The following is a 41,146-nucleotide window of genomic DNA, read 5'->3' on the forward strand; positions in this document are numbered from 1 at the left end:
TATGGACACCCTTGCTTTTGGCTATGTGCTTACCGCTACATGGTTGCACTCGGGACTTTCACCCGTTAGAGTTCGCCCATGCTGGGCGAACTAAAGACGCATTGGACTGCAATCCAATGCGCTTTTTTTGAGTTTATTCTTGACATCTCAGATTATCTTGATAATATAATAATAAGTATTAAATTATAATAATTATAAATAAATGATAATGAAAATCATTCCCAAGCAGCTTTTGTTGCCCGTTTTGTAAAATATTTCTTGACATATAATATAATAATGATAATATAATAATAGATATTTATTTATAATTATTATAAATAAAAGATAATGGAGGACAGCTATGGAAACTAATATAGAGCAAGTTCGTTCAGTTAACATTAAAAATAAAGGTTCATCCAATATTGCTTTTTTTAATCGCCTTAAAGAACATAGTGAGTTAATCGCAGCACTTTTTAGTGGGTTGTTAATTCTAATAACATGGGCTTTAAAAGGTTCCTTGTCGCCGACGCTATGGATTACTTTCCATATAATCGCCTTCACAGTAGGTGGATTTGCTAAAGCAAAAGAAGGTATAGAAGAAACAATAGCAAATAAAGAATTAAATGTGGAAATGTTAATGATATTCGCTGCTATAGGCTCTGCGGCGATTGGTTATTGGACTGAAGGAGCTATTTTGATTTTTATTTTTGCTTTATCCGGGGCTTTAGAAACATATACCTTAAATAAAAGCAATAAAGAAATTTCTTCATTGATGAATTTACAACCGGAGGAAGCAGTTTTAGTAGAAAATGGAGTTGAAAAAATTGTTCCTGTTTCAGACCTAAAAGTTGGAGATACTATTTTCGTACGTGCCAGTGAGCGTATTCCAGCAGACGGGATCATCACAAAGGGGGCAACATCAATTGACGAAAGTGCTATTACAGGAGAATCCGTACCTGTTAATAAAGCAAATAAACAAGATGTTTTTGCAGGTACGGTTGCCCTAGACGGGTCCATCTCCATTGAAATTACAAAGCCTGCACATGAAACACTATTTCAAAAAATAATTCATTTAGTACATTCTGCTCAAAAAGAAAAATCACCGTCCCAATTATTTATTGAAAAATTTGAGGGCACGTATGTTAAGGTTGTCTTAGCTGTTGTTGCGGTTATGATGTTTTTACCTTATTTACTGTTTGGTTGGTCATTAACAGAAAGTATTTACCGTGCTATGATTCTACTTGTTGTTGCATCCCCATGTGCACTTGTAGCATCAATTATGCCAGCCACTTTAGCGGCTATATCGAATAGTGCTAAAAAAGGTGTCTTGTTCAAAGGTGGTGTTCATGCTGAAAACGTCAGTCATGTTAAAGCAATAGCTTTTGATAAAACCGGAACATTAACGAATGGTAAGCCCGTCGTAACTGATGTCTACTTTCAATCTGATACGGATAAAGAACGAATCATTGCAATTGCTGGAGCGATTGAAAAGGAATCGACACACCCTCTTGCACATGCAATAACAACATATAGCTTAAAACAGCAAGAGATTAATTCGATTCATGTTCAAGAAATGAAAACGATTAGCGGCAATGGAGTTTCAGCGTATGTAGATAATCAAAAGTGGGAAATTGGCAGAGCAGCTTTTGTAGGGGAAAAAGATGCATTAACCTTCCACGATGGAATTGCCTCTACCTTGGCAAATGAAGGGAAAACAGTTGTATTTGTGAAGGTTGAAGACCAAATTGTAGCCCTCTTTGCTTTAAAAGATACACTTCGGAAAGACACAATAAAATCAATTAAAGCGTTAAAAAAACAAGGCATTCACACCGTTATGCTAACTGGAGATAACAAAGTAACAGCAAAAGCAATTGCATCCGAAACAGGAATAGATCAATATATTGCAGAATGTCTACCAGAAGAAAAAGTTAATTATGTCAAAGAGTTAGGTGAACGTTTTGAGAATGTTGCAATGGTTGGAGATGGAATTAATGATGCACCTGCATTAGCAAGTGCAGATGTAGGTATTGCGATGGGAGAAGGCACCGACGTAGCACTTGAGACAGCAGATGTCGTTTTAATGAAAAATGATCTGTCTAAAATCACAAATGCGATTAGCATGTCTAATCGAATGAATAGAGTTGTAAAGCAAAATATATTTTTCTCACTCGCTGTAATCGGATTGCTTATTTTATCAAACTTTTTTCAAATACTTGATTTACCATTAGGTGTTATTGGTCATGAAGGCAGTACAATTCTGGTTATACTAAATGGTCTTCGATTACTAAAATAGCTGCCCGCTTGGGTCAGCTATTTTTTTGCATTCATTTTCTCTTCTCGAATCATTGCGTTAATAATTCCACCAGTTATTATAATGATTCCAGAAATGTAAAACCAAATCATAAGAATGATAACTGCCCCTAGACTGCCATAGGTTGCTGAGTAGTTACCGATTGTACTGACATAATAGGAAAAGGCCAATGAAACTAATTGCCATCCAATCGTAGCAAATATAGCACCCCACATTGCATTCCTTAATCGTATTTTCTTGTTTGGAGCAAGCTTATATAACGCCAGTAAAACGATAAAAAATACAATGGAGGAAATGATCCAGCGCAATGTATTCCACACATGTATAAAGTCATCCGATAAACCGAAAAAAGAAAATAGATAAATGCCAATCGTTCTCCCGAAAATTGGCAACAAAAATGCTACACAAATAACAACTACCATTGATATCGTTAAGGCTATAGCGATTAATCGAGCAACAATAAACGAGCGATCTTCCTCAACCTCATATGCCCGGTTAAACGCTTTCGTTATCGCATTAACACCATTGGAAGCCGACCATAATGTGCCAATAATACCAATCGATAATAATCCGCCGTTTTGCGCATTAATTAATTGATTAAGATTTGTATTTATCAACTCCGTAATTTCAGGTGGAGCGTAAGTGTCAATAAAGCCCATAAATGACTGTTCATCAATTGGCAAATATCCAAGTAACGTTATTAAAAATAATAAGAAGGGAAATAAAGATAGCAAAAAGAAATATGCAAGTTGTGCTGAGAGACCGAACACATCCGCATCATTTATACGTCCGAAAAACGTTTTGCCAAAAGCCGCTACTCTCTTCACATAACAATCCCCCTTCTGTATTATCTATTCTTGGTCCTTCTTGCTAGATAGCTTGTCCAATGTGTTTTCCACTTGTTCTAGTGCATTTACCATGTTTTCCGCATTATAATTAATACGGTCATTTAATTGGTTAAAAGCTACTTTTGTTTTACGGACACCTTCTGAAGGATTTTTAACAAAATAAGTTGTTTTCGATTTGTATGAAGCTATTTTATCTTTCGTGTAAGCCCGTGTATCTTTATTAATTAAAGTAGCTATCCCACCAACAATAGCTCCTATTATCATTCCCAAACATAAATTTCGCTTACCCATTTTACTCTCTCCTTTTTTATATGATGTACACTCCAATTTTATGCCGAAACAACTTTTCCTTTATAAAAGATACTTACATTTATTCCAAAATCTTCTTTAAAAAAGTATTTCAGCTCATAGTAATTCTAGCATATAGCGACAAATTTTTACACTTTTATCTTATTTGTAACAACAATCAACACTTGACATTCTAACTAATATTCTAAATACTATAAATACACTGAATAGCAAAAGGAGGGTCTTTAAAAAATAGAGAGAACCTATATAAGCGGTTTCTTATAATTTATTATGTATGTTAAGAAGGGAGCACTGATATGGATACGTTATTGGACCTTTTATCAAAAGTAAGCGATTTCATTTGGGGACCGCCCTTGCTTATTCTGCTTGTGGGGACTGGTATCTTTTTAACTGCAAGACTTGGAATAATTCAATTAAGATTATTACCTTATTCATTAAAACTTGTTTTTTCCAGAAATCATGATAAGAAATCTGATGGTGATATTTCCCACTTTCAGGCTCTTATGACAGCTATGGCTGGTACTGTGGGAGTCGGTAACATCGTTGGTGTTGCAACAGCCGTCACGCTTGGAGGACCTGGTGCTATTTTTTGGATGTGGCTAGCCGGATTTTTTGGAATGGCAACGAAATACGGTGAAGCAATTCTTGCTGTTAAATATCGTGTAAAAGATTCACATGGTCAAATGGCTGGAGGACCAATGTATTATCTTGAACGGGGTTTAAAACAAAAATGGCTTGGAGTTCTTTTTGCGATATTTGGTGCACTTGCTGCATTCGGAATTGGAAATGGAACACAATCAAAAGCTGTAGCCGATGTAATGTATGATAATTTCTCAGTTCCGTATTGGGTTTCTGGTATTGCACTTGTTATTTTTGCAGGTGCAGTAATTCTTGGTGGTATCAAATCAATCGGAAAAGTTACAGCATTTTTCGTCCCAATCATGGCCGTATTTTATATCATTGCAGGATTGATTGTTTTAATTATGAATATAGAACTTGTTCCAGAAACATTTGGTATTATTTTTGAAGCTGCGTTCTCTAGTGAATCGGCTGCCGGAGGAGCAGTTGGGGCTGCTATTCGGTTTGGTATCGCCCGTGGTTTATTCTCCAATGAAGCGGGACTTGGTTCTGCTCCAATAGCAGCAGCTGCAGCGAAAACGGATATTCCTGGTCGGCAGGCACTGGTTTCAATGACACAAGTTCTTTTCGATACAATTTTCATCTGTTCTATTACTGGAATAACTATTGTCATGTCAGGTAAGTGGGAAGATAGCTCCATTGATGCCGGTGCACTTACTGCATCTGCTTTTGGCGAGCTCCTTGGTGATCCAGGCTCACTTATTATCTCGATTGGCCTATTGTTTTTTGCATCATCAACCATCTTAGGCTGGGGCTATTACGGGGAAAAATGCTTTCAATACCTATTTAAAAATCCCGCGGCCGTGAGAGCCTACCGTATCGTTTTTGTTTTATTTATTTTTGTTGGTGCAACTGCATCACTTGAAGTGATCTGGGTGTTTGCGGATGTACTAAACGGCCTTATGGCAATACCAAACTTAATAGGGCTTATCGGATTATCAGGAATAATCGTTTTTGAAACAAAAAGACTCCTAAACAAGCGGGAAGAGGAACGTGCAGAAGGATAAAATCAGAAATTATTTTGCAACTACTGAATGTATGGGATTACAAAAAAGACTGCTTAATACGCTCATATGCTGAAGCTTATCAAGCAGTCTTTTTTCGTTCCTTTTTAAATTAATTATAGAAGCGGTTCAATACATGCCTGGCTATTGTTTTTTGCAGCGTTAACATAGTTGCTGACTGAGTAAGCTGTTAGTTCATCCGTTTCTAGTGCCTGCAAAAATTGATTTGCTTCAAATGGCTGCCGGTTTTGCGGATGGATCCATGCATCCTCTTTGTCTTTTGGTAAAATAATTGGCATTCTATGGTGAATCTCTTTCATAAAATGATTTGAATCCTTTGTTAAAATTGTACAGGTGAAAAGCTCTTTTTCATCTCGCTGCCACCTGTCCCACAATCCAGCAAAAGCAAAAAGTCTGTGATTCGCTAATTGAATCCGTTTAGGCTGTTTTTCTTGTCCTGTTTTCTGCCACTCATAAAAGCTATCTGCAATAATTAAGCATCTCTTTCTAACCATCAAATTTTTAAAACTCGGTTTCTCATGTGCTGTTTCGCTACGGGCATTAATCATCTTATAACCAATTTTTTCATCTTTGGCCCAAGATGGAACAAGCCCCCATCGCACATAACCGGCACGCTTTTCTCTTCCATCATGTATGACCACTAATACATTTTGCCCTGGTGCAATATTATAACTTGGTTCATAAGCATCTATCGGACGGTCAATACCAAATTTTTGTAAAATTTCTGCTTCTTCTGCAAGCAATGTATACCTCCCGCACATATAAATCCCCCTATCTGTAGAAGATATGTTAAAACACACTTAAATCCCATTGTGTCGCGATATGACGCAATAGCCGAATACCGGCAATACTATTACCTTTATCATCTAACGCCGGCCCATATACACCAATTCCACACCCTTCCGTGAACGGTAGCTCCTCATCTCTGACCCGGGGTGGTGATAATGCTAAAATACCTCCAGATACACCACTTTTAGCAGGAATTCCTACATAAGTTGCAAATTTTCCAGAGGCGTCGTACATGCCGCATGTCAACATCAATGCTTTAGCTATCCGGGCAATTTGCCGCGGTATAATTTCTTCTTGTGTTTCCGGATCTTCTCCATCATTTGATAAGATCATTCCTATTCGCGCTAAATCGTCTGTCGTTATTTCAATGGAGCATTGTTTAAAATAGGTTTCTAACGTGATATTAAGATCAGATTCTAGAAAGCCGGTTTCCAGTAAGTAGTAGCCAATAGCTCTATTTCGCATGGAGGAATCTCTTTCAGATTCATACACATCGACATTGACTGCTGGACGGTAGCCGAGCATTTTCTCTAATAATACAAATATTGATTCCAATTTTTCATCGGATGTATTTCCAATTAAAGTCGAAGAAACTGTAATTGCTCCTGCATTAATGAATGGGTTAAAGGGTTTTTTTAACTGTTTCATTTCTAAGTGCATGATCGAATTAAATGCTTCACCAGTAGGCTCCACATCAACACGATCAAGCATATACGCCACCCCGCGCTCTATGCAAGCTGCAATAAAGCTAATTACTTTAGATATACTTTGAATGGTAAAGGGTATCCCTACATCCCCAGATCGGATTGTCATCCCGTTTTTCCCAATGATCGTAATTCCCAAATGATTAGGATTGGCTTCTTGCAATATTGGAATATATGACGCAACTTCACCATCTGTTATATGTTTCCGATAAAAGGAAATCCAATCATCAACATAATTTTGCAACCATTCTTTAGTCAGCTCTGTATTCCAGTTAGCTGAACCTTGTACCATTAACAACACCTCGCTACTAACATAGTATGCTACACAAAAATTTAAGTAAGCATTTTCCCATCTCACGTAAAAAACTTCATATTTATCCAAAATATAAAGGATACTTTCAAAAGTAGCAACAGAAAATGTTTCTAATATGCATTAACAGGAAATTCCAAAATATAAAAAAAGAAGCACTATTTGAAAAGTGCTTCCTTCAACAGTTATTTTCCAATAAACTGTTGTGTCCAGTGATTACCCTGCTCGACATACCCTACTCCGATATGTGTGAAATCTTCGTTTAAAATGTTAGCTCGGTGACCATCACTATTCATCCATCCATTTACTACTTCAGCTGGTGTACGTTGTCCTTTTGCAATGTTTTCTCCAGCAGTGCGATAATCAATGCCAAAGCTCTTCATCATATCAAATGGTGATCCATAATTAGGACTATCATGTGAAAAATAATTGCTGTCAGCCATATCACGTGATTTTTCACGAGCTACTTTACTCAACTCTTCATCTATTTTTAATGGATCTAGTCCTTGCTTCACTCTTTCATCGTTTGTTAATTCGACGACTTCTTGTTCAAATTCATTTAATTGCTGATTTTGATTTGTCTGTTCTTGCTTATTTTCCTGTTGTTCTTGCTGTTGTGCTGGTGCCCCAGCTTCTTGTGAAGGCTGTTCTTGCTGTGTTGGTTTTTCAGCCTCTTGTGCAGATTGGTCTTGTTGTACTGGGTCTTCCTGCTTTTCAGGCTGCTCTTTTCCCTGTTCAGCGTTATCTTTATCTGCTTTATCTTGCCCTTTTTGTGAATGTTGTTCAATGTTCCAAACCCATTCATAATTTTGCAAGCAATCAAATGATTTCTTATCTATATTTCTATCATTAATATTAATAGCATATTTATCGTTATATGATTGCTCTGTATTATCTGTATTAGCAGATGCTTCTACAGAAGTATTTAAAGTTCCGCCAAGTAAAAAGGCTGATGATAATACGGTTACTATACTTGCTTTTTTAAACATAGTCTTTGTTCCTCTCCTTTTGTTTTGATTTGCAAAATTATCATAGCACGAGTTTTTTGTAATAATAATGGTAGGCTTTCCCATACGAGCTTAATAGAATCAATCACAAATTTTGAAATAATAAAACCGTTATTAAAATAGGATTTTTTGATCTCCTAAAAATAGAGTTAATGGAAGAAACTATTTTAGTTGGCAAAAAATACAACAATATTGCTATTGACACATTAAAAAATCTTCTTTTATATTACAACCAGCGGATAAATTGTAACGCAGTTGTTACTTGATTTTTTCTAAAGAATTGTTCTTTTTCTATCGAACCCATTAAATAAAAATAATATATGTATTAATTGTTTATATACCCCCAAAAACTATGATAAAATATAGTAATGAATATAGATGAGTATTAGAATGTAAAATCAGCAGAAATTAATAGATCAAATCTGTCTATTCTATTAAAGGCTGGATAAAATAAACGCAATGTCATCATTATTGGAGGAAATGATATGTTTTCAACTGAAGAAATTGGAATTGATTTAGGTACTGCTAATATTCTTATCTATTCCAAGTCAAAAGGGATAGTGCTAAACGAACCGTCCGTAGTAGCGATTGATGTTAATACAAAGCAAGTAGTAGCTGTTGGAGCTGAAGCAAAGGAAATGGTCGGAAAAACACCAAGAAATATCGTGCCTATCCGTCCATTAAAAGAAGGAGTCATTGCTGATTACGATGTAACAGCACAAATGCTGAAAGAATTCATGAAAAAGGTAAGCAAAAAAATTGGCTTGTCCATGCGTAAACCTACTGTTGTTGTATGTACCCCTTCTGGGAGTACAGCAGTAGAGCGCAGAGCAATTCACAATGCTGTTTCCAGTTATGGTGCAAAACAGGTTCATCTTATAGAAGAACCGATCGCGGCTGCGATTGGCTCAGACTTACCGGTTGATGAGCCAGTTGCGAGTGTTGTTGTCGACATCGGAGGAGGAACTTCAGAAATCGGTATTATTTCGTTCGGTGGAGTTGTTTCCTGTAAGTCCGTGCGTGTTGGCGGGGATAAACTTGATTCGGAAATCATTCAGTTTATTCGAAAAAAATATAATATATTGATCGGTGAACGTACAGCTGAAAACATAAAAATGGAAATCGGATATGCGCATCCTAATCATCAAGAAGCTACCATGGAAGTACGGGGTCGAGATATGGTTACTGGTTTGCCAAAAACGATAACCGTCACGTCTTCAGAAGTACATGAAGCTTTTAAAGAATCACTTGATCAAATACTAGAAGCAATTCGAGCAACACTTGAAAATTGCCCACCTGAACTAAGTGGTGACATCGTTGATCACGGTATTGTAATAACTGGTGGCGGGGCAATGCTAAATGAAATTCAAGAATGGCTTTCAGAAGAAATATCTGTCCCAGTACACATTGCACCAAATCCACTTGAATCAGTAGCAATCGGAACAGGACGATCTTTAAAAATGATTACAAAATTAGAAAAAGCAGCCAAATAAGTATAAAAAGGTGATGTACAGAGAATGGTACATCACCTTTTTATTTAACATATAAATAAACTACTCCCCAATAAGCAAATAGATTTTGTTTTTCTTTCTACTTAATGGGGAGCATATGGATAGGACAGCTTTTTCTTTTGTTAAATTTTCTTGTTGCCCGGAAGTTTCATTTCCCTTCTTGTTTCCATAATATGGACATCTCGTTTCGCCATTTCATCGATGTAGATAGCACCTGGTATAATCTGCTCTGGAGGATAAACCCCTTTTTTCGTAATCGTATGGTTTCCTATCATTTGAGCAACAACAGAGACTGTATTTGCTGTAGCTCTTGCCATTGCTGTTATATTATTTTTCCTATCTTTATATGTTGTCATTTCATACACATAAACGATAGGTTCCCTGCGTACCTCACCAGCGGTTTTCACCCGCAATAATACAGCATCTTCTTTTTCACCAAGCTCAACAATCGGATCTAGTACTTTTAAAAGCACTTCTCTTGGATTGATTTTTTGACCGTCAATACCTACTGTATAATCTGTTCTTGTCAGATTTAAATCTACCAATAACTTAAATTTTTCTGCGTGTCCAGGGTAACGAATGGTTTTATATTCCAGTGTATTTAAATCAGGAAATGAAAGCGATAATGTCGATGTTCCACCAGATGTATGGAAGGCCTCTAATGGACCAAATTTCTTAAAGTGAACTCGCTCTACCTCAGTTAAAGATGGAATTTCCTGTTTAATTCCATTTCTAATGATCGTTGATGGATCTGTATAATGATCAAACAGGCCAGCCATTGAAAATACATGATTATATTCTAATGGTTCCTCAGGGGATACAGGAATACCACCAACGTACAATTTAATATCCTTCAAACTGTCTAACTTACTTGCACCATATCCGGATAAAATATTAATCATCCCCGGAGCTACCCCTAAATCCGGTATAATCGTTACATCGGCAGCTTTGGCTTCATCCTTTAAAGCTAAAACTTTATCAGTCATCGAACCAATGTGTCCACCTAAATCAATAGAATTTACTCCGGTTTGAATAGCTGTTTTAGCTACTATTTCATTAAAAGAATAAAATAAAGCATTGATGATTACATCGAATTTGCACATAAAATTTGCCAATTGTTCTTTATCGTTTGCATCTACTTTATAAGCTGTAAGTTTATGAGCGTAAATTTGATTACATATTTGCTGCGCTCGATCATAATCAATATCTGCTAAACCAACAGCTTTAACTTCCTTATTTGCTACCAAATCTCTGACTGCTTCTTTTCCCATTAGTCCAGATCCCAACACACCTATTTTCATCCGATCAGCTCCTGACAAGAAGGATTGTGTAACTAATTTAATCTACATTAATTTGAGCACGCTACAATTTTCAACTAACAACAACATAGATATCCTTCCCTCTGCTAAACACCTACGCCAACCTGTCTTTAATTCTTCACTTTCATTCAATTTTTCATATCCTTTAGCTACATATCTATTCAATATTTCAACAAATTATAACTTTTTGTAGAAAAAATATAAACTTCATGTTATAATTTTTTATGCTGCGATGTTAAGCGCATTCATATTAAAGTGTACACCATTCTCACTAGTAGAATCGAAATTTATTCTAGTAAATGAAATCGCTTTCAAGTATATGCATATTAAGAAAACTAGAAAAGTGATACTAGAATCTAATTTAAGTATATTCCAGAGATAATATTTCTTCAAATTTCTGAATTATTGATTTTTATGGAATGTTTTCTAAAATAATGTTAACTGTTAACGATTAACTGTTGGCTGAATACTGAAATTTAAAAAGATTGAAATTCTACTTCTTGTCTAGTACACTTAAAAATTAAAGAAAGGAAGCGTATCATGCAAAAAGATCAATGGGCAACAAAGATTGGTTTTATTCTTTCGTCAGCTGGTGCTGCAATTGGTTTAGGAGCTATTTGGAAATTTCCGTACATAACTGGTATGAATGGTGGCGGTGCTTTCTTCCTACTGTTCATCGCATTCACTATAATTATTGGTCTTCCTATTTTAATTGCAGAATTTATTATTGGAAGGGGTTCACAAAAGGAAGCAGTAAGTGCCTATAAATCACTGGCCCCAAAAAGTGGTTGGTCTTTTATAGGACATTGGGGCGTTGCTGGATCATTTATCCTAATGTCTTTTTATAGTGTTGTTGGGGGCTGGGTACTTATATATTCCCTAATGTCAATCCCGGGTTTAATTATTGATAAAGGCACCAATTATGAACAGTTATTTGGGAGTATTACCGGAAGTCCATTAATTACAATTCTTGGACTGGCGCTATTCATACTGATTAATATCATCGTCGTTTCTTTCGGTATTAAGAATGGAATTGAAAAATCAAGTAAACTATTAATGCCTTTGTTATTTGTATTCTTTATTATACTTGTTATACGCTCTGTGTCATTTGAGGGAGCCATGGAAGGCTTGAAATTTTTCCTTCAGCCTGATTTTTCAAAAATTACAGCTGAAAACGTTTTATATGCACTTGGACAATCTTTTTTCTCACTTGCTGTTGGTGTTTCCGTAATGGTAACCTACAGTTCTTATTTAAATAAGAATGTGAGTCTTACAAGTTCAGCCCTTTCTGTTTCATTTATGAATATTTTCGTTTCACTTCTGGCTGGACTAGCAATATTCCCGGTTGTTTTCTCATTTGGACTAGAGCCAGCGGAAGGTCCTGGATTGTTATTTATTGTCCTGCCGGAAGCATTTGCACAAATGCCATTTGGTGAATTATTTTTAAGCTTATTTTTATTACTCTTTCTATTCGCAATTTTGACATCTTCATTCAGTATGCTAGAGATCATTACTTCAGCTTTTACTGCAAAAAAGCAACGTTCACGCAGAAAAGTAGCTTGGATAGCGGGATGTATTGTCTTTATTGCTGGTATTCCATCCGCATTATCATCAAGTACGATGGAAAATTTCAAAATATTTAACTTAACTGTTTTCGATGCTTCTGACTTTCTGGTAAGTAATATTATGTTACCAGCTGGTTGTTTATTTATCTCATTGTTTATCGGTTACAAAATGGAACGCACTTTAGTAAAAGAGGAATTCTTACTAAGCAGTAACCTATCTGTAGGAACCTTTAAAGCTTGGTATACCTTGATTAAAACGATTGTACCAGTTACCATTATTGTTGTATTCTTAACATCTATAGGAATCATTTAACTGAACTCCCCACAATAACATCCTTATGGATTGTTCGAGTGGGGAGTTTTTCCTTTTGTATTTCAGGCTGGTCTCATAAATCCTTTTAATCCGTCGTTGGTTATTCTCTTGTAATACGGGCATCACACTTATCCTCTTGCCCAATCTTTTTAAAGGATGTGCCTATTCACTGGGATTAACCCCCCTCATTGAGAAAGAGACTCCAAATAAAAAATAATAGGAGGATATTTCATTCACCTAATAACCTCCTATTTTTCTCTTTAGTTTTTATAAATCCTCTTCAATTCGGTAAATTAATTTAAAGTTATTTTCATCTAATAATTCAGCAACGTGCACGCGGAGACCGTGGCCAAAGATCACTTCATTATCTGTCATCGCAACGATCATAGCTTTTACTTCATTCTTCTTATCTATATATATATCTCCTACTACAGGTTTTAATTCATTGTCGCTGACGGAAAGGAAACCAGGTGATTCATCTTGTGCTCGCTGCGCTTCAGAAACTATACTAGCATCATAATAAGCTATTTCATTACTGTCTTCTGCTCGTCCTGGGACCATGACTACATATTCATGATGTTTTACTCCATTGTCTCTTGTGGTTACCACATTTCCATCTTCAATATAATCTACCTTTTCGATCTCATTAAGTGCATAATGATCTAAAAAGTCTGGGGCGGGTTTTATAATTAATATATAATCGCCCTGTTCCGGTATCTTGTCTTTATCAATCGTATATCTTTTTCCATAAAATATGAATGTGTCCTTATCTTTCGGTTTGTGAAGAGTTATATCAGCAGATCTCGTTAAAATTTGCTGCATATCTTTTAATCGGTAGAGGTGTACAGATTTTTTAAACATTGGTTTCACGGAATATACTTTATGCAGTTCGTTTTTATAGTAAACAAATTGTCCCTTTCTTACTTGAAAAAGATTCATTATGTTACCTCCAATATAAATTATTGATCCTTGATTCGCTTTAGCGTGGCATTTCCCTTTTCCCGTATGTATCACGCAACTAAACATCGAATTGAGGATTATTTTTCCACTTATCAAGGATCTACATTGCTATTCTAAAGGATAATTGTCTGTTTTTCATCTTATTTTTGCTTATCTATACTATTTTCTTTTTTGCCATAAAGTATACAAACTAATGCAGTATAGGAGTAAAAACTGTAGAAACGAGCAGTTATCTTGTGTTTCTATCTATATGAGGAAATCCTAAATCAGTTTCTACTTCACCATATATGCGTGTCGTCTTCACATTTTCCCCTTTTAACCACTTCGCAAAATCAAAGATCATCGGATCACGATCCCCACCTAATGCAATCCATGCGATTTTTTGTTTTGGAAAATAGGCAGAAGTATGAATGGTCCCTGACCAATTTTTATACTGCTTTGAAAAAACTCCTTTATCTGTGCTATTCAATAGTCGAAATGCACGGATCGCATCTGTAGCTTGATTTTGTTGTGCTCGGATAGCTTCCATGCGTTGATAGGAATCATCCAAATGAAATCGATTTTCGTGCTTCAAAAGTTCAAAATGATTGGTACATACATTTGATTTGCGAACTTCGACGCCTCTTGGTGTAGCCTCCACTACAAATGTCTCTTCCTTATCGTCAAATACGATATAACTAAATGAATGGCGGTGTGGGATTTCTTTAAGCATGGATACTGCTTCGTCCACATTTGCACAGCTTTCTAAAACCATTCTTCCAATCATGTTGCATATAAACCCATCTCCTGGTTTTTTTCGGTGCATAAAATTGTACCCTAAAGCAAGGCCTTTTTCATTCATTCCATCCATACGGCCCGTTATTCTCTGGGATGGTCCAATAATTGCATAGCCTTGATCAGAAGGTTGAAAAAAAGTATAACGACCCTCATATGTTTTTGGATGATAGTCATAGTTGCGAATCATATAATCTGGCCCAGTTAAAATCGAACAGCCACTGCGATTGTATTCCAACCGATACCCGCCAAAATCCTGTAAAATTTTTGCCATCGACCATTCCAACGCATCCTGAAGACCGAGCAATTCATCCCAAATGCCAGGTGCAAATGAGCGTATAGCTGCTTTTGCCTCATTTACATCAATCGCAAAGCGTGGTTTTCTAATTTTCCATTGCTTTTCCCTGTTTTCCACTGTTAGTGAGTCCTTTAGCAATTGCCCTTGCTTAAATCCAAAATCATAATGATTTCCACGAAACTGTATAATGTCACTATAGATTTGTTTCATAACATCCTCCCAGCCAAAAATGACTACACTTATTATTTAACTATCTCTCTAACTCTTCCACTAACAAGGATAATTCTTCCCATCGTTCCACTTTATCTTCTAATACAGCTTCGATCTCTTGTTGTTCTTTATACAACTCTTGTACTTTCTCTAAATCACTGCCTGCCTCTGCAACTTCTTGTTGAATGTCATTAACTTTCTCTTCTAACCCTATAATTTCATCTTCTATACTTTCCCATTCTTTCTGTTCTTTATAGGAAAGTTTCCGTTTTTGCTTCGTTGAACTGCGCGTTTCTTTTTTTGGCTTTGAGTCTGATTCTTTATGTTTTATTTTAGATTGGTTTTGTTCCAGGTAATCACTATAATTCCCATAAAACTTATTAACTTCCCCTGTACCAGAAAATACAAGCAGTTGATCTACAACCCGGTCTAGGAAATACCGGTCATGGGATACGGTAATAACAACCCCCGGATACTGATTCAAGTAATCCTCTAGTACACTTAAGGTTTGCGTATCTAGGTCATTTGTCGGTTCATCCAAAAACAGAACATTCGGCTCAGTCATTAATATTTTTAATAAATATAATCGCCTTTTTTCCCCACCGGAAAGTCTTCTTATATACGTCCATTGCTCCGGGCGGGAAAATAAAAAATGCTCAAGCATTTGCTCTGCAGTGATAGGCTGCCCATCTTTTGTATAGATAACTTCAGCCACTTCTTTAATGTATTCAATAATCCGCTTTTCCCCATCAAGTTCTTCGTCACCTTGGGTATAGTAGCCAATTTTTACTGTTTCTCCAATATGGACATTCCCTTCATCGGGAGCAGCTCGTTTTGCCATCATATTTAACAATGTTGTTTTTCCAGTACCATTTGGTCCAATAATCCCCAATCGACTGCCAGGGGTAATTAAATGATCAAAATCTTTCAATAAGGTTTTTCCCTGATAAGATTTCGTAATTCCTTGAAGTTCAATAACTTGCTTTCCTAATCTTTTTGTACCAACTTGAAAATTAATATTTTGGTTGTTTGTATCAAATGTTTGCTGCTGCATTTCGTGTATACGTTCAACACGGGCTTTTTGTTTTGTTGATCTAGCTCTAGCTCCCCGTTTCAGCCAAGCCAATTCTTTCCTTAATGTGTTTTGGTGTTTTTGCTGGTAACTGACTTCCAGCTCTTCCCGTTCTGCTTTCTTTTCTAGAAAAACTTCATAATTTCCTTCATATATATAAAGGTTTCCTTTATCTAATTCATAAATTTGATTGGTCACACGATTTAAAAAGTATCTGTCATGCGTAACAAGTAGTAACGCTCCGTTATAAGAAGCTAAATATTTTTCCAGCCATTCAACTGTTTCATTATCTAAATGGTTGGTCGGTTCATCCAAAATCAATAAATCAGCTGGCTGAATGAGAGATTTTGCAATCGCAACACGCTTTTTCTGTCCACCAGAAAGTTCAGTAACCTCTTTATTAAAATCTGTGATTCCCAATTTGGTAAGAATCGTTTTTGCAGTTGTGTTTGCTTCCCATGCTTCGTATTCATCCATTTTTTGCTGCATTTTTAAAACATTATTCTGAGCTTCTTCATTCGTTGAATTAGATGCAAGCGCTTGAAGTGCTTTTTCATAGTCTCGCATCACCTGCATAATGGCAGCTTCCCCATAATAAATTTGCTCAATAACCGTTAAGTTTGGATCGAGTTCTGGTTCCTGGGCTAAATATTCAATGTGATAGTTATTTGGATGTTTCATCGTCCCTTTTTCAGGTGAATCTATATTTGCAATTACTTTCAAAAATGTCGATTTACCGGTCCCATTAACTCCTATTAACCCAATACGATCCTGATCAGTTATTGTACATGTTATATCATTAAACAATACTTTTTCACCATAAGATTTATGCAAGTTTTCTATTGTAAGCATCCTTTATCGTCCTCGCTATTACTCAGTTTATTATATTCATGGATAGGGAAATAAAAGTTGACCTGTTCTCAGGAGGGAGTCGCGCAAACAAGCTTTTATTGTTATCCGCGACGTTAAATCATATGTTGTTATCTTTTTCGATCTTTAAAAAACTTTTTCACAAATAATACAATCAAAAACAATAGCCAAGATGTAACTACATAAAAAATGACCTTACTCGGCTCGGTCATTTTTGAAAAGAAAAAGGCCATTCCTGTCCAAATAATTCCAATTGCGAGTATTTGATATCCTAAAAATTTTATTTCCATCCCCTCCAAGTATAAGTGATAATCTAGTAATAGTTTAGCTTACTGCCCTTTAATTTTCCATGAATTTATTTAAAACCGAGTAAGTAACCTTAAATCGGCTCCTACTCGGCTCTTTTTATTGATTGATATTTTTCATTAGATTAGCCATTTCAATAGCGGATACTGCCGCTTCTCCACCTTTATTACCTGCTTTCGTTCCTGCTCGTTCTATTGCCTGCTCAATCGTATCCGTTGTTAATACACCAAAAATAACTGGTTTATCCGTCTTCAGCGTTGCACTGGAAACTCCTTTTGCTGCTTCGTTGCAAACATAATCATAATGGGATGTAGAACCGCGAATAACTGTTCCTAGTGCAATGACAGCATCATAATCTTTTTCTGCCAAATTTTGAGCAGCTAAAGGAATTTCAAATGCACCCGGAACCCAAGCAATGTCAACATTTTGTTCATCTACACCATGTCTCTTTAATGCATCCATCGCTCCATCTAATAATTTGCTCGTAATAAACTCATTAAATCGTCCTACTACAATTGCTATTTTTAAATCAGTACCAACTAGATTGCCTTCATATACTTTACCCAATTTTATTCCACTCCTCTTATTATATTTCCAGTAAATGTCCTAATTTATCTTGTTTTGTTTTCATATAGTATTCGCTTTCTTTACGCGAAATTGTCTGTATCGGTATACGTGCTTGTATTTCGATGCCAAATGACTCTAATGCGGCTATTTTATCTGGATTATTTGTTAATAGGTTTACTTTTTTGATACCTAAGTCCTGTAAAATCTGAGCACTTAGTCCATATTCCCGTAAATCCGGTGCAAAACCTAACTCTTCATTTGCCTCTACAGTATCAAATCCGGCGTCTTGAAGCTGGTAGGCCTTTAATTTATTAATTAATCCAATGCCCCTGCCTTCTTGTCGCATATAGATTAAAACACCGTTTTCAGCCGCAGCGATTTTTTTCAACGCTTCATCTAATTGAGGACCGCAGTCACAGCGATGAGAACCAAATATATCTCCTGTTAAACATTCAGAGTGAATTCGAACGAGTGCAGGATCATCTGCGGCTAAATCACCTTTTACAAAAGCAAGATGGTCCTTCTGATCCACATCATTCGAATATCCAATCACATCAAAAACACCATAATCTGTCGGTAAGGAAGTTTTCACTTCTCTTTTCACATGGATTTCATGCTTTTTTCGATAGGCAATTAAAGATTCGATTGTTATAAGCTTTAAGTCGAAGGTTTGCGCCATCTTTTGTAAATCAGGAACACGCGCCATTGTTCCATCTTCTCTTATAATTTCACAGATTGCACAAGAAGGAGCGGCGTCGCACAAAACCGCTAAATCGACAGAAGCTTCTGTATGACCTGCCCGCTCTAAAACACCCCCATCCCTAGCGATTAATGGAAAAATATGACCTGGTTGTTTAAAATCTGTTGCTGCTGTCTCTTTACTTGCCAGAGCTTGAATGGTGCATGAACGATCCTCTGCACTAATTCCAGTAGAAGTATCTTGATGGTCAACGCTTACAGTAAAAGCCGTACCATGGGGATCCGTATTTTGACTGGTCATTAATGAAAGACCGAGTCTCTCAGCTACATCCGCTTTAACTGTTGTACATACTAGGCCCTTGGCATGTGTAATCATAAAATTAATCAGTTCTGGTGTAACTTTTTCAGATAATGCAACCAAATCGCCTTCATTTTCTCTTTGCTCATCATCGACAACAATTATTGGCTTCCCCATCTTCAAATCAAAAATTGCTTCATCTATCGTATTGAACATATTGTTCACATCCTTTACATAAATCCATTTGTTTGTAAAAATCCTTCGTCTATTTTTTGTTTCCCTGGACCACCTACAATTTGGTTTACGTATTTGGCAAGCATATCGCATTCGATATTAACGATATCACCTTGTCCCTTCAATCCAAGCACGGTTTGAGAAGTTGTATGAGGAATAAGAGATATGGTAAATGTGTTTGCGCTATGCTCGAAAACAGTTAAACTAACACCATCTACAGCAATGGAACCTTTCTTTAGTAGAAATTTGGAAAATTCATCATTGATTTCAATCGTATAATAAATGGCATTTCCCTGTTTTTGCTTCGTAATAATTTTCCCAATCCCATCTACATGTCCAGAAACAAAGTGACCGCCGAATCTTCCATTAGCAGACATCGAACGCTCTAGATTTACTTTTGATCCCATTGTTAATGTATTTAAAGAAGTAGACTTTATCGTTTCTGGCATAACATCAACTTGAAAAGCATCTTGATTAAAATTTGTAACCGTCAAACATATTCCATTTACTGCTATGCTGTCACCAAGCTTCATATCTACTAAAATATCTGCGGCTTCTATCGTCAATTTAATAGATTGTTCCGATATTTTATTTATCTTCTTAATCGTTCCCATTTCTTCAACAATCCCCGTAAACACCTGATTCCTCCTCTCGTAAACCAGATATAATTTTTATATCCGTACCGATCTTTTCAACATTTTTTATTTCTAATAACAGCCGTTCCTCCATTGATTGAAATCCGTTTCCAGAAAATGATGTAGGAGCTTCTTTTCCACCTATTAATGTTGGTGCTATATACGTTATTATTTGGTTGATGTGTCTGCTTTCAAGGAATGAAGCATTTACTTCGGCTCCGCCTTCCACCCATAAGGACATGACACCTTTACTTCCTAATATGCGCAGTACATCATCTATGTTTATTTGCTCCTGCTGAAGCTGGATGACTTTAACATATGGTTTACTGCTGAAGATTTGTTTCTTTTGCTCATTCACATTTTCCCCAACAATAATCCATGTTTCCGCTTCCTGATCTGTAATTACTTTTGCCCCAACCGGTGTCCGCAGCATCGTATCCAAAATAATACGAACCGGGTTTATTCCCCCTTGTGGCAATCGTGTTGTCAAACTTGGATTATCTTTTATAACTGTATTTACACCAACAAGGATTGCATCATGTTCATGTCGATAACGATGTACATCGAGACGTGCTTCTTCACAAGTTATCCATTTACTTTCACCTGTGGATGTAGCTGTCTTTCCATCTAAACTTACCGCTGATTTAATTGTGATATATGGTGTTTTCATTTTTATATAATGAAAAAATGCTTTATTGAGGTTTTTTGCTTCTTTTTCTAAAACACCGACTTCTACTTGAATTCCTGCTTGACGCAATTTTTCAATACCACTTCCGGAAACTTTCTCATTTGGATCAACGCATGCAATAACCGCGCGTTTAATTCCACTATTAATTAATAGATCAGCACATGGAGCTGTTTTCCCGTAATGGCTGCAAGGTTCAAGCGTGACATAAATTGTTGCACCATTCGCTTTATCACCTGCCATATTTAGTGCATTTACCTCTGCATGTGCTTCTGAAGCTTTTAGGTGAGCACCAAATCCAACTATTTCTCCATCTTTTACAATCACAGCTCCGACCAAAGGGTTGGGGCTCGTCTGACCAGATACTTGTCTCGCAATCGTCAAAGCAAATTCCATATACTTTTTATCATTCAATAAATCTCCCCCTTTTTAACGCATTTAAAAACCTCTGAATTCACTTCAGAGGTATAAGGGCAGAATTTTAGCAAGCTAGCTATAGGTAAATAAACATACTTGAACAAAATAGCCCATCTATTCGACAATCATGTACCAAAAAAGGATACACGAATCCTATGCGATGTGGACATTTTCCAAAATGCTTTGCTGGCTTCAAAAATTCCTTCTCCCATCCAGACTGTAACTGTCGGTCCCGGAGTTTCACCAGGTCCACCGCTCGGCTTCGAGTGCCTTGCGGGTCACGGACTTAGAAATAGTATTTCATCACCGTCGGTTGGGAATTACACCCGACCCCGAAGGAATATAATGCGTATTTAATTTCTATATAAGTATAACATTATTTTTTCAGAAAACGCAAACTATTTTTATTTGTTTTCATGGAAATGAGATGCGAGTTCACGAAGTTTTTCCTCCGGAACTGCTTTTTCAATCATTGGAAATATAATTCGTTCTTCTTTACGTATATGTGACTCCAGCAGGTTGCCTAAATCATGCATGAATGAAACATCAATTGTATCAGATTTATTCAGTGTGTCGAACTTTGCACGTATTTTAACATGCTCTAACAGCATCTCTTGTATTTCAGAACGGTCGATTGATGCATATTGTGCATAAGCTGTTAATAATACTTCCTCTTCTTCGCGAAAATGCTTCTTGCCACCAGGTTCAAAGAAAGATACAGCATCTTTTTTTACTTCTTCCAATGAAAGTCTGCTTTTCTCGGTCCCTGCTTGCTTTAACTTTAATGCTATAAATAATGCATTCGTATGGTGGTGTGACAGTGGATAAAGGGCTTCATTCCTTTTAATTCCTTTATGCTTTTTTACCATTGTTTCCTTCCCCTCCATGTACTATTTTGTTTAAAACGAGATTACGGTAAAAAAACCAGGAGCTGTCTCACATTTGCTTCTGGTTCTTTTTAAAGTACTATAGACCTTTTTTTCTGTAATTAGATCGTGAACGATATTGCTGCGGAGCTCTCCCCGGATACCCTAAAGGCAAGGTGTAAAAATGAATTAAATTCGTAAATGGAATGGCAGCAAAAAGTGCAAACGCTGCGATAACATGTGCTTTAAAAACAAATGGTACACTTTCCATTAAATGATATTTAGGCTGAAAAATAAATAGACTGCGGAACCATGGTCCAATCGTTGTTCGGTATTCATACGAAACCACCGTTGTATTGTAAATAATTGTCATATACGTTCCTAGACCTGCAACGATAATTAGAGCTATGAGGGAAAAGAACGATGCAAATGTCGCATGTGCCCGGACACGTTCGAATTTCATTTTGCGGATTAACAGGATAATTAAACCGACAACCACCATGAGAGCAGCGATTCCTCCCCCAATAATAGCCCCGGCATGGTATAGTTCATCACTTATTCCAAAAAAGTCATAAAATCCTTTTGGTATAACCATTCCCATTACATGGCCAAGAAAGGCAAAAATGATACCCCAGTGAAAAAGCGGTGAACCGATTCGCAGCCATTTCTTCTCGAAGAACTCCGTAGATGGAGCGGCCCAGCTTAACTGACGAAATGCAAAACGATAAAGCAAGCCAAGAACCATAATGGTTAATGTGATGTATGGAAAAATAACCCACCAAAAGATAGCGGCCATTTGTTTACCCCCTTTGGCTTATTCATGTAGATTCATCTCTATTACTCGTACATAATTGGATATGGTAATTCTTCTAAATCAGCTTCTTCTCTTTCGAATTCTAATTTTTCAATTTCTTCATCTGTTGGAGCGGGAAAAACATACCGCATTAAAATCGTCAAAATAGGAGTATATGGATTACCATCAGGTATATTATTTAACATTCTCTGAACTGCTACAGCAAGCCGTCTTTGCAAACGCTCATGATGACTGTTTTCAGGTGAAACAGCCAAAAATTCAAAAAGCATTGGCATATAATCGGCTAATTCACCATCCATCCTCTCAAAACCAGCTTGATTGATCATCTTTTGTAATTTAATGAGTGCAGCACCCCGTTTTCTGCTATCCCCAAGTTCGTGTGCTGTTAAATATAAACCTAATTTTGACTTTAAATCGAAGGTGGATACATACGTTTCTCTCATTTCTTGTAAACTTAGACGATTTAAAAGGTCAAAAACTTGATGTAATTCTTCTATTATTACTTCCGAGTCTATGTTTTCTATGATCAAATCCATTAAATCACTACGCTCATTCATATAAGAATCCTGAGGATAACTTAAAAGATGGGAGACAATGACGAGTAATGTTCTTTCTTGTTCTTCCATTGCCTACTCCCCTTTCCCGAATGAATGGTATGCCACACCCTCTGGTGGAGCCAAATCTTCAAGGCTGCATGTACCCTGTTCAAAATAAAGATTTTCATCCATTTCCCTGCGCCCTGTTGGGATAACAAAACGTTCATTATACTTCGCAACTCCAAGGAGCCGCGCCATTTCTTCAACCTCTTCCGGACTTGTACCGGCCTCCTTCACTAATTCACTTTGGCGAAATTGATCAATACCGCCTACTGTTTTACCTCTCATATGCACTCTCATTGCAGTTAATTTCAGCAAAACTTTTCGTATAACATCCGTATCTCCCGCTGACAAGATAGATGCCAGATACTCCATAGGAATACGCATTTGATCAACAGCCGGAATGTATCCATCTGTTTTTAAATCATTTTCATTTGTAATATGATTCATAATCGGACTAAGAGGCGGAACGTACCAAACCATTGGTAATGTGCGATATTCTGGGTGTAATGGAAGAGCAATCTTCCACTTCATTGCCATCTTATATACAGGTGAATTTTGTGCCCCTTCTATCCAGTCCGCACTAATTCCGGCTTTTTCTGCCTCTTTGATGACTTCCGGGTCAAATGGGTCGAGAAAGACAGATAACTGTGCTTCGTAAAGATCTTGTGGGTCTTCAACAGAAGCTGCTTCTTTTACTTTATCTGCATCATATAAAACGACACCGATATAACGGATTCTTCCTACACAAGTCTCCGAACAAATTGTAGGCAGGCCTGCTTCTGTTCTTGGATAGCAGAAGTTACATTTTTCCGCTTTATGTGTATTCCAGTTGTAATAAACCTTATGGTAAGGACAACCGTTCATGCAAAATCGCCAGCCACGACATGCCTCTTGATCCACTAATACAACGCCGTCTTCATCCCGTTTATACAAAGCGCCAGAAGGGCATGAAGCTACACAAGATGGATTTAAGCAATGTTCACAAATTCTTGGTAAATACATCATAAATGTTTTTTCGTATTGCATTGAAATGTGTTCCTGTAATTTCTGAACATTAGGATCCAATGGTACAACTTCACTGCCACCTGCTAAGTCATCATCCCAGTTTGGACCCCACTCTGGTTTATCCATATATTTCCCTGTGATCATTGATTGTGGTCTTGCTACGGGCAGATTATCCGTTTTCGGGCTGTTGATTAAATGCTCATAGTCATAGGTCCATGGCTCATAATAATCATTCATATCTGCCATATTAGGGTTATAGAAAATGTTCGCAAGTTTGGAGATAGGACCTCCAGCTTTAAGCTTTAATTTTCCATTCCGAAGCTCCCATCCACCTTTAAATCGATCTCTATCCTCCCAGCTCTTTGGGTAGCCTGGTCCAGGACGAGTTTCCACATTATTAAACCACATGTATTCTGTACCTGGGCGGTTGGTCCAAGTATTTTTACAAGTCACCGAACAAGTGTGGCAGCCGATGCATTTATCCAGATGCATGACCATTGCAACTTGTGCTTTAATCCTCAAGCCAATCTACCTCCTTCAATGCTCTGATAACAGCAATTGTATCTCTTTGATGCCCTGTCGGTCCGTAATAATTAAAACCATAACTCAGTTGAGAATAACCGCCTATCATATGCGTTGGTTTTAAGGATATATGTGTCACACTGTTATGCGTGCCTCCGCGTTTTTTATTTATAGCTGTCGCCGGCACCCCCAATGTTCGATCCTGAGCATGATACATATATGCCATCCCTTTTGGAATACGATAGGTTAAAACAACACGTGCAGAAATGACCCCATTTCGGTTATATACTTCGATCCAATCATTATCTTTAATATCGATAGACGCTCCGTCTTCTTCATTCATCCATACCGTTTGCCACCCTCTAAATAGTGTGGACATGTTCGTTGTATCCGTGAACATCGTATGGATGCCCCATTTCTGGTGTGGTGTTAAATACCTTACTGTAATGGATTTCCCATTACTTTCCACTCCTTTTTCATTTTTTAGAAAAGGTCCTTTTGATAAAGGCGGTAAATATAAAGGCAATCCTTCACCAAAGTCCAACATCATTTCATGATCAAGATAGAAACTTTGTCTGCCTGTCAGTGTACGCCAAGGAATATTGTATTCGGTATTCACCGTAAATGGAGAGTAACGTCTATTATCTTTTTCTAGCCCGCTCCATACCGGTGTTGAAATGGCATGTCGCGGCTGAGCCGTTAAATCATTTAATGTTATATCTTCATCTTGTCTTCCTTTTGCAATTTCCTCTAGTTTTTGACCGGTTTTCTTCTCCAGTGATTTCCAACCGGCAACTGCCCTCTTTCCATTTGTAGCCCCTGACATTAACAAAATAGCGTCAATAGCTTGCTTATCTGTATACAAATCCGGATTTCCTTTTCCGATTCCTTCTCTTTTAGAGACTCCTATCCGGCTAAGTAATTCTTTATAAACCGGCTCACCGGGAATATTTACCCCTTTTCCTCCATACCCTTTTTTAATTTCAGGACCTATGGTAGTCATTTTTTGATAAACATTCGGATAATCCCGTCTAACAATTTTAAAGTTAGGCATCGTTTTTCCTGGAATTGCTTCAATTTCTCCTTTGCGCCAATCTTTAATCTTTCCACGTGATTGAGCGATTTCTCCTACAGAGTCATGGCCAAGTGGCGTCATTACGATATCATCACATGCCGGCAGGTGCTTCTCTGCAAGTTCCGAAAATACTTTACTGATTTCTCTGAACGTATTCCAATCACTTTTCGCTTGCCAAGGTGGAGAAATGGCTGCATTAAATGGATGGACAAAGGGATGCATGTCTGTACTGCTTATATCAAACTTTTCATACCAAGTAGCAGTAGGCAAAACGATATCTGAAAATAACCCTGAACTAGTCATGCGAAAATCAACACTGACTAAAAGATCCGCCTTTCCAGTTGGAGGGTCTCCTTCTGCCTTTACCGTATTCGGTTTCCATGAGTTTTCTATGTCGCCTAGTATTTGATCTTCCCCACCTACTAAGTGCTTCGCGAAATATTCATGGCCTTTTCCACTATCACCCAATAAATTAGAGCGCCAGTTAAAAAATACTCTAGGGAAATTTCTAGGATCATCCGGGTTTTCAATCGCCCAATCCACATTCTCTTCTTTAATTTGCTTAACAACGTCTTCGATTACTTCCTGATCGTTTTTCGCACCTTTTTTTCGACTATCCTGAACAAGATCAATTGAGTTTTGAGTAAATTGCGGAAAAGAAGGTAACCAACCAAGCCTTGCAGCAAGCGCATTAACATCTGCTGGATGCATCTGATTATACTTTCCTCCCCAATTTGATTGTTCCTTATTAATATTAGCCTCATAGCGATACTGTTCCGTAGCAAAATAAAAGAATGATGTGCCATTTTGCATACGTGGCGGTCCGAACCAGTCTTTTGCAAAGGCGACTTGCTGCCATCCCTCTAGGGGCCGGACCTTTTCCTGGCCAACATAATGCGCCCAGCCACCGCCATTAACTCCTTGTGAACCGGTTAATAGTACAAGGTTTAAGATACAGCGGTATATTTGATCACTATGATACCAATGGTTTGTACCTCCACCCATCGCAATCATTGATTTTCCATTTGTACGTGCTGCAGTATCAGCAAATTCCCTTGCAACTTGAATGACATGGTTTTTATTGACACCAGTGATGCTTTCCTGCCATGCAGGTGTATAAGGCTTTGGATCATAATAGTCAGTCGGATAATCCCCAGGTAAATTACGATTCACCCCTACATGTGCCATCATTAAGTCATATACGGTTGTAACTTTTATTACTTTTCCGTCTTTGCCCTGAATATGCTTTACAGGGACACCTCGCTTAATAATTTCTTCATTCTCACTTGAGAAGTTTGGAAAGCTTACCATTAGGGTTTCATCAGACATATCAATAAAACTTAATTTGGGGTCAATGAAACTTCCATCTTCTTTTTTTAATTCAAGATTCCACTTGCTATCATCATCCCAGCGAAAGCCTTGACTTCCATTAGGTGCTTCCAATTGATTTGTATTTGCATCCCAAACAACAGTCTTCCAATCCCCAAGTTTATGGTCGTCATTTATATCATTTGTTCTTAAAAAGTTTTCGGAACGGCAATCATCCCCGTCTTCGTTTAATGTGACCAAAAACGGCAAATCTGTAAATTTTTTTGCATACGCTGTAAAATAAGGTGTTTCCTGATCAACATAAAATTCTTTTAAAATAACATGGGTCATCCCCATAGCAAGTGCACCATCTGTCCCTGCTCTTGCCGGAAGCCAAATATCAGCAAACTTTTCATATTCCGCATAGTCCGGGCTTACACCTACAACTTTTGTTCCGTTATATCTTGCTTCAACCATAAAATGAGCATCCGGTGTCCGGGTTTGCGGTAAATTCGTACCCCAAATAATAAAGTATTTCGAGTTGTACCAATCCGCACTCTCAGGAACGTCTGTCTGCTCTCCCCACACTTGTGGAGATGCAGGCGGTAAGTCAGCATACCAATCATAAAAACTTAAGATCGTACCACCAATTAAAGAAAGAAAACGTGTACCAGCGGCATAGCTGACCATGGACATTGCAGGAATAGGACTGAACCCTACAATACGGTCAGGTCCATATTTTTTAATGGTGTAAATGGAAGAGCTAGCGATGATTTCGCACATTTCTCTCCATTCTGCCCGCACAAAACCACCTTTGCCTCGAGCTTTTACGTATTTTTCACGCTTCTCGGGATTACTGACAATATTCTCCCACGCCTTAACAGGATCATAGCCCTGATTTCGTTCAGCTTTCCACAATTCATACAAATCCCCGCGAATGTAAGGATACTTCACCCTGATTGGACTGTATGTATACCAGGAAAAACTCGCACCTCTTGGGCATCCGCGTGGCTCGTACTCGGGAAAGTCATCTCCGGTACTTGGGTAATCTGTTTGTTGTATTTCAGATGTGATAATTCCATCTTTTACGTAAATTTTCCAGCTGCAAGAACCCGTACAGTTTACACCATGTGTAGAACGTACAACTTTGTCATGCTGCCATCGACGGCGATATATATCTTCTGCATCTCTAGAACGTGGACTTTCCTCTGTCCAACCGTCATTAATTAAATTACCTCGCTTCAGATGCTTCAACCTTTGCAATAATTTATTCTTATTTCTCTTCATTTACACCGCCCCTTTGTCCCACTGTTTCAAGAGGATTAAAACGTTCCCCGGTAATACGAAAGCTTTCGTCTCCTTCTTCCATTTCTTCAAGGAAAATCTGTAAAGTCGGTGCATTTGCAGCGACTAAAATTAACCGTTCTAACGTATCCAATTCATTTAATTCATAAATGCTTTCTATCGTTTCCGTTGATATATCACCAAAACGCATGCGCAGTACAGCAATTAAATCTTCACGATCCTGAACAAATGCTGCTTCATTCTCAAAATTAAACATGCTTATCCTCCCTCACCTCAAAAAACGGCTTTTACATTTTCATCATTTTAAAGTAATCGGCAATCATTATTTGTTTACAATCCTCTCCAATGGATTTAATAAACGTATCGATGTCTTTATCCAGCGCTGTAACTGTATCATAAGAAAATAATTGGGATCTTTCTTGTGTAAATCCTTCCCCAAACCTGACAATTACTTGTAATCCCGAATCTTCTTCTATCACATTCGCTTCAATATCATATGAATGGATATTCATTTTCTCTAATTCTGCAGTGACATGATTATAAAGATTTGGAGAGACAATTCTCATCATTCTCTCCGAAGAAGCTTGCTTTTTTTCAGCATTCATTCTATCTGCCTCCCCAATAAAACATTTATCTAGTCAATAATATTAATGATCAGGCAATATTGTTTTTTCTTTTTGATTATGCAATAAATCTACTAAAATTAAGGCCTGAAATCGTTGTACAACATCGTCACTAATTCCATTGCGAAGAAGTTCCTTTATTTCTTGTATTAATAATTTCAAAAGATCATGGTCACGGGTTAAAGCAATAATAGAATCTTTCAACTCTGGAGACGTTTCAACTAAGTCTTCGTACAACCCTTCTTCCTCTGATTCTGCATGCCTAAGTGTTCGAGTTTCCCAGTGCTCAACAATAACAAACGCTAATTCTAATGCTTTCTCTTTTTGGTTATCTCTCACCAATTTATCAAGTAATTCCGTTAACTCAGTTGCCTCATTTAGCGCCGCTTCATGAATGGCAGAATGACTATCCACATGTTTCAGTGCTGGGCCTGACATAAACATTCACGTCCTTTTTAAAATATTCTACTACCCTTTATACCCTTCTTTGAGATAGCTTATTCTGTTTTATAATACTTTCATTGTAACTGCACACGAAAAAAGAAGTTGTGACTTTTATCACATAATTAGACAAAACCGGTTGTTTACGTTCCCAGAAGGTTCTTAAATGCAGGAAGAGATGGACTCCGTTCAAAACGTAATATTCACATCGCATACATATTTTTTGACTATTATCTTCATGATAAAAAGAAAAGGAGATGATATGTCATGCCCAGAGAAACGGAAAATACCGGTTCAGAGTCTACTCCTCATTTTGATGGTAAACGTGAAGGAATTCTTAATGACTCAAAAGGGATTCAAATGGGGATAAAAAGCAACTCGAAACAATCGCCATATCGAATTGACGACTTGATGGAAAGGGAAGACATGGAGAGATTGGATCAGATCATCAACAAACCAAAGGATAAATAAAATGATTAACACCCTAGCGTTTTGAGCTGCAAACCATCAATGTTTATGTTTATTCCATTTGTTAAACAAAGGAATGCGTGATTCTTGCATTAGAGGAAATCCTAATTATAAGGGAGGCAATAGATATGGCAAAAAAGGATAATAAAATACTCGTCCCCAAAGCGAGGGAAAATTTATATCATTTAAAGGGGCAAGTAATGAAAGCAAAGGGTTATAATGTTACTGACCCGCACAATGCAAAATATGAAATTGCCAAAGAAGAAGGAATCCCCCTAAATAAGATGTACAATGGTCACCTCCGTTCCAAGGAAGCTGGGAAAATCGGAGGTCCCATTGGCGGTAATATGGTGAAAAAGATGGTCAAAATAGCACAAGAAAAAATAACGCAAAAATAAATTCCATCCGCTGGTTCCTAAATAAGAACCAGCGGATGGAACTACTGATTGTCTTTCGATTGTTGATTTTTCGTTCTCACTACCTCCATATTCGTGTCACTATAAATACCAGTCCCATGTCCTCCTGTTGTTTTAGCAAGTATTTCTTTGACTTCGTTATAAGACAAGCCTGAACGTTCATTTTGACGTTTTACTGCGTCAATATTCGTTCCTGCTACAGTAAACGTATCATTATTATTTTTGTTTTCCTTCATATGAAACACCTCTTTTTAATTTTCACTTACTTTTTCCAAAGAGGCAATTTTTCATCCAAAAATCTTAATTCAATGATCTCTCTGATATAATAACACCATCTTCATCCACATATACATAATCTCCCGGTTTCCATTCAACCTCGCCAAAGGTGACCGAAACATCCCTTTCGCCTTTTCCTTCTTTCTTACTTTTTAATGGGTTGCTTCCCAAAGCTAGCACTCCTACATCCATTTGAGCAAGATCCGCTGTATCACGTACACACCCATTAATAATAATTCCCTCTATTCCACGAGTCACTGCAATAGCTGCTACACGGTCACCAAGCAGGGCACAGTTTTTAGAACCTGCACCATCGACAACAAGGACATGGCCTTTTGGGATAGCGTTTAAAGCTTCTTTAACCAATACATTGTCTTCTAATACTTTTACAGTAGCGATAGATCCACAAAATGCTTGCTTTGCTCCATATGATTTGAATTCCTGTTTGCAAATTGCTAACTCTTCCGAAAATTCATCACATAAATCTGTTGTTTTAAAAGACATTATCTACACCTCTTCCATAAAATATGAAATATATATACATACATAATAATGGAACAGTAGGACCAATGACAAGCAATCCGGTGAAAACGATCAGCCTCTCATAACGAAACAATCGATTATCCAGATTTACTTCCTATTACCAAACACAACCCCACTCTTATTAGAAACGATTATAAACTGTTTGACAATTTTGTGAACGAAATAAATGATTTATTAGCTGTTCCAGGATTTAAACATCGTTTCTTCACTTGCAGGATAATAAATAATCCCCAAAATAGGCCAAGTGTAACGTATGCTCCGTGCGTACCTAAAGTTGTTAACAGGCCTGCCATGACAGCACGGGGAGCAAAAATCCTATGCAGTGTTATTTGAATAATATCTGCTTCATGTACTGAAATTAGATAAAAATAGAAAATGTTTAATCGATTAGAGGAAAGAAAAACATTCGATTTTATTATAAAATTTATTATTTCCCCTTGACCTTTCCGTTGCGTAAAGGTCTATGCTAATAATTGTTAGGAGGTAAGATCATGGAATATACAGTAAATCAGTTGGCGAAGTTATCAGGTGTGAGCGGCCGTACACTCCGATATTATGATCAAATCGGATTACTGAATCCAGCAAAATACAATGCATCAGGTTATCGTATTTACGGTACTGAAGAGGTTGATTTACTTCAACAAATTTTATTTTACCGTGAATTGGAAGTAAGCCTGGAAGATATTAAGGACATCATGAATCAGCCGACATTTGATCAAACTACAGCGTTAAAAAAACATTATAATGTACTAAAGAAAAAGCGTGACCGTCTTGACAAAATTATAGATACAGTTGAAAAAACCATTGAAAACAAAGAAGGAGGAACTACCATGAAAGACCAAAATAAATTTGAAGGCTTCAAAGAAAAATTGATCGATGATAATGAACGAAAATATGGTGACGAAATACGTGAAAAATATGGAGACGAAACGGTGGATGTAAGCAATGCAAAATTAAGAGGAATGTCCCAAGAAACATATCAGGCGATGACAGATTTAGAAAAAGAAATCTTTTCATTGCTCGAGAAAGCAGTTGAAAATGAAGACCCTTCCTCAGACATCGCACAAAAACTTGCTACAAAGCATAAAGAATGGCTTATGTATTCTTGGCCAAATTACTCCAAAGAAGCACACGCAGGTCTTGCCGAAATGTATGTCGCTGATGAACGATTCACTGCTTATTATGACAAAGTTGTGAAAGGCGGAACAGTATTTTTGCGCGATGCGATTTTAAATTACTTGGGTAAAAATTAATTTAAATTGCTGCAGGATAAATTAGCTAAATTGTGTAAGTAAGCGTGTGTAGGGCTCTTACTTCACAATTTAGTTTTTTGTTATGAAAAAGCTAAGGATCATCACCAAAATAATATGGAGGGATATTATGACAATTAAGGGTACATCCTCTAGCAAAGAAAGTAACATACACGCAAATCAAGCGATGAAGGCAGGAGAAAAAATGAAAATATTTGATTCACATCTACATATTATTGACAAGAGATACCCGTTGTTTGAGAATCATGGGTTCGTGCCTGCTTCTTTTACTCCTAAAGATTATTTACAAACAGTGAAAAATATAAATGTAATTGGAGGAGCAATTGTATCAGGTTCTTTTCAAGGATTTGATCAATCCTATTTAATTGATTCATTAAAAACGCTTGGTGATCATTTTGTTGGTGTGACACAATTATCCTACAACACACCGGATGAGGAAATCCTTGCACTTGATAAATATGGCGTAAAAGCGATTCGATTCAATGTTAATCGTGGAGGATCCGAGAATATATCACATTTAGATTACATGGCAAGAAGGGTGTATGAACTGGTAAATTGGCACACTGAACTATACATTAATTCCAATTCATTACCAGAAATAGCAACAACTGTAGAAAAACTTCCAGCGGTTTCCATCGACCATCTAGGTTTGTCAAAAAGAGGACTTCCAAATCTTTTATCATTAGTGAATAAAGGGGTAAAAGTTAAAGCAACTGGTTTTGGAAGAGTTGACTTTGATGTTGCGGAAGCTATCAAACAAATCTATTCTATTAATCCGGACGCTTTAATGTTTGGAACAGATTTACCTTCAACAAGAGCAAAGAGACCTTTTTATTTATCAGATATCGATCTGATCCATAATAGTCTCGGAGAAGCAAGAGCTAAGAAAGTTCTTTATAAAAATGCACATGATTGGTATCTTAAATAAGGCTAAGTAGGTTATCGTATTTTAAAAGAGAATGGCCCACCTTTTTTCATGACTTCCTTTTCTTATAAAATGAATACGTTCCTTTTAAGGGAAGAAAAAAAGCTCTCTTTAAAGAGGCAAGTGACCCCGGAGCGATAAACAGAAAAAGTCTATCATCGAAAATATATAACACACCTGAATCTATTTAGGATCTTCAATCGAAGCGGACTTTTTGAATTCACACGTATTTATTCACATCTCTATTTTAGAATGATAATAGCAACGTGAGAATATCATTCTCATGTTGCTATTACCTGTGCGCCTTCCCGTTGTACAAAGATTCAATTTGCAAAATTGGCTTCTAAATCTTACAAAAGGTTATTGATTTCCTTTTTTCACCCATTCCGCTACAGTAACCGTACGTTTTGCTTGATGCTTTACCGCTTCCTCTACATCTTCAATCATTTTACCATCTTGACCAACTGTAACACTTGTGCCATACGGGTTTCCTCCTGCTTCAATTATAACTGGATCCGTATAACCAGGAGTCGCTATAATAGCACCCCAGTGCATCATAGAGGTGTACAATGATAAAAGTGTTGCTTCTTGGCCGCCATTCGGATTTTGTGCAGAAGTCATTGCACTTACAACTTTGTTAACGGTCTTGCCGCTTCCCCATAGCCCTCCTTGAATATCAAGAAATTGCTTCATCTGAGAAGCCATATTTCCAAAACGTGTTGGGGTACTAAATATAATAGCATCTGCCCATTCAATATCATCTGATGTCGCTTCTGGAACGTCTTTTGTTTCCTCTATCGTTGATTTCCATGCCTCATTTCCCTCAATGACAGATTGTGGAGCTAATTCTTGCACTTTGAGAATCTTAACCTCAGCACCTACCTCTTTCGCTCCTTCCTCAGCCCATTTAGATAATTGATAGTTTGTTCCACCCATACTATAAAAAATAACTGCTAATTTGACGTTTGACATGATTACATTCTCCTTTATGATAAAATCCTGAATAATTTGGATAAAGTACCCACATAGCTATTTTCTTCTTCTATTCCATTAAGTATACATTTTTAGATTAAAACTGTTCTTCCTGAAGTATATTTTAAGGGAAAATCCCCCTCCTTTTTATTTCTAAATAATATATTATGAATTCGAGGTATTTGGGTAAAAAAAGCCGGTTAGAGTTCCTCTGCATATAAACCTAGCTTTTTTAGCTGTTTAATTAGCTCATCTTTTTCGCTGTTATTTAGTCCAGCGAATATGTCTTGAATCGCTTCCTTATGTTTTGGAAAAATCTCATTCATAAGCTCTGTCCCCTCGTTTGTAATCACTGCATATGTCACACGGCGATCTCTAGGGCAGGGTTTACGTTCAATAAAACTTTTCTTTTCCAGTTTATCTACGACATACGTGATACTGCTGCTCGCTAATAATACTTTCGTTCCAATTTTCTGTATGGGTTGATCTCCTTTATGATAGAGTAACTCAAGCACAGCAAATTCCGTGGGATTTAGTCCGTACCTTCTTATATCTTCCTCAACGCGTTTTGTAATAGACTCCATGGCTCTGGATAAAACAACAAATAGCTTTAAAGATAAATCCTGTTCTTCAATATTAGACGATTGTTCCATGAAAGACACCCTTTCATTAATCTCGAATTCGAGATAATTATAAGACGAAATTTTGTTTCTGTCAATCATGAAAAGGGTTAAGTTATATTCCGTCAGCTAATGAAAATATCTGCCCCTTTCAGGGGGGAAAGACCGATTCATCCGCCCTTTACATTCTTGAAAATGGTGTTTTCTCGCCTAATAAAATAAAAGATATTAAACTTCCCCCTGGTCTATCTATAAATTATCTAATATACTAACTTCACCATTACTTGTAATCACCCCATAATGACAATGTCCTTTCCCGCATAAAATTAATTGTTTTTGTTCGAAATCATAAACGCAGTAAGGTTGAAGCTCGATCAAATCTTATAATTTTTTATATGCTTTTGCTTTTGTTTCTCTAATTAATTCTTTGTGAGATTAATAATATCACTATCCAATAAAGCGTCTCAGTGAATTGTTCTGAACGAACAAAAAATCCGTCCCTCCTACGTTTGGAGGGCGGATTTTTTAAATTTATGGCTATTTTCTTTTTTGCGTACTTTGAGGCTGTGAAGTTTTTTCCGTTGTAAACTTCGGAAACCCTGTTGCAATTGCAATCATTCCAGCTACTGCGAGCAGTACCGGATAGATGCAATATGGCATGATGGACACCGGTGAAATGGAGGCGATCCCAGCAACTGCCAGCAATTGTGCACCATATGGAAGAACCCCTTGAAAGGCACTCGCAAAAATATCTAGGATACTCGCTGAACGGCGCGGATCAACACCAAATCGTTCGGTAATTTGTTTGACTAACGGACCAACACTGATAATCGAAATTGTATTGTTCGCTGTTGATAAATCAAATGCGCTGACAAGTCCGGCAATACCGGCTTCGGCACCTTTTCTTGACTTTATTCGACTATTGATAGCGTTTAGTAGAAAGGCGATGCCACCGTTGACACGAATCAATTCAACCAATCCGCCGAGTAAAATGGATAATAAGGATAATTCTTGCATGCCGGCCATTCCTTCACCAAGTAAATTCAGAAATTCCATGCCATCAAAAGTACCATAGAAAAAACCAACTAACCCCACAAAAATGGTGCCTCCAATTAGGACATAAATTACATTGACACCAACGACTGCAAAAATAAGTACAGCAAGATAGGGCAATACTTTAATCAAGTCGTATGGATGGTCTCCGCCAATAGATCCGCTTGCATTCCATGTCAGGACACCAAAAATAACAGCAGCAACTATAGCGGTAGGCAGGGCGATAAAAATGTTAACTTTAAATTTATCGCTCATTTTGACAGCTTGTGTTCTAACAGCGGCGATGGTTGTATCTGAGATCATGGACAAGTTGTCGCCGAACATCGCTCCGCTGATAATGGCCCCCATAAATAATGCTGTACTTATGCCTGTTTGTTCAGCTAATCCAACACCGATTGGGGCAAGGGCAACAACCGTTCCGACTGATGATCCCATTGAAATAGAGATGAAACAGCCGATTACAAATAAACCAACAATGAGCAAGTTTTCCGGTAGAAAAGTCAGTCCAAGATTAACGGTTGATTCAACTGCACCGACACCTTCCGCGACCGAAGCAAAAGCGCCAGCTAATAGGTAGATAATAACCATTAACATGATGTTTGGGTGACCTGCCCCTTTTGTCAGGTGATCGAGTTTATCTTTAAAGGTCATTTTTCTGTTCATGAACAGTGCGACTAATACAGCTATAAAAACCGCAACAAGCACTGGTAGTTCATAAAAATCCCCATTGATCACACCAGAACCGATAAATAAAATTAAAAAGATAAAGAATGGTAATAATGCCAACGCATTACCTTTTTTAATGCTTGATGAATTCATTTCTATCTTCCCCTTTAATGTAATGCTATTTTGTGAATGACAAGGGTTTGTTTATAGATCTTTTACCGTGTCTTTCAAAATCTTACAACGTATAAAAAATCAGTATAAAAACAAAAAACCTTCCGCTTTGGAAGGAGTTAGTCTAAACACCTTATCTTCCAAAACGCTTGAAACGCGATTTGCTGGAATTGGCACCTTGCATTTAATTAAAACAGGTTGCCGGGCTTCATAGGGCCAGATCCCTCAGCCACTCTGGATAAGTTTGTATGAAATTTGTATGATAGATAGTGTAGTATAATATTGCGAAAGTGTCAATGAATTTGTGATTTTTTAAAAATCTATGAAACATATCATAAATCGATGAACCCTTCGAATTAAACAAATGCACGGAATTAGCTACGCATGAAAAGCAATATTATTCAAATCTAAAAAAAGATTATGAAGGAGATCAAAAATTTTTAGTATTGCTAAGAAATTTATCAATGAGTGTACTATCCCTATTGATTTAAATATATGGTATACAGCAACTGGTAAGAAATTAAAGATCCAATTCTTCAGTTAAAACGACCAACAATTAGATTTCCTCCTCAAAAGACAAGTTTATTGGTTCATCCAATAACTCCGATTGAATCTCTAGATTTGTTGTCGGTACATCTTCTTCTACTTCTTCAAAGGTAAACTGATCCACCCACACTTGCCCATGCCCTGATAAAATAATGCCAAACGCTATAACGGAACTGCCTGAAGGAACGTCTAAAACAATCGAATACCGGTTCCAGTTCGTATTTCCTTTTATTGGGCGATCACTCATATTATCGAACTGTAATATATCATCGGAGACACCATCTACTCTCATCCACATACTAGAAAAGGACCCTACATCTTTCGTTTTTAGGAAACAAGAAAGTCTAATGCGTTTCCCAATAAACTTATCCGCTTTAAATTGCTGCATCATTGTGGCAAAATTTGTTTGATCAAGTACTGTTTTAGATTTTAAGTAACCCGACGCTTTCCCTTGATGAACAACTTCGCGATCAATTCCCATCTCATAATTAAACGGATCAGATCCGCTTAAAAACCATCCTTTTACTTGTTTATTCATATAAGATTCCTCCTTATTTTCCATCATAACTGACATTAGCCTTCGATATTGCCCAGGCGGCAAACGATAATATTTTTTGAAGGCTCTTGTGAAAGCCTCTTGAGATTCAAAATAATAATAAAATGCTATATCAAGAATCCGTTCGTTGGTGTAGAGTAAAGCCGCTGAAGCATTTGCCAAACGTCGCATCCGAATGTACTCAGTAATAGACGTGCCAATTACTGAACAAAATATTCGATGAAAATGAAATTTAGAAAAGCCCGCCTGCTTCGCTAAATCATCCATCGTTAGTGATTCATGTAGGTGATCTTCGATATAGTTAATGGTTTCATGAATAATGTCTTCATAATGCATGGGGTCCCTCCCTTTATTAATAGAATAGCAAAAAGAAAAGGAAACTTTTTGATTATTTTTGCGAAAAATCACATTTTCAAAGATGTATCAGCTTTTCTAAAATTTTTATCGTCCATTAAAAATTTTGTGCACAATTCAGCGTCAAAGATCATAGGCTATATATAGGAGCAGTTTTCTATACCGCAGAAAAGGTTGGATGTGCAAATATGAAAAACGGTACCGATAACCACTATTGGTTTCAAAATCTACAAGAAAATCGAATGTCATTTGAACAAGTCTTTCATCATATTGTAAAATTCATGCATTCTGAACCATATGGCAATTACCGATTAATGGTAGGCACGGATTCTCAAGTACATCAAAAAATGACCCTCTTCATAACTGGAATTGTCATACTAAACAAAGGAAGCGGTGTATGGGCATGCATTAGAAAAGTGATTATTCCGTGGAAAATGCTGCATCTTCATGAGCGAATTTCATACGAAATGTCCTTGTCTGAGGAGATTGTTTCCTTATTTACTGAAGAAAGAAAAAAACAGTTAGTCAATATCGTCCTTCCTTATCTTTATCAAGGAGCTTCATTTTCAATAGAAGGTCATATTGATATTGGAGCTGGTAAAAGGAATAAAACACGTAAATTTGTTAAAGAAATGGTTACAAGAATGGCAGCAATGGGAGTCGAACCAAAAATTAAGCCGAATGCCTTTGTAGCCTCTAGCTATGCAAATCGTTATACAAAATAAACAATTCGATAAAAATGTTCCTTCCTACAAATACAGAGATAACGATCTTTTTATCTTTGAATTCATCTAACGAAGGAACAGGCGTACATTTTTGTCTCACGAAAAAGTTTAAATTCGATTGTCAATTGCAGATTTACATATACAGCAAAGAAGGTATAAGCCTTTTAAATTGATCGTTTCATAAATATGTTTTGTATACGTGAATAACTTCAAAAACCGCACGCTCAGCTGCTTGAAGTGCTCCTTCAAGATGTCCTCCAAATTCAGAAGAGGTTTCTGTACCAGCAAAAGTGATCTTCTTCTCCCACGCAGTAGTATCCGTCGGTGGACCGTATTTTGGAAAAGCTTTAAGCGGTTTAAAATCGGCGTCAACCGCAGTTTCGGGATCGCTGGACCAATCTTTGTATAGGAGTGAAATTGGTTTTTCAGCGGAAGGCCCAAAGAGCCGCGTTAACTGATCAACAACAAGCTTGAGAACTTTCTCCTCACCTAGTTCATGCCGAATCTTTGCAGGTATCCCAAAGAAACCAAAGAGAGCACCGTAACCTGTACCGGATGATGCATCGTGGATCTCCTGCAAGGGGCCGCCCCAGCTCATTACCTGGCCAGAAAGTCCATCATCTCGCCAAAAGGGGCGATTATAAATCGCAACTGCCTTGGCCTGTCCCGCCATCCATGTAGGCTTGTCCATTAAGTTCGACGTAAGCTTGGCAGGGAGAGACGGCGAGAATGCTATACGTTGTGCCACTATTCGGGGCGGTAATGCTAAGATAACAGCTCCTGCACGTATACTTTCCTTTTTTCCATCGGCGAGGTCTGCTTTGAGGGTGATCGCTCCTTCTTCATTCATACGAATTGCCGTTACACGCGTGTCTAATTCGACCGTGCCATGAGGAAGAGTAGCCGCTACGGCGTCAATGAGAGACTGAATACCCCCAATGAGACGCACCGATTTTTCAACAGCTCCTTGTGGTAACACGTGTCGCTGTACGGGGGCATTTTGAGATTGCTCAAATAGTATTGCTCCTTCGGTGTATTGTTCGAATGTCCTTAAGTCGAGTTCCCTGACAAGACTGGAGATAACAGGCTCATGTTGCGGCCAAAACCATGTTGGTCCTAGATCAAACTTGCCGAGATCAGGCCTGTCCGCGGGCGCCTTACTTAAAACTCTACCTCCAATTCGTCCTCGCGATTCTAAAACTTTGCATTCGATGCCTTGTGAAATAAGCATAGAGGCAGCACGAAGGCCACTTAAGCCAGCCCCAACGATTATAATAGGATTGTTCATTTTCTTACCTCCAGTCGTTCTGAGTTTACCCCATTCAATACAAATAGAATAAACTCGTTTAATAATAAAAGAAAATATTATGCATTTTTCGCAGTTTTTTATAATTGATTAAAAAATAATCGATTCGCTTGTTGAAGAATGGTATCCTTTAGCTGAATAAAAATCCCATTATGAATGGCGAGATGATAAGTAATACAGAAATTATAATTAGTGCCAATGAAACTTTCTTTGGAAGTGTTGCCCTTCCCTTTCCTTTATACCAACCAGAAAATTGCAGCTTATTTCTATATAAAACAAAAAGTAATACTACTATTGCTAATGCACCAAGCCAAGAATAAGTTTCAGTCGCTTCATTAATTGTATAAATGTTTCCTATAATCATCCATCCCACTCCACCAAGAAGTGCAAATATAACAATAATACGGAGCAGCTCAAATAATGTTCTCATTTCTAATTCTCCTATCTTAAAAAGGCACTGAACCCCAGAACCTGTTTGTTATGAATATGGATAATTCCTATAACTCAACTTTTAGGCCTCTATTCCCTTCCACAAGAAGTGTTCGGTAGTAATTTTCTTCTTGCCATGCCCCAAAAACTTTATTAATGATGTAACCAATATCTTTCAAAAACAAATATTCACAATTCATTATATCTAATATACGATTTTAAAGTATAAAATGTAAACAAAATTAACATGTAAATATAAATGTCTATTTCTTTATACAGATTACCTCATAAATGTCTACTAAATATGTTTTAGTAAAAAAGTAATTTTATCCTACTTAATCATTTATCTACTTATTTAATATAAAAGTTTCTGAAAATTAATTAAAGTGGGATTTTGGAATAAAAGTTGCATTTTATATGTTAAAAAGGAGGGGTTACTATTTTGAATTAAATTATTCTATCTGTATGGGAATAATATTGATCACATTAAAATGATACTTATTCAACGACAAATGTCATGACATGGACATAGTATAATTATCTAGGAGGGTTTTGATGGAAGCTTCGGTGAAAGACTTACCTCAAGGAAAAAAGCATCCAAAGGGGCTGTACTTGCTCTTCTTTACTGAGCTCTGGG

The 41,146-nt window shown here is 37.2% G+C and carries 39 protein-coding genes, 1 pseudogene and 2 riboswitches; of the genes and pseudogenes, 9 read left to right on the top strand and 31 right to left on the bottom strand.

What is annotated here, in order from left to right; translation table 11 throughout:
* The first annotated feature begins 340 nt into the window (after nt 1–340).
* Nucleotides 341–2,272, top strand: coding sequence for a heavy metal translocating P-type ATPase (locus J2Z81_RS12305; RefSeq protein ID WP_226371461.1), 1,932 nt, complete (start codon nt 341–343; stop codon nt 2,270–2,272).
* 17 nt (nt 2,273–2,289) lie between these two features.
* Here J2Z81_RS12305 and J2Z81_RS12310 read toward each other — a convergent pair whose 3' ends face one another.
* Both J2Z81_RS12310 and J2Z81_RS12315 read right to left on the bottom strand, forming a co-directional pair.
* Nucleotides 2,290–3,117 (bottom strand): YihY/virulence factor BrkB family protein, encoded by an 828-nt coding sequence (locus J2Z81_RS12310; RefSeq protein ID WP_029268010.1) that lies wholly within the window; start codon nt 3,115–3,117, stop codon nt 2,290–2,292.
* 24 nt (nt 3,118–3,141) lie between these two features.
* The gene (locus J2Z81_RS12315; protein WP_029268012.1) at nt 3,142–3,429 is read right to left on the bottom strand and encodes a hypothetical protein; all 288 of its coding nucleotides are present in this window, start codon (nt 3,427–3,429) and stop codon (nt 3,142–3,144) included.
* A gap of 314 nt (nt 3,430–3,743) precedes the next feature.
* Here J2Z81_RS12315 and J2Z81_RS12320 point away from each other — a divergent pair, with 314 nt between their 5' ends.
* Nucleotides 3,744–5,093, top strand: a complete 1,350-nt coding sequence (locus J2Z81_RS12320; protein WP_029268014.1) for an alanine/glycine:cation symporter family protein — start codon at nt 3,744–3,746, stop codon at nt 5,091–5,093.
* Between the two features lie 113 nt (nt 5,094–5,206).
* On the opposite strand, the gene J2Z81_RS12325 is transcribed toward J2Z81_RS12320, so the two are convergent.
* The 3 genes from J2Z81_RS12325 to J2Z81_RS12335 form a co-directional block, all read right to left on the bottom strand.
* Nucleotides 5,207–5,872, bottom strand: coding sequence for an SOS response-associated peptidase (locus J2Z81_RS12325; RefSeq protein ID WP_226371462.1), 666 nt, complete (start codon nt 5,870–5,872; stop codon nt 5,207–5,209).
* Nucleotides 5,873–5,900: 28 nt separating this feature from the next.
* Complete coding sequence (locus J2Z81_RS12330) at nt 5,901–6,896, bottom strand: glutaminase (RefSeq protein WP_029268019.1); 996 nt, start codon at nt 6,894–6,896, stop codon at nt 5,901–5,903.
* A gap of 203 nt (nt 6,897–7,099) precedes the next feature.
* Entirely contained in the window at nt 7,100–7,903 is an 804-nt protein-coding gene (locus J2Z81_RS12335) for a CAP domain-containing protein (protein ID WP_226371463.1), read from the bottom strand.
* Between the two features lie 503 nt (nt 7,904–8,406).
* Here J2Z81_RS12335 and mreBH point away from each other — a divergent pair.
* On the top strand, nt 8,407–9,414 hold the full coding sequence (gene mreBH, locus J2Z81_RS12340; protein ID WP_029268023.1) for a rod-share determining protein MreBH: 1,008 nt from the start codon (nt 8,407–8,409) through the stop codon (nt 9,412–9,414).
* Nucleotides 9,415–9,554: 140 nt separating this feature from the next.
* Here the strand turns inward: mreBH and J2Z81_RS12345 are convergent, their stop codons facing one another.
* Complete coding sequence (locus J2Z81_RS12345) at nt 9,555–10,733, bottom strand: saccharopine dehydrogenase family protein (protein WP_029268025.1); 1,179 nt, start codon at nt 10,731–10,733, stop codon at nt 9,555–9,557.
* A gap of 558 nt (nt 10,734–11,291) precedes the next feature.
* Between J2Z81_RS12345 and J2Z81_RS12350 the strand changes: the two genes are divergently transcribed.
* Nucleotides 11,292–12,629 (top strand): sodium-dependent transporter, encoded by a 1,338-nt coding sequence (locus J2Z81_RS12350; protein WP_029268028.1) that lies wholly within the window; start codon nt 11,292–11,294, stop codon nt 12,627–12,629.
* Nucleotides 12,630–12,896: 267 nt separating this feature from the next.
* On the opposite strand, the gene J2Z81_RS12355 is transcribed toward J2Z81_RS12350, so the two are convergent.
* The 16 genes from J2Z81_RS12355 to J2Z81_RS12430 form a co-directional block, all read right to left on the bottom strand.
* Nucleotides 12,897–13,568, bottom strand: coding sequence for a hypothetical protein (locus J2Z81_RS12355; protein ID WP_029268031.1), 672 nt, complete (start codon nt 13,566–13,568; stop codon nt 12,897–12,899).
* A gap of 250 nt (nt 13,569–13,818) precedes the next feature.
* Nucleotides 13,819–14,871 carry a C45 family autoproteolytic acyltransferase/hydolase gene (locus tag J2Z81_RS12360; RefSeq protein WP_029268033.1) on the bottom strand — a complete coding sequence of 351 codons (1,053 nt, stop codon included), beginning with the start codon at nt 14,869–14,871 and terminating at the stop codon, nt 13,819–13,821.
* Between the two features lie 40 nt (nt 14,872–14,911).
* Nucleotides 14,912–16,795: an ABC-F family ATP-binding cassette domain-containing protein gene (locus tag J2Z81_RS12365; RefSeq protein WP_029268035.1), complete on the bottom strand. Its 1,884-nt coding sequence runs from the start codon at nt 16,793–16,795 to the stop codon at nt 14,912–14,914.
* Between the two features lie 128 nt (nt 16,796–16,923).
* Nucleotides 16,924–17,103: a hypothetical protein gene (locus tag J2Z81_RS12370; RefSeq protein ID WP_038221023.1), complete on the bottom strand. Its 180-nt coding sequence runs from the start codon at nt 17,101–17,103 to the stop codon at nt 16,924–16,926.
* Nucleotides 17,104–17,218: 115 nt separating this feature from the next.
* Nucleotides 17,219–17,686, bottom strand: coding sequence for a 6,7-dimethyl-8-ribityllumazine synthase (gene ribH, locus J2Z81_RS12375; RefSeq protein ID WP_029268037.1), 468 nt, complete (start codon nt 17,684–17,686; stop codon nt 17,219–17,221).
* A 19-nt stretch (nt 17,687–17,705) separates the two neighbouring features.
* On the bottom strand, nt 17,706–18,899 hold the full coding sequence (locus J2Z81_RS12380) for a bifunctional 3,4-dihydroxy-2-butanone-4-phosphate synthase/GTP cyclohydrolase II (protein ID WP_029268039.1): 1,194 nt from the start codon (nt 18,897–18,899) through the stop codon (nt 17,706–17,708).
* A gap of 14 nt (nt 18,900–18,913) precedes the next feature.
* Nucleotides 18,914–19,555, bottom strand: coding sequence for a riboflavin synthase (gene ribE, locus J2Z81_RS12385; protein WP_226371464.1), 642 nt, complete (start codon nt 19,553–19,555; stop codon nt 18,914–18,916).
* Nucleotides 19,536–20,651, bottom strand: a complete 1,116-nt coding sequence (gene ribD / locus J2Z81_RS12390; RefSeq protein ID WP_226371465.1) for a bifunctional diaminohydroxyphosphoribosylaminopyrimidine deaminase/5-amino-6-(5-phosphoribosylamino)uracil reductase RibD — start codon at nt 20,649–20,651, stop codon at nt 19,536–19,538. The genes ribE and ribD overlap by 20 nt, the downstream gene beginning before the upstream one ends.
* Before the next feature lie 199 nt (nt 20,652–20,850).
* A riboswitch (FMN riboswitch) is annotated at nt 20,851–20,998 on the bottom strand.
* A 60-nt stretch (nt 20,999–21,058) separates the two neighbouring features.
* A complete protein-coding gene (locus J2Z81_RS12395) occupies nt 21,059–21,523 on the bottom strand; it encodes a hemerythrin domain-containing protein (protein WP_226371466.1) in 465 nt (154 codons plus the stop codon).
* A gap of 97 nt (nt 21,524–21,620) precedes the next feature.
* Complete coding sequence (gene narI / locus J2Z81_RS12400) at nt 21,621–22,316, bottom strand: respiratory nitrate reductase subunit gamma (RefSeq protein WP_029268044.1); 696 nt, start codon at nt 22,314–22,316, stop codon at nt 21,621–21,623.
* A 41-nt stretch (nt 22,317–22,357) separates the two neighbouring features.
* Nucleotides 22,358–22,960, bottom strand: a complete 603-nt coding sequence (narJ, locus tag J2Z81_RS12405; RefSeq protein WP_029268046.1) for a nitrate reductase molybdenum cofactor assembly chaperone — start codon at nt 22,958–22,960, stop codon at nt 22,358–22,360.
* 3 nt (nt 22,961–22,963) lie between these two features.
* Entirely contained in the window at nt 22,964–24,460 is a 1,497-nt protein-coding gene (gene narH, locus J2Z81_RS12410; RefSeq protein ID WP_226371467.1) for a nitrate reductase subunit beta, read from the bottom strand.
* Nucleotides 24,450–28,130 carry a nitrate reductase subunit alpha gene (locus tag J2Z81_RS12415; RefSeq protein WP_226371468.1) on the bottom strand — a complete coding sequence of 1,227 codons (3,681 nt, stop codon included), beginning with the start codon at nt 28,128–28,130 and terminating at the stop codon, nt 24,450–24,452. The genes narH and J2Z81_RS12415 overlap by 11 nt, the downstream gene beginning before the upstream one ends.
* Complete coding sequence (locus tag J2Z81_RS12420) at nt 28,117–28,404, bottom strand: hypothetical protein (RefSeq protein WP_029268050.1); 288 nt, start codon at nt 28,402–28,404, stop codon at nt 28,117–28,119. Before J2Z81_RS12420 ends, J2Z81_RS12415 begins: the two co-directional genes overlap by 14 nt.
* 31 nt (nt 28,405–28,435) lie before the next feature.
* A complete protein-coding gene (locus tag J2Z81_RS12425; RefSeq protein ID WP_226371469.1) occupies nt 28,436–28,753 on the bottom strand; it encodes a hypothetical protein in 318 nt (105 codons plus the stop codon).
* Nucleotides 28,754–28,795: 42 nt separating this feature from the next.
* Complete coding sequence (locus tag J2Z81_RS12430; protein ID WP_226371470.1) at nt 28,796–29,209, bottom strand: hemerythrin domain-containing protein; 414 nt, start codon at nt 29,207–29,209, stop codon at nt 28,796–28,798.
* Nucleotides 29,210–29,479: 270 nt separating this feature from the next.
* Here J2Z81_RS12430 and J2Z81_RS12435 point away from each other — a divergent pair, with 270 nt between their 5' ends.
* The gene (locus J2Z81_RS12435) at nt 29,480–29,683 is read left to right on the top strand and encodes a hypothetical protein (protein ID WP_226371471.1); all 204 of its coding nucleotides are present in this window, start codon (nt 29,480–29,482) and stop codon (nt 29,681–29,683) included.
* 125 nt (nt 29,684–29,808) lie between these two features.
* Nucleotides 29,809–30,078, top strand: coding sequence for an alpha/beta-type small acid-soluble spore protein (locus J2Z81_RS12440; protein ID WP_029268057.1), 270 nt, complete (start codon nt 29,809–29,811; stop codon nt 30,076–30,078).
* 41 nt (nt 30,079–30,119) lie between these two features.
* Here the strand turns inward: J2Z81_RS12440 and J2Z81_RS12445 are convergent, their stop codons facing one another.
* From J2Z81_RS12445 to J2Z81_RS15880, 3 genes and pseudogenes are all read right to left on the bottom strand, one after another.
* Complete coding sequence (locus tag J2Z81_RS12445) at nt 30,120–30,332, bottom strand: gamma-type small acid-soluble spore protein (RefSeq protein ID WP_029268059.1); 213 nt, start codon at nt 30,330–30,332, stop codon at nt 30,120–30,122.
* A 64-nt stretch (nt 30,333–30,396) separates the two neighbouring features.
* Nucleotides 30,397–30,876: a ribonuclease E activity regulator RraA gene (rraA, locus tag J2Z81_RS12450; protein ID WP_226371472.1), complete on the bottom strand. Its 480-nt coding sequence runs from the start codon at nt 30,874–30,876 to the stop codon at nt 30,397–30,399.
* Between the two features lie 200 nt (nt 30,877–31,076).
* Nucleotides 31,077–31,214, bottom strand: a pseudogene (locus J2Z81_RS15880) (cytochrome o ubiquinol oxidase subunit III); the annotation flags it as partial.
* Between the two features lie 192 nt (nt 31,215–31,406).
* On the opposite strand from J2Z81_RS15880, the gene J2Z81_RS12455 reads away from it, so the two are divergent.
* Both J2Z81_RS12455 and J2Z81_RS12460 read left to right on the top strand, forming a co-directional pair.
* Nucleotides 31,407–32,168, top strand: coding sequence for a MerR family transcriptional regulator (locus J2Z81_RS12455; RefSeq protein WP_029268063.1), 762 nt, complete (start codon nt 31,407–31,409; stop codon nt 32,166–32,168).
* A gap of 202 nt (nt 32,169–32,370) precedes the next feature.
* The gene (locus J2Z81_RS12460) at nt 32,371–33,114 is read left to right on the top strand and encodes an amidohydrolase family protein (RefSeq protein WP_226371475.1); all 744 of its coding nucleotides are present in this window, start codon (nt 32,371–32,373) and stop codon (nt 33,112–33,114) included.
* A 357-nt stretch (nt 33,115–33,471) separates the two neighbouring features.
* Here the strand turns inward: J2Z81_RS12460 and wrbA are convergent, their stop codons facing one another.
* From wrbA to J2Z81_RS12480, 4 genes are all read right to left on the bottom strand, one after another.
* A complete protein-coding gene (gene wrbA / locus J2Z81_RS12465) occupies nt 33,472–34,083 on the bottom strand; it encodes an NAD(P)H:quinone oxidoreductase (RefSeq protein WP_029268067.1) in 612 nt (203 codons plus the stop codon).
* Nucleotides 34,084–34,283: 200 nt separating this feature from the next.
* Complete coding sequence (locus J2Z81_RS12470) at nt 34,284–34,736, bottom strand: MarR family winged helix-turn-helix transcriptional regulator (RefSeq protein ID WP_029268070.1); 453 nt, start codon at nt 34,734–34,736, stop codon at nt 34,284–34,286.
* A 504-nt stretch (nt 34,737–35,240) separates the two neighbouring features.
* Nucleotides 35,241–36,575 carry a Na+/H+ antiporter NhaC family protein gene (locus J2Z81_RS12475; protein ID WP_226371473.1) on the bottom strand — a complete coding sequence of 445 codons (1,335 nt, stop codon included), beginning with the start codon at nt 36,573–36,575 and terminating at the stop codon, nt 35,241–35,243.
* A gap of 148 nt (nt 36,576–36,723) precedes the next feature.
* Nucleotides 36,724–36,838: riboswitch (SAM riboswitch) on the bottom strand.
* Nucleotides 36,839–37,149: 311 nt separating this feature from the next.
* A complete protein-coding gene (locus J2Z81_RS12480; RefSeq protein ID WP_029268074.1) occupies nt 37,150–38,031 on the bottom strand; it encodes a helix-turn-helix domain-containing protein in 882 nt (293 codons plus the stop codon).
* A gap of 206 nt (nt 38,032–38,237) precedes the next feature.
* On the opposite strand from J2Z81_RS12480, the gene J2Z81_RS12485 reads away from it, so the two are divergent.
* Entirely contained in the window at nt 38,238–38,774 is a 537-nt protein-coding gene (locus J2Z81_RS12485) for a ribonuclease H-like YkuK family protein (RefSeq protein WP_029268076.1), read from the top strand.
* A 178-nt stretch (nt 38,775–38,952) separates the two neighbouring features.
* Here the strand turns inward: J2Z81_RS12485 and J2Z81_RS12490 are convergent, their stop codons facing one another.
* On the bottom strand, nt 38,953–40,062 hold the full coding sequence (locus J2Z81_RS12490) for a flavin monoamine oxidase family protein (protein WP_226371474.1): 1,110 nt from the start codon (nt 40,060–40,062) through the stop codon (nt 38,953–38,955).
* Nucleotides 40,063–40,210: 148 nt separating this feature from the next.
* Nucleotides 40,211–40,510 carry a hypothetical protein gene (locus J2Z81_RS12495; RefSeq protein ID WP_029268080.1) on the bottom strand — a complete coding sequence of 100 codons (300 nt, stop codon included), beginning with the start codon at nt 40,508–40,510 and terminating at the stop codon, nt 40,211–40,213.
* Nucleotides 40,511–41,146: the final 636 nt, after the last annotated feature.

Source organism: Virgibacillus alimentarius (genome assembly GCF_017874635.1).
GTDB lineage: Bacteria > Bacillota > Bacilli > Bacillales > Amphibacillaceae > Virgibacillus_B > Virgibacillus_B alimentarius.

Bases quoted from the DNA above. Each gene is read 5' to 3' on its own strand.
- J2Z81_RS12305 (WP_226371461.1), top strand. From the start codon at position 341: ATGGAAACTAATATAGAGCAAGTTCGTTCAGTTAACATTAAAAATAAA.
- J2Z81_RS12315 (WP_029268012.1), bottom strand. From the start codon at position 3,429: ATGGGTAAGCGAAATTTATGTTTGGGAATGATAATAGGAGCTATTGTT.
- J2Z81_RS12320 (WP_029268014.1), top strand. From the start codon at position 3,744: ATGGATACGTTATTGGACCTTTTATCAAAAGTAAGCGATTTCATTTGG.
- J2Z81_RS12325 (WP_226371462.1), bottom strand. From the start codon at position 5,872: ATGTGCGGGAGGTATACATTGCTTGCAGAAGAAGCAGAAATTTTACAA.
- J2Z81_RS12330 (WP_029268019.1), bottom strand. From the start codon at position 6,896: ATGGTACAAGGTTCAGCTAACTGGAATACAGAGCTGACTAAAGAATGG.
- J2Z81_RS12335 (WP_226371463.1), bottom strand. From the start codon at position 7,903: ATGTTTAAAAAAGCAAGTATAGTAACCGTATTATCATCAGCCTTTTTA.
- mreBH (WP_029268023.1), top strand. From the start codon at position 8,407: ATGTTTTCAACTGAAGAAATTGGAATTGATTTAGGTACTGCTAATATT.
- J2Z81_RS12345 (WP_029268025.1), bottom strand. From the start codon at position 10,733: ATGAAAATAGGTGTGTTGGGATCTGGACTAATGGGAAAAGAAGCAGTC.
- J2Z81_RS12350 (WP_029268028.1), top strand. From the start codon at position 11,292: ATGCAAAAAGATCAATGGGCAACAAAGATTGGTTTTATTCTTTCGTCA.
- J2Z81_RS12355 (WP_029268031.1), bottom strand. From the start codon at position 13,568: ATGAATCTTTTTCAAGTAAGAAAGGGACAATTTGTTTACTATAAAAAC.
- J2Z81_RS12360 (WP_029268033.1), bottom strand. From the start codon at position 14,871: ATGAAACAAATCTATAGTGACATTATACAGTTTCGTGGAAATCATTAT.
- J2Z81_RS12365 (WP_029268035.1), bottom strand. From the start codon at position 16,795: ATGCTTACAATAGAAAACTTGCATAAATCTTATGGTGAAAAAGTATTG.
- J2Z81_RS12370 (WP_038221023.1), bottom strand. From the start codon at position 17,103: ATGGAAATAAAATTTTTAGGATATCAAATACTCGCAATTGGAATTATT.
- J2Z81_RS12380 (WP_029268039.1), bottom strand. From the start codon at position 18,899: ATGTTCAATACGATAGATGAAGCAATTTTTGATTTGAAGATGGGGAAG.
- J2Z81_RS12395 (WP_226371466.1), bottom strand. From the start codon at position 21,523: ATGGTAAAAAAGCATAAAGGAATTAAAAGGAATGAAGCCCTTTATCCA.
- narI (WP_029268044.1), bottom strand. From the start codon at position 22,316: ATGGCCGCTATCTTTTGGTGGGTTATTTTTCCATACATCACATTAACC.
- narJ (WP_029268046.1), bottom strand. From the start codon at position 22,960: ATGGAAGAACAAGAAAGAACATTACTCGTCATTGTCTCCCATCTTTTA.
- J2Z81_RS12415 (WP_226371468.1), bottom strand. From the start codon at position 28,130: ATGAAGAGAAATAAGAATAAATTATTGCAAAGGTTGAAGCATCTGAAG.
- J2Z81_RS12420 (WP_029268050.1), bottom strand. From the start codon at position 28,404: ATGTTTAATTTTGAGAATGAAGCAGCATTTGTTCAGGATCGTGAAGAT.
- J2Z81_RS12425 (WP_226371469.1), bottom strand. From the start codon at position 28,753: ATGAATGCTGAAAAAAAGCAAGCTTCTTCGGAGAGAATGATGAGAATT.
- J2Z81_RS12430 (WP_226371470.1), bottom strand. From the start codon at position 29,209: ATGTCAGGCCCAGCACTGAAACATGTGGATAGTCATTCTGCCATTCAT.
- J2Z81_RS12435 (WP_226371471.1), top strand. From the start codon at position 29,480: ATGCCCAGAGAAACGGAAAATACCGGTTCAGAGTCTACTCCTCATTTT.
- J2Z81_RS12440 (WP_029268057.1), top strand. From the start codon at position 29,809: ATGGCAAAAAAGGATAATAAAATACTCGTCCCCAAAGCGAGGGAAAAT.
- J2Z81_RS12445 (WP_029268059.1), bottom strand. From the start codon at position 30,332: ATGAAGGAAAACAAAAATAATAATGATACGTTTACTGTAGCAGGAACG.
- rraA (WP_226371472.1), bottom strand. From the start codon at position 30,876: ATGTCTTTTAAAACAACAGATTTATGTGATGAATTTTCGGAAGAGTTA.
- J2Z81_RS12455 (WP_029268063.1), top strand. From the start codon at position 31,407: ATGGAATATACAGTAAATCAGTTGGCGAAGTTATCAGGTGTGAGCGGC.
- J2Z81_RS12460 (WP_226371475.1), top strand. From the start codon at position 32,371: ATGAAAATATTTGATTCACATCTACATATTATTGACAAGAGATACCCG.
- wrbA (WP_029268067.1), bottom strand. From the start codon at position 34,083: ATGTCAAACGTCAAATTAGCAGTTATTTTTTATAGTATGGGTGGAACA.
- J2Z81_RS12470 (WP_029268070.1), bottom strand. From the start codon at position 34,736: ATGGAACAATCGTCTAATATTGAAGAACAGGATTTATCTTTAAAGCTA.
- J2Z81_RS12475 (WP_226371473.1), bottom strand. From the start codon at position 36,575: ATGAATTCATCAAGCATTAAAAAAGGTAATGCGTTGGCATTATTACCA.
- J2Z81_RS12480 (WP_029268074.1), bottom strand. From the start codon at position 38,031: ATGCATTATGAAGACATTATTCATGAAACCATTAACTATATCGAAGAT.
- J2Z81_RS12485 (WP_029268076.1), top strand. From the start codon at position 38,238: ATGAAAAACGGTACCGATAACCACTATTGGTTTCAAAATCTACAAGAA.
- J2Z81_RS12490 (WP_226371474.1), bottom strand. From the start codon at position 40,062: ATGAACAATCCTATTATAATCGTTGGGGCTGGCTTAAGTGGCCTTCGT.
- J2Z81_RS12495 (WP_029268080.1), bottom strand. From the start codon at position 40,510: ATGAGAACATTATTTGAGCTGCTCCGTATTATTGTTATATTTGCACTT.